Annotated in this window: 46 protein-coding genes and 1 riboswitch (2 of these 47 running past the window's edge); of the genes, 29 read left to right on the top strand and 17 right to left on the bottom strand. The window is 42.0% G+C overall.

What is annotated here, in order from left to right; all coding sequences use genetic code 11:
• From CJF29_RS16040 to CJF29_RS16010, 7 genes are all read right to left on the bottom strand, one after another.
• Positions 1–60: the 5' end (the start) of an MAC/perforin domain-containing protein gene (locus tag CJF29_RS16040; RefSeq protein WP_099147514.1), read on the bottom strand. It extends 1383 nt beyond the left edge of the window; the window shows 60 of its 1443 coding nt (coding positions 1–60); it begins with the start codon at positions 58–60; its stop codon lies beyond the left edge, outside the window.
• Positions 61–110: 50 nt separating this feature from the next.
• Positions 111–851, bottom strand: coding sequence for a DUF4465 domain-containing protein (locus CJF29_RS16035; protein WP_099147515.1), 741 nt, complete (start codon positions 849–851; stop codon positions 111–113).
• Positions 852–887: 36 nt separating this feature from the next.
• A complete protein-coding gene (locus tag CJF29_RS16030; RefSeq protein ID WP_099147516.1) occupies positions 888–2861 on the bottom strand; it encodes a YncE family protein in 1974 nt (657 codons plus the stop codon).
• A 23-nt stretch (positions 2862–2884) separates the two neighbouring features.
• A complete protein-coding gene (locus tag CJF29_RS16025) occupies positions 2885–4927 on the bottom strand; it encodes a TonB-dependent receptor plug domain-containing protein (protein ID WP_099147517.1) in 2043 nt (680 codons plus the stop codon).
• Positions 4928–5110: 183 nt separating this feature from the next.
• Positions 5111–5311: riboswitch (cobalamin riboswitch) on the bottom strand.
• 773 nt (positions 5312–6084) lie between these two features.
• Entirely contained in the window at positions 6085–7029 is a 945-nt protein-coding gene (locus CJF29_RS16020; RefSeq protein ID WP_004304184.1) for a DUF5106 domain-containing protein, read from the bottom strand.
• 156 nt (positions 7030–7185) lie between these two features.
• Positions 7186–8967, bottom strand: a complete 1782-nt coding sequence (locus tag CJF29_RS16015) for a sensor histidine kinase (protein ID WP_004311246.1) — start codon at positions 8965–8967, stop codon at positions 7186–7188.
• Between the two features lie 27 nt (positions 8968–8994).
• Positions 8995–9684 (bottom strand): response regulator transcription factor, encoded by a 690-nt coding sequence (locus CJF29_RS16010; protein ID WP_004300631.1) that lies wholly within the window; start codon positions 9682–9684, stop codon positions 8995–8997.
• A gap of 241 nt (positions 9685–9925) precedes the next feature.
• On the opposite strand from CJF29_RS16010, the gene CJF29_RS16005 reads away from it, so the two are divergent.
• The 4 genes from CJF29_RS16005 to CJF29_RS15990 all read left to right on the top strand — a co-directional run bounded on the left by CJF29_RS16005 (position 9926) and on the right by CJF29_RS15990 (position 14844).
• The gene (locus tag CJF29_RS16005) at positions 9926–11119 is read left to right on the top strand and encodes a hypothetical protein (RefSeq protein WP_004300629.1); all 1194 of its coding nucleotides are present in this window, start codon (positions 9926–9928) and stop codon (positions 11117–11119) included.
• A gap of 59 nt (positions 11120–11178) precedes the next feature.
• Positions 11179–11979, top strand: a complete 801-nt coding sequence (locus CJF29_RS16000; protein WP_099147518.1) for a DUF3805 domain-containing protein — start codon at positions 11179–11181, stop codon at positions 11977–11979.
• Position 11980: 1 nt separating this feature from the next.
• Complete coding sequence (locus CJF29_RS15995; protein ID WP_004300627.1) at positions 11981–13849, top strand: ABC-F family ATP-binding cassette domain-containing protein; 1869 nt, start codon at positions 11981–11983, stop codon at positions 13847–13849.
• 155 nt (positions 13850–14004) lie between these two features.
• A complete protein-coding gene (locus CJF29_RS15990; RefSeq protein ID WP_099147519.1) occupies positions 14005–14844 on the top strand; it encodes a histidinol-phosphatase in 840 nt (279 codons plus the stop codon).
• A 1-nt stretch (position 14845) separates the two neighbouring features.
• Here CJF29_RS15990 and CJF29_RS15985 read toward each other — a convergent pair whose 3' ends face one another.
• Together CJF29_RS15985 and CJF29_RS15980 are read right to left on the bottom strand one after the other, a co-directional pair.
• Entirely contained in the window at positions 14846–15061 is a 216-nt protein-coding gene (locus CJF29_RS15985; RefSeq protein ID WP_004304182.1) for a hypothetical protein, read from the bottom strand.
• 26 nt (positions 15062–15087) lie between these two features.
• Positions 15088–16323 (bottom strand): fucose isomerase, encoded by a 1236-nt coding sequence (locus tag CJF29_RS15980; protein ID WP_008999943.1) that lies wholly within the window; start codon positions 16321–16323, stop codon positions 15088–15090.
• Positions 16324–16503: 180 nt separating this feature from the next.
• Here CJF29_RS15980 and CJF29_RS15975 point away from each other — a divergent pair, with 180 nt between their 5' ends.
• From CJF29_RS15975 to CJF29_RS15950, 6 genes are all read left to right on the top strand, one after another.
• The gene (locus CJF29_RS15975) at positions 16504–17703 is read left to right on the top strand and encodes a pyridoxal phosphate-dependent aminotransferase (RefSeq protein WP_004300623.1); all 1200 of its coding nucleotides are present in this window, start codon (positions 16504–16506) and stop codon (positions 17701–17703) included.
• Between the two features lie 82 nt (positions 17704–17785).
• On the top strand, positions 17786–19030 hold the full coding sequence (locus tag CJF29_RS15970) for an ABC transporter permease (protein WP_004300622.1): 1245 nt from the start codon (positions 17786–17788) through the stop codon (positions 19028–19030).
• A gap of 130 nt (positions 19031–19160) precedes the next feature.
• Positions 19161–20627 carry a RimK family protein gene (locus tag CJF29_RS15965; RefSeq protein WP_099147520.1) on the top strand — a complete coding sequence of 489 codons (1467 nt, stop codon included), beginning with the start codon at positions 19161–19163 and terminating at the stop codon, positions 20625–20627.
• Positions 20628–20629: 2 nt separating this feature from the next.
• Positions 20630–21082 (top strand): ribosomal protein S18-alanine N-acetyltransferase, encoded by a 453-nt coding sequence (rimI, locus tag CJF29_RS15960; RefSeq protein WP_167511765.1) that lies wholly within the window; start codon positions 20630–20632, stop codon positions 21080–21082.
• 122 nt (positions 21083–21204) lie between these two features.
• On the top strand, positions 21205–21615 hold the full coding sequence (locus CJF29_RS15955) for a hypothetical protein (protein ID WP_002558307.1): 411 nt from the start codon (positions 21205–21207) through the stop codon (positions 21613–21615).
• The gene (locus CJF29_RS15950) at positions 21557–22633 is read left to right on the top strand and encodes a transposase (RefSeq protein ID WP_002558306.1); all 1077 of its coding nucleotides are present in this window, start codon (positions 21557–21559) and stop codon (positions 22631–22633) included. The genes CJF29_RS15955 and CJF29_RS15950 overlap by 59 nt, the downstream gene beginning before the upstream one ends.
• Before the next feature lie 23 nt (positions 22634–22656).
• Here the strand turns inward: CJF29_RS15950 and CJF29_RS15945 are convergent, their stop codons facing one another.
• From CJF29_RS15945 to CJF29_RS15930, 4 genes are read right to left on the bottom strand one after another with little or no spacing between them, the layout of a single operon-like run.
• Positions 22657–23829: a glycosyltransferase gene (locus CJF29_RS15945; protein ID WP_099147298.1), complete on the bottom strand. Its 1173-nt coding sequence runs from the start codon at positions 23827–23829 to the stop codon at positions 22657–22659.
• A gap of 56 nt (positions 23830–23885) precedes the next feature.
• Positions 23886–24911: an AI-2E family transporter gene (locus CJF29_RS15940; protein ID WP_099147297.1), complete on the bottom strand. Its 1026-nt coding sequence runs from the start codon at positions 24909–24911 to the stop codon at positions 23886–23888.
• 57 nt (positions 24912–24968) lie between these two features.
• Positions 24969–26222: a sensor histidine kinase gene (locus tag CJF29_RS15935; RefSeq protein WP_099147296.1), complete on the bottom strand. Its 1254-nt coding sequence runs from the start codon at positions 26220–26222 to the stop codon at positions 24969–24971.
• A 5-nt stretch (positions 26223–26227) separates the two neighbouring features.
• Positions 26228–27592 (bottom strand): sigma-54-dependent transcriptional regulator, encoded by a 1365-nt coding sequence (locus tag CJF29_RS15930; protein ID WP_004300616.1) that lies wholly within the window; start codon positions 27590–27592, stop codon positions 26228–26230.
• 326 nt (positions 27593–27918) lie between these two features.
• On the opposite strand from CJF29_RS15930, the gene CJF29_RS15925 reads away from it, so the two are divergent.
• From CJF29_RS15925 to CJF29_RS15890, 8 genes are all read left to right on the top strand, one after another.
• Positions 27919–29220, top strand: a complete 1302-nt coding sequence (locus CJF29_RS15925; protein WP_176553171.1) for a TolC family protein — start codon at positions 27919–27921, stop codon at positions 29218–29220.
• A 6-nt stretch (positions 29221–29226) separates the two neighbouring features.
• Positions 29227–30474 carry an efflux RND transporter periplasmic adaptor subunit gene (locus CJF29_RS15920; RefSeq protein ID WP_099147295.1) on the top strand — a complete coding sequence of 416 codons (1248 nt, stop codon included), beginning with the start codon at positions 29227–29229 and terminating at the stop codon, positions 30472–30474.
• 12 nt (positions 30475–30486) lie between these two features.
• Positions 30487–31203: an ABC transporter ATP-binding protein gene (locus CJF29_RS15915; protein ID WP_004304173.1), complete on the top strand. Its 717-nt coding sequence runs from the start codon at positions 30487–30489 to the stop codon at positions 31201–31203.
• On the top strand, positions 31200–33620 hold the full coding sequence (locus CJF29_RS15910; protein ID WP_099147294.1) for an ABC transporter permease: 2421 nt from the start codon (positions 31200–31202) through the stop codon (positions 33618–33620). The genes CJF29_RS15915 and CJF29_RS15910 overlap by 4 nt, the downstream gene beginning before the upstream one ends.
• Before the next feature lie 658 nt (positions 33621–34278).
• Positions 34279–34410, top strand: coding sequence for a hypothetical protein (locus CJF29_RS15905; RefSeq protein WP_255299422.1), 132 nt, complete (start codon positions 34279–34281; stop codon positions 34408–34410).
• Positions 34410–35441: a pesticidal protein Cry7Aa gene (locus CJF29_RS15900; RefSeq protein WP_074559211.1), complete on the top strand. Its 1032-nt coding sequence runs from the start codon at positions 34410–34412 to the stop codon at positions 35439–35441. The genes CJF29_RS15905 and CJF29_RS15900 overlap by 1 nt, the downstream gene beginning before the upstream one ends.
• Entirely contained in the window at positions 35438–37630 is a 2193-nt protein-coding gene (locus CJF29_RS15895; RefSeq protein ID WP_074638673.1) for a glycosyltransferase, read from the top strand. Before CJF29_RS15900 ends, CJF29_RS15895 begins: the two co-directional genes overlap by 4 nt.
• A gap of 33 nt (positions 37631–37663) precedes the next feature.
• Positions 37664–38206, top strand: a complete 543-nt coding sequence (locus tag CJF29_RS15890) for a DUF2500 family protein (protein WP_099147293.1) — start codon at positions 37664–37666, stop codon at positions 38204–38206.
• 406 nt (positions 38207–38612) lie between these two features.
• Here CJF29_RS15890 and ddlA read toward each other — a convergent pair whose 3' ends face one another.
• Positions 38613–39701: a D-alanine--D-alanine ligase gene (gene ddlA, locus CJF29_RS15885; RefSeq protein WP_099147292.1), complete on the bottom strand. Its 1089-nt coding sequence runs from the start codon at positions 39699–39701 to the stop codon at positions 38613–38615.
• Positions 39702–39960: 259 nt separating this feature from the next.
• Between ddlA and CJF29_RS15880 the strand changes: the two genes are divergently transcribed.
• The 10 genes from CJF29_RS15880 (at position 39961) to CJF29_RS15835 (ending at position 54472) form a co-directional block, all read left to right on the top strand.
• Entirely contained in the window at positions 39961–42438 is a 2478-nt protein-coding gene (locus CJF29_RS15880; RefSeq protein ID WP_099147291.1) for a carboxypeptidase-like regulatory domain-containing protein, read from the top strand.
• Positions 42439–42477: 39 nt separating this feature from the next.
• Positions 42478–43554 (top strand): sensor histidine kinase, encoded by a 1077-nt coding sequence (locus tag CJF29_RS15875; protein ID WP_099147290.1) that lies wholly within the window; start codon positions 42478–42480, stop codon positions 43552–43554.
• Positions 43551–44660, top strand: a complete 1110-nt coding sequence (locus CJF29_RS15870) for a sensor histidine kinase (RefSeq protein ID WP_413544498.1) — start codon at positions 43551–43553, stop codon at positions 44658–44660. The genes CJF29_RS15875 and CJF29_RS15870 overlap by 4 nt, the downstream gene beginning before the upstream one ends.
• Entirely contained in the window at positions 44657–45373 is a 717-nt protein-coding gene (locus CJF29_RS15865; RefSeq protein WP_008648691.1) for a LytR/AlgR family response regulator transcription factor, read from the top strand. The genes CJF29_RS15870 and CJF29_RS15865 overlap by 4 nt, the downstream gene beginning before the upstream one ends.
• A 64-nt stretch (positions 45374–45437) precedes the next feature.
• Complete coding sequence (locus CJF29_RS15860; protein ID WP_004304159.1) at positions 45438–45986, top strand: RNA polymerase sigma-70 factor; 549 nt, start codon at positions 45438–45440, stop codon at positions 45984–45986.
• A gap of 84 nt (positions 45987–46070) precedes the next feature.
• Positions 46071–47240 carry a FecR family protein gene (locus CJF29_RS15855; RefSeq protein ID WP_099147289.1) on the top strand — a complete coding sequence of 390 codons (1170 nt, stop codon included), beginning with the start codon at positions 46071–46073 and terminating at the stop codon, positions 47238–47240.
• Between the two features lie 10 nt (positions 47241–47250).
• Positions 47251–50628, top strand: a complete 3378-nt coding sequence (locus CJF29_RS15850) for a TonB-dependent receptor (protein WP_099147288.1) — start codon at positions 47251–47253, stop codon at positions 50626–50628.
• A 26-nt stretch (positions 50629–50654) separates the two neighbouring features.
• The gene (locus tag CJF29_RS15845; protein WP_099147287.1) at positions 50655–52112 is read left to right on the top strand and encodes a RagB/SusD family nutrient uptake outer membrane protein; all 1458 of its coding nucleotides are present in this window, start codon (positions 50655–50657) and stop codon (positions 52110–52112) included.
• 24 nt (positions 52113–52136) lie between these two features.
• On the top strand, positions 52137–53303 hold the full coding sequence (locus CJF29_RS15840) for a metallophosphoesterase (RefSeq protein WP_099147286.1): 1167 nt from the start codon (positions 52137–52139) through the stop codon (positions 53301–53303).
• A 20-nt stretch (positions 53304–53323) separates the two neighbouring features.
• Positions 53324–54472 (top strand): metallophosphoesterase, encoded by a 1149-nt coding sequence (locus CJF29_RS15835; protein WP_099147285.1) that lies wholly within the window; start codon positions 53324–53326, stop codon positions 54470–54472.
• A 17-nt stretch (positions 54473–54489) separates the two neighbouring features.
• Here CJF29_RS15835 and CJF29_RS15830 read toward each other — a convergent pair whose 3' ends face one another.
• A complete protein-coding gene (locus CJF29_RS15830) occupies positions 54490–55122 on the bottom strand; it encodes a helix-turn-helix domain-containing protein (protein ID WP_099147284.1) in 633 nt (210 codons plus the stop codon).
• Positions 55123–55236: 114 nt separating this feature from the next.
• On the opposite strand from CJF29_RS15830, the gene CJF29_RS15825 reads away from it, so the two are divergent.
• Positions 55237–55806 carry a hypothetical protein gene (locus tag CJF29_RS15825; protein ID WP_099147283.1) on the top strand — a complete coding sequence of 190 codons (570 nt, stop codon included), beginning with the start codon at positions 55237–55239 and terminating at the stop codon, positions 55804–55806.
• A 2-nt stretch (positions 55807–55808) separates the two neighbouring features.
• Here CJF29_RS15825 and CJF29_RS15820 read toward each other — a convergent pair whose 3' ends face one another.
• Positions 55809–57050: a glycosyltransferase gene (locus CJF29_RS15820; protein ID WP_099147282.1), complete on the bottom strand. Its 1242-nt coding sequence runs from the start codon at positions 57048–57050 to the stop codon at positions 55809–55811.
• A gap of 19 nt (positions 57051–57069) precedes the next feature.
• Positions 57070–57671, bottom strand: the 3' end of a protein-coding gene (locus tag CJF29_RS15815) for a radical SAM/SPASM domain-containing protein (RefSeq protein ID WP_099147281.1). It continues 616 nt past the right edge of the window; 602 of the gene's 1218 nt are visible here — the last part of the coding sequence; its start codon lies beyond the right edge, outside the window; it ends in the stop codon at positions 57070–57072.

Raw genomic sequence — 57671 nt, 5'->3', positions numbered from 1 at the left:
TTCGTCTGTACATGACAGTATCAAACAGGATAACAATGAAAAGGTAATTAATTTGTTCATGAACCTAATTGTTTATATGAATAAGTTTGAATATATATATATGTAAGAAGTCATTTTTCAATAAGTGTGATGTCATCAATACAAAAATATTTACCTGTTCTCATTCCATTCTCATCGTCAGAGTCTGAAGAATTTGGAGTTAGTGTTATTTTAGAGGCTGTTTGTAAATCTGTTAAATCAAACCATATCCATGTATTAATGGGTTTATCAGTATCGCTCTTGTAATCAGCAAGCCTAATAGTCGTTTTAGCTATCTCGTCTCCTTTATCATTATATCCTATTGCAGTAACTTCGTACCAACTACCTTTTTTGAAAGCTGTCGCCCACCCATCACCTTCTGTCATTCCAATATAGGCGTTTTTACTATTAGTTATCCATAGTCCTTTAATAGAATATTGAGAATTAACGATTGATAGAGTAGCTGGTGTGAAGTTGTCACTATAAACTCCCAAATACACTTTCCCTGTTTTTGCACTTCCACAATTAGGTTGGCAATTTGATATATGGTTAGTCTTGTTGGTATAAGTAAAACCTGCAAAGCTATATCCTTGTCCCCAATCATTGTAATAATGATCAAAAGTTACATAGTTCTGTGGATCATTAAATGTGTCTTTAAAATAAAATTCAATTTTTTCAGTACTAGTTGAAACAAATTCACTTTCCGTTTCAGTTAATAAGTTCTCAAAACTTATGACAACTTCTTTTTTATTATCATCTTTTGTATCGTCATCATCGCTACAGCCACAAAATACAAATACTGATAATAGTAATAATAAGGATAATTTCTTCATGTTCTTTTCTAATTTTAGTTATTAATAAATTGTTGATTATTTTTTGAAATGTAAGTTTTCAACGGTTGTGACTTCGGTTGATATTTCACCCATTTGTCCTGCGTCTTGGTTAACTGCAGTCATAATCTTAACGAAATCTATTTGATCCAAGTCGGCTGGTGTGCCGTTACTGTCCACAGCCCAATCTATCTTGAAATTACTGCCTTCCTTGGTGTTGGGATGGTTGTCTGCATATCCCCATGGATAACAATATCCTACCCATAATCCATTTTCTAAGACAGCATTATCTTTTAGGCGTGTTCCCTGGAATGTGATTTCATCATCTTCTACCCAAAGTGGATAATAGGATTCCTGATTATGGTAACTGTTGCGGAGAATATATCCTTCGTTTTCTTTATTGTCCTTCCAGAAAACATTTTGGTTGGCTGGGTTCGGGCGGTAATAAGTTATTTCATATCCTCGGGTTTCTGTATCTTTCCCGTATTCGCTGCCTTTCAGTTCATACCATTCGTCATCAGGTATTCCATTACCGTTTGCATCTTTGGATACGAATACAATTCCCGGTTCGGCACTTCCTCCTAGTTTTCCTGTTCCGGTTTTGGAATTGTAGTAAGCATTACCTCTTACCTTGAAGTCATATTCTCCCGTTACATTCGGAATGGGCTGTGGGAATCCTAAAACAATGTAGCCACCGAATCCTCCTAATGTAATAAGCGATTTTTGCTGGATTCTGCGGGTTGCTTCTTCCAATATTTCATCGTAGGTAAATCCATCCTTGTATGCTGATGTGGTAGTATTGATAAATTGTCCGGGAGCAGGACGGTATTCCCATACTTTATTGGCGAAAGCTAGAGGGTTTTCCGTGTCATCGTCATTATCGTCAATATTGCTTTGTGAGGCTTTGTCACTGAATGCGATGGTATTCGGGTTAAGTCCGATGTTGTTCAGGCGGAACATGAGTTGTCCTTGTTGGTTGAAACAAAGTAAGTCACCGTAAGTGGTGTAATCGCGTGCTTCGGTGATATATACATTGTTGCTGTAAGGGTTGATATTGATACCGTAAGGTGTCTTTATCACAGTTCCATCGGTTATGAAATTCTCACGGATTGTTTCTTCTGTTTTCAGATTGAACATCTTGATAGAAGAAGTCTGTGTGGTGTAGTTGTAATTATATAGGTAGGCTATGTCTCCGTCGATGGCGAAGTTTTGCACTTTCTCGTTACATTGAGTGACTTTGTTTGTCCGGCAGTCTATCTTGACGAAATTATAATCTCCGGCTTCTATATCTTCGCCACGGGTGGCTACATAGACGGTTTCATCCGGACCTGCTATTATTTTACCGGGATTCGGGCCTACTATAATTTTGCTACTCTCTTTGAATGTGGCAATATCGACAACGGATACTGTATTATCTACACCCAGCCCTGATGAATAATCCAATCCGCCGGAATTGGAAATATATAGCTTTTCGTTTTGTACACAAATGCCGTCAGGGTTACGTCCCACTGTTGTGATAGCATCTATGGAGAGGGAAGTTGTGTCTATACGCGCAACGGTTCCGTCATAGGAACATACGTATGCTTTTTCTTTATGAAAAGTGATATAGCGTGGTTGGCGGGAACTCCCATTTTCTGCCTGCATCTGAATTTGTTTCAATGAGGTTCCTGTACGAAAATCTATCACTTCTACTGTACTGGAGATGTTGACTACGACATACACCTTGCTTCCATAAATAGCCATATCGTTGGCTGTATCTCCTAATCCCCGGCGGTTGACTGCTTTGAAGTAATCACGAACCATTTGTTGATTACCGAAAGAGAAACGTGCCAATGAGCTGTTATTCTGGTTGAACAGTCCTTCACATAATACATATAATTCGGCGGTACCTGTTTCTGTCGGATCACCTATAATGCCTGATGTGAAAGGTTTGTCCTCCATATCATCACATGCCATGAATAACAAGATCAATGACAGCCAGCACCAGGATATATATATTAATTTCCTTTTCACGTCAATATCTTATTTTATAATATTTAATATCTTATTTTTATTGTTGCTCTTACAGATCGTCCGGGCATTGGGAAGTATTTCACAATCTCGTAATTCTTGTCCATCAGGTTCAGTACTTCCAAGCAGAAAGAGGTGGTGACTTTTTTTATCAGGAAATCATGGCTTGCAGAAATACTGTGGTCACTATAGCTATCCAATCTGTTTTCAGCAATGTTTTGTCCCAACGCGTAGCGCTTTCCTGAAAATAGGAATGAGTAAGACAGATTGATCCATGGTGTTTCGATACCTGCCTGCCCCGAAGCGGAGACGCGGGGAGTGTAGGCTATCTGGTGTTTGTATGTTGATTCATACGTGTTTGGATCGGGTGGGGTAACGTCTAATGCTCGTTGGTATGTATAGTTGCCCGAGAGGTTTATGCGGATTTTTTCCCCGGGTTGGAGGGAGAGGCTTCCTGTAACATCAATACCTTTGATGTCAACTTGTCCCAGGTTTTTCATGCTCCATACTGCAAGGTTCTTGGTAGGATAAGCGATGATTTTATCTGTTACCTTATTATAATAAGCGTCGATGGTTGCTGACAAATAGGGTAGGAACGAGCATACATTTTTGTTGTATGTCAGTCCGATGTTGTATTGTTTGGCTTTTTCCGGCTTTAGTTGTGTGTTTCCTACTTCTTCGTAATATAAGTCGTTGAAACTTGCCAGGCGGAAAATGTCTTTATAGAAGAAGCGTACACGGAATTCTTCATTATGAAAAGGTTTGAATGCGGCACTTACATAAGGGGTTAATTTACGGTGATTGCCGGCACTGCCGCCTTTCTTTACATCTTCATTGATAATGGTTGCTAATGCGGATGCGGAGATTGTTAACCAGTCATTCACGTATTTGCCGGCGAATGCCGTTAGCCATGAATAGCGCGTGGGGTGTACAAAGTTGTTTAGATCGGCGTTCATGGTGTTGATGCTTCCGTCGGTGGAAAGAGAGAATGAGAGGTTGCTCAACAGTCTGTATAGTACAGAAGCGGAAAGGTAATATTCTTGCTGGTAGTAGCTGTTTTCTGTTTTCTTTAATGAGTTCTTTGTATCAGGGTCTAGGTAACGTTGATAGCTCCAATTCCACTTGGCAGAGGTTTGGAATACCCATTGTTGGCTGAATTCTTTCTTGTATTGACTTTGTATGAAAGTGTTTTTATCCCACAGGTGTTGGGTAGAATGGTCGTCGTAGAAAGTGGTAGCTTTGGGTAGTCCCCGGGAGGATTGGAAGTAATAGGCTTTCAGCCGCCATTGTTCTTTATCGGAGAAGTTACCGTAAAGTCCGGCTTCAGCACGGAATGTTTGTACATCTGTATTCTTCCGTTTCTCACGTGAGGACAGATCTCCTTCTGCACTTCCATAGCGCAGTGTATATGGATAATGTCCGTCAGAAGACATCCATTCGCCATTGACTGACATGCTCCATGTTTTATTGAATTGTTGTTCCAGCAGGAGGGAGGGATTGACTAATCCCCAGGAACCTGTTTTGAAAGCTCCTGCTATGTTGGTCTTTTTGTCTTTTGTGAACTGTGGGGTAAGTGTCTGGATATTCAAGATGCCTGCTGACGCAAAGAAGCGGGCAGGTTGGAAGATGTTATCGCTTTGTCCGTTGTTTAGAGAAAGTCTGTCTACGTTATCGAGTGAGAAACGCCCGATGTCGATTTGTCCCGTTTGGCAATCGGTTAGGGTGATCCCGTCATAGCCAACAGCGGTATGTTGTGCTCCCAGGCTTCGTATGGATACAGTTTTTAGTCCGCCAATACCTCCGTAGTCTTTTACGGTCACTCCGGCAAAGTGTTTCACTGCGTCGGATACTTGCAAGGCGTGCAGGTTTTTCAGGGCGTCTTTGGAGAATACTTGCAGGGGAGCGGTAGAACGTACTTCGCGAGTCTGATAGATATCTGATACTGTTATTTCAGGAATAGAATATGTATGTGTCGTATCTACCTTTTGCTGTTGTGCAAAAAGTGGTATGGATAAGAATTGGCAGCAGAATACTGCAAAGATCATTTTCTTAAATGTTCTCTCTTTCATTTATTCCTTATTTCAGTCTGTTGCTATTTAAAAGTGTCCGGGCGAAATCCCTTCGACCGGACACGCATAAATAAACTTGGCAGAGTTTATTCGTTTTAACACACTTTCTCTGAATTAGAGTGATGAATGAAATGATAGACGACTTGTCCGGTTCATTAGACTCAACGCTTTTTCCTCGAAAGCAGTGAAACATAATTGCATGGTAGGTCTTCTGACTTATTCCTGTTACAAACGCCTTCCCAGATTATTCTCCAGTGGCAATGAGTGAATTGCTTGTAACATGCATGGAACTTACAGCAGCGGGACTGTTCAGGATTTACACCTGATTCCCTTTTAATTGCTTCCCCCGTAAGGGAGTCGCAAACCAATGCGGGACAAAGATAGGGAGTTTATTTGTTTTTTCCAAGTTGGGGGATATTCTTTTTCTTTCGTCCTGATACGAAAGAGAAAGAACCAACTTGTTTTCTTCGATATTTTCTGTATTTTTGTAAATGAGACTGTCACTTATTACAAAATTTACCAAATTAGCGGATTTTAGAGGCGGGTATTGAGTTGCCCGCCTTTTTTATTTGTTTGACATAAGATTAGCTTTTAAAAAGTATCTTTGTCTATGTCCAACGTTGGACGTATGAAACAGATTTATTGAAACATAATTGGTCGTTTTTTATAGGGGATGCAGCGGTATCCACCTATTTTGTTCCTTACTATACGGTTTTGAACTAATTCATTTCGGTATGGTTTTGAAGCAAATGATACTTTAGCAAACAAGTATTGAAACGGTAGCCCGTGAAATAATATAGAATTTACCTAACGTACAAACGTAGGTTATCTACCGTGTGAATGTCCGTTACCTACTGGGCGAGCATCAACAACCTACCAGACAAAAGTCGGTCATCTGCCGGACGAACAGTTCATGAGGGACACGGGAACAGAAACGGCACCGACGAAGTGATCCGAACCGACAACGGCAGCATCCAAAGCCATCTTCTCTGCCCAGTATTATTGCTGTTGTTTATAACAGAAATAATACTTTTACTTACTCTTCTTTACTCTTCTCTTCTCTACTCTACTGGTTTTCATTGGCTTTTCCCCCTTTACTGGTGGGCGTTTCAGCGCTTTGTACACCCCTCTCCGAACACCCTCATTTTTGTATCGTTTTACTCTAGTTCAACATTAGTTAAGTATTCTTCGATAGCTTGTGCGGTGGCGTCTTTTAGGAGCACGGTCTTTTCCTTGTTTAAAAGGTAGAGGGTGGGGATAGCCTTCAAATCATATAGTTGTTGTTCTTTGATGGCAAATTTCTTGTCGTATCCGTTGATCCATTCTTTGGGGAATTCATTCAGGTGTTTTCTCCATTCGTCCAACTCTTCGTCAGGGTAGATAGAGAGGACTGTTAGTTTCTTTTGTCCCAAAAGTCGGTTGATGATAGGTGCGTTTTTCAGGGCATCTATTGTTTCTGTGCAGGCATGACAGCCGGGGTTATTGATGAATAGGAGGATATAGTCGGCTTGCTGTTGATAGAGGGAGCCTTGTGCGCCGGAAGCTAATGTGTAGCTGAAGTTCAGGGCTTTGGTTCCGATACGGTTTTTCTGTGCTAATTCCCGGCGGGCTTTAGGACGTACTTTCTCAATTTCCTCTAACAAGGGAGAAGCTAACATGGCGTCTAATACGGGAATATAGAATTCTTCGTTACGCATAGGGGAGTTGGGGTCGTATAAATATTTATCCGCCAGGTCGGTGATGTAGGTGAATACTTTTTTGTCTACATTCGTTTGTTCGATTGTTTTCCGCATGGCTTCTTGTGCAGTTTCCAACGGGACGTGATTCAGTATGTCACAATAATCCGCCCAAGCTTGTTCGGTCACTTCGGGGTGGTGGATGTAATTAGTGTCGGCGAAGTTGACGTTATCCCAATAGTGTTTTACCAGAAAGTCTGCCCGTTGTTCCGGGGCTGTCATCATTGGGGGGATGGCAGGCAATGTAAAGGTTTTAATGGTGTCTTGTATTACATCATTTTTGTTCAGACTGGAAGCGTTGCCGCTTTTGCAGGCACAAAGGCAAAGGATGCATATAGCTGGAAGAATATGGATGTTTGTTTTCATAACTAACAATTATTACATTGAATTTATGTAGATTACATTGGTGACAAAGATAATGTCCTTTCTACTTTATTCAAAGAATTTTTCTTCCTTTTATTTTGCTGCGTTCTTTTCTGTTCGTTTTTTGATTAGACAAGTTTTGCAGGATAACTTCTGATTTTACTTCTCCTTTGCCAATGTAAATACAAATTCCAGTCCACCTCCCTGATTGTTCTTGGCGGAGATGCTGCCACCGTGGATGATGACGGCGTTCTTCACAATAGCTAATCCTAGTCCTGTTCCACCTACTTTCCGTGAACGACCTTTGTCTACCCGGTAGAAACGTTCGAAGAGACGATTCAGATGTTCGGGAGATACTCCAATACCTGTGTCGGCAAAGCTGAAATAGTAGAAATTCTCATCTTCACGGAAACAGTTGATATTGATCTGGATATTACTTCCGGCGTATGCGATGGCATTGTCCATTAGATTACGGAAGATGGAATAAAGTAGTGAGTAATTTCCTTTGATTTGTATACTCTTCTTTAAGGAGTTGACGACTGTAATATGTTTTTCGTCAAGCTCCAACGATACTTCGTTGATGATGTTACCTACCAACACACTGATGTCTACCCGTTCCATGTCGATCATGCTGGCGGCTTCATCCATGCGGGTGAGTACGGAGATGTCGCGTAATAACCGACTTAAACGGTTGCTTTGTGCATAACAACGTTCGAGGAATACGTTGATCTTCTCGCGTGGAATATTTTCATTGCTGACAATGGTTTCCAAATACCCTTGGATGCTGCTGACGGGAGTTTTCAACTCATGGGCGATATTCTGGGTCAGTTGGCGTTTGAGTCTAACCTGTTCTTCTTCCTGGGTAACGTCGTTGATGGAAATCTCGAAGCTGGCATCCTGGAAGATGATACATTCTACGATAAATGTCCGTCCATTCTTATTGATGGTGACAGACATTCGTTTTTCACCTTTTCCTCTCGAACGTTCTTGCTGATTCTTATTGATAAAATGAATGATCTCTTGCAGTTCGCTGATGGCAAAGACTTCTTCTGTTGTTTCCAGGTTGGAGTCTGAAATCAGGTTGCTGTATTGGGTGAAAAGATTGTTGACAAGAATCTCTTTTTTGTCTTTAGTAAATATACCTAGTCCTTCGTGTGAGATTTGAAGGTGGGTGATTAGCTTTTCACGTTCAATGTAGAGAGCTTCTTTGGTTTCGTGCAGTCGTTTGTAGATTTGAATGATGTGCTGTGATATTTCTCCCAGTTCGTTGTGCGGGAAGGCGGATTGCATAGCCATTTCGATAGGCTCGTTCCGGTCGGCGCGCATTGCAAATTCACGGAGCTGGCTGATGGAAGTCCCCAGTTTGTTGGTGAATTTGTAGAAGATAATCATTAATAATAAGGTCACGATTACGGTAAACCATAAATAGTGCGGGTCTGCTTGCAGGTTGTTGATGAGGCTGACATTGTAAGGTAAAGCCGAACGGACAATATAATCTTTATAATGAGTGGCCGAATAGAAATAGGGAACTCCGGTTGTCTCGGAAGTACGGCGTACATCATATCCGTTGCCATGTTTTATGGCTTTCTGTACTTCCGGACGGTTCAGGTGGTTCTCCATCTGGTTATTATGACTTGGATAGCTGTCGTAAACAACATTTCCTTGAGCATCAATAAGGGTTACACGCAAGTCTTCCAGGATATGGTTATTGATATAACCGTCGATGATTTCACTGTCAAGAGGTTGATTCTCCAGTTGTTCGTAGAGCCTGCTGTTGTAATCTTGCAGTTTGGTGTTTAGCAGTTCTATTTTATATTCCCGTTCACGTTGATACTGGTACGCAATAAAACAAATGGCAAATACCAGGAATAGTGAAATAACCGAAAGGAAAAGTTTTCGGCTAAAAGAAAGAAAATGCTTTTGAGTTACAGGCAGGTTCATAATAACTATTTAATTCGGCATAATTATTTATTCAGCTTCAAAACAGTATCCATATCCGAGACGGGTGACAATGCATTTGCCGTATACCCCAATCTTTTTACGTAGACGGGTGATGTTTACGTCGATAGTACGGTCGAGCACGTACACTTCGTCACTCCAGATGCGGGCCAGGATGTCTTCACGGGAAAATACACGTCCTTTATTCTGTACCAGCAGAAGCAAGATCTCAAATTCTTTTTTGGTCAATGGCACTTCTTCATCGTCGATACTTACTTTTTTCTTTGTGATGTCAATAACGAGCGACTGATAAGTAAGACGTTCGGGGACTCTTTCCGTTTCCGTTGTTACTGTGCGTCTTAATACGGCTTTCACACGGGCGATGACTTCACGCAGCGAGAAAGGTTTTGAAATATAATCGTCTGCTCCCAGGTTGAATCCGGTCACAGTATCGTTTTCGGTATCTTTTGCTGTGATAAAGATAATAGGCACTTTAGCTGTTTTCTTGTCTTTTTTCAGGATGTTCGCCATTTTGAATCCGGAGATTTCTCCCATCATCACATCGAGGAGAATCAAGTGATAGCTGCTGATGTCCATCTTCATTGCTTCTTCAGCAGAGTTTGCAGTATCAACTTCATAACCTTCGTTTTCAAGATTGAATTTCAGAATCTCACAGAGGTCTTCTTCATCGTCGACAACTAGAATACGGTAATCGTTCATAAGATATATGTATTAATGTGATATGACAAAGTTACGTTTTTATTTTATCCTTTGCAAAGATGAGGAGACTTTGTTACGGGCAGATGAAACAGACGTTACAATCGTGTTACATTCCGGGAATTCCGAGAATTGATGAGGTATATGGAAGTTTTTGTTGATTGTAAGAGGAAAAACCGCTCACTATTTGTTATCTTTGTTAGCGAGATACAATAGAAACGTTTGATTATAGAAACTACAAATAATGATAAAAATTGACTTAAAACGGCATCGGAAGGAAATAATAGGATCGGTGGTGGTACTGTTAATTCTCCTTGGCGGTATGTCTGTGTTTAAATATACTTCATTCAATTCCGGTTTTGAAATTGTGGATGATCTGGGCGGAAATATATTTCCTTCAGCGATTTTGTCTGTTGCCACTACTGATGCGCAGGTGATTGTTCCGTCGGATTCTAATTATTTGGGGAATCCGAAATCGTGTATTGCTGTTCGGGTGAAGTCGAAGACAGCCTATAGCCGGGTACGGATTGAAGTGGCTGAAACGCCTTTTTTCTCCCGTTCGGTGTCGGAATTTGTACTAAACAAGCCTCGAACGGAATATACGATTTATCCTGATATCATCTGGAACTATGAAGCTCTGAAAAATGAGGTGCAGGCAGAACCGGTAAGTGTGGCTATTACTGTCGAGATGAATGGAAAAGATCTGGGGCAACGGGTGCGTACATTCTCTGTGCGCAGTATCAATGAATGTCTGTTGGGGTATGTATCGAATGGAACCAAATTCCATGATACAAGTATTTTCTTTGCTGCCTATGTCAATGAAGAGAATCCGATGATTGACCAGTTGCTTCGCGAAGCACTGAATACTCGTATTGTCAATCGCTTCTTAGGCTATCAGAGTAAGGCTAAAGGGGCGGTGGACAAGCAGGTGTATGCTCTCTGGAATATATTGCAGAAACGCAAATTCCGTTACAGTTCTGTTTCCAACACCAGCCTTTCGAGCAATGTTGTTTTCTCGCAACGGGTTCGTACGTTTGATGATGCACTGGAATCTTCGCAGATTAATTGTGTGGACGGTAGCGTACTGTTTGCATCACTGCTTCGGGCTATAAATATCGATCCTATTCTGGTACGTACGCCGGGACACATGTTTGTGGGGTATTATACCGATAATTCACATACTGATAAGAACTTCCTGGAAACAACAATGATTGGTGATGTCGATCTGGATGACTTTTTCCCGGATGAACAGCTGGACTCCACAATGGTAGGCAAGTCGCAGAATGAAATGTCGCTATTGACTTTCGAGAAATCGAAGCAATATGCTAATAAGAAGTATAAGGAGAACGAAGAAGGTATTCATTCCGGGAAATTGAATTATATGTTTCTGGAGATTTCTAAAGATGTGCGGAGGAAAATACAGCCAATAGGGAAATGATGTTTTGTAATTCGTATTTAATTCGTACTTTTGCCAAGTAATCATTTTAAAGTAAAAGGATGCAAGGCAAGAAATTTATCTCTCCCGGAGCATGGTTTTCTATGAACTATCCATCAGACTGGAATGAGTTTGAAGATGGCGAAGGCTCTTTTCTTTTCTATAATCCCGATGTATGGACGGGGAATTTTCGTATATCCGCATTTAAAGGAAAAGCCGGTTATGGCAAAGATGCCATCCGGCAGGAACTGAAAGAGGACGATTCGGCTTCATTGGTGAAAGTCGGAACGTGGGAATGTGCGTATAGTAAAGAAATGTTTCAGGAGGAGGGAACTTATTATACTTCCCATTTGTGGATTACAGGCGTTGACGATATTGCTTTTGAATGTTCTTTCACCGTGCCTAAAGGTGGAGTTGTGAAGGAGGCGGAAGATGTAATCGCTACTTTGGAGGTACGTAAAGAAGGGCAGAAGTATCCTGCTGAATTGATTCCTGTACGTCTTTCTGAAATTTATTTGATTAATGAGGGATATGAATGGGTGGTATCTACTGTGAAGCAGGAACTGAAAAAGGATTTTCAAGGAATAGAAGAGGACTTGGAGAAACTTCAACAAGTGATTTACAGCGGTAAGATTGGTTTGAAAAAGAAAGAGGAATGGTTGGCTATTGGTATCACTGTTTGTGCAATTCTGGCAAATGAAGTGGATGGCATGGAATGGAAAACGTTGATTGACGGCAACCGGGAAGCTCCTGTTCTCCAATATAAAGATCGGACCATCGACCCGATGAAGCTCGTTTGGAGTAAAGTAAAGGCGGGAGAGCCTTGCAATGTAATAGAAGAATATAAGAAGTGTTTGGATTAAAATGGCAGTACCTTATTTACAGATAGATAACCTGACCAAGTCTTTCGGTGACTTGGTTCTTTTTGAAAATGTATCTTTGGGCATTGCCGAAGGTCAGCGGGTAGGATTAATAGCAAAGAACGGTAGTGGAAAGACTACCTTACTGAATATCATTGCCGGAAAGGAAGGTTATGATAGCGGTAATATTGTTTTTCGTCGTGATCTTCGGGTGGATTACCTGGAACAGGATCCGCAATATCCCGAAGAACTGACAGTGCTCGAAGCCTGTTTCCATCATGGTAATAGCACGGTGGAATTGATAAAGGAGTACGAACGCTGCATGGAAACCGAAGGTCATCCGGGATTGGAAAACCTCTTGGCACGTATGGATCAGGAGAAAGCTTGGGAGTATGAACAGAAAGCCAAGCAAATCCTTTCACAACTTAAAATCCGTAATTTCGATCAGAAAGTGAAGCAACTGTCCGGCGGACAGCTGAAGCGTGTTGCCTTGGCAAACGCTTTGATTACCGAACCGGATCTGTTAATCCTTGATGAGCCGACCAACCATCTGGACTTGGATATGACCGAATGGTTGGAAGATTACCTGCGTCGTACCAACCTTAGTCTGCTGATGGTGACTCACGACCGTTACTTCCTTGATCGTGTTTGCTCCGAGATTATCGAAATAGACAATCAACAAATCTACCAATATAAAGGTAACTACAGCTATTATCTCGAAAAGCGTCAGGAACGTATTGAATCTAAGAGCGTGGAAATAGAGCGTGCCAATAATCTGTATCGTACAGAACTCGACTGGATGCGCCGGATGCCGCAGGCACGCGGACATAAGGCTCGTTACCGGGAAGATGCTTTCTACGAATTGGAAAAGGTTGCGAAGCAGCGTTTTAATACTGATAATGTAAAGCTGGAAGTGAAAGCATCGTATATCGGAAGCAAGATATTCGAAGCCGACCATCTTTTCAAGAGTTTCGGAGATCTGAAGATTCTGGATGATTTCTCTTATATCTTCTCTCGTTATGAGAAGATGGGAATTGTAGGAAATAACGGAACCGGAAAATCTACTTTTATCAAGATATTGATGGGACAAGTCAAGCCTGATAGCGGAACAGTGGATATTGGCGAAACAGTTCGTTTCGGTTATTATTCGCAGGACGGACTTCAGTTTGACGAACAGATGAAAGTGATTGATGTGATACAGGATATTGCCGAAGTCATCGAATTGGGCAATGGAAAGAAGCTGACTGCTTCTCAATTTCTGCAGCATTTCCTGTTTACTCCTGAAACCCAGCATAGCTATGTCTATAAATTGAGTGGGGGAGAGCGTCGCCGTCTTTACCTTTGTACCATCCTGATGCGTAATCCTAACTTCCTGGTATTGGACGAGCCTACCAATGACCTCGATATTATCACGCTGAATGTGCTCGAAGAATATCTCCAAAACTTCAAAGGCTGTGTGATTGTCGTTTCCCATGACCGTTACTTTATGGATAAAGTAGTAGATCACCTGATGGTATTCAACGGACAGGGAGATATTCGTGACTTCCCCGGAAATTATAGTGATTATCGTAACTGGAAAGAAGCAAAGGAACAAAAAGAGAAAGAAGCAGAGAAGCCGCAGGAAGAAAAGACCGCCCGTGTCCGTCTGAACGACAAGCGTAAGATGAGCTTTAAAGAAAAGCGTGAATTCGAGCAACTGGAAAAAGAAATCGCCGAACTGGAAGCTGAAAAAACACAAATTGAGGAACTTCTTTGTAGCGGCACACTTTCCGTTGACGAATTGACTGAAAAGTCAAAACGTTTGCCCGAAGTCAATGATATGATTGACGAAAAGACAATGCGTTGGTTGGAACTTAGCGAAATAGAAGGCTGATTCGTGCCACTATATTGGCACCTTTGTGCCACCTCTTTGGCGTAGCAGTGCCAACATGCTGGCACAGTTGTGCCACTTCGATGGCACAAGTATAGTTTATTATATTCCCGGATAACCAAATAATGATAATATACCCCCAGACAATATAACCTAGTATGACAAACCTAACCAATTATCATAGCCACTGCCTGTATTGCGACGGACGAGCCAATATGGACGATTTTATTCGTTTTGCTATCAGCGAAGGGTTTACTTCTTATGGCATTTCTTCTCATGCTCCACTACCATTTTCTACCGCATGGACGATGGAGTGGGATAGAATGGAAGATTACCTTTCCGAATTCTCTCGTCTGAAAAAGAAATATGCAGGTAAGATAGAGCTTGCCATCGGTCTCGAAATTGACTACCTGAATGAAGAAAACAATCCCTCTTTGCCTTGTTTTCAAAAACTACCACTTGACTACCGGATAGGTTCTGTGCATATGTTGTATTCTCCGGAAGGGAAAATCGTAGATATTGATACCTCGGCAGATCTTTTCCGTCAATTGGTAGACAGGCACTTCGATGGTGACTTGGATTCTGTTGTCCACCTGTATTATAAGAACCTGCTCCGTATGGTAGAGCTGGGAGGACTGGATATTGTCGGCCATGCTGACAAGATGCATTATAACGCTTCCTGTTATCGTCCGGGTTTGCTTGATGAAGCATGGTATGACACGTTGGTCCGCGATTACTTCGCGGTGATTGCCGCACGTGGTTATATGTTGGAAATCAATACCAAGTCTTATAATGAGCTGGGTACATTCTATCCGAATGAACGTTATTTCCCTTTCCTGAAAGAATTGGGTATTCGGGTACAGGTGAATAGTGATGCGCACTACCCTGAAAGAATAAACAATGCCCGCTTCGAAGGGTTAGCCGCTTTGAAGAAAGCAGGTTTTACTTCGGTGGTAGAATGGCATGGGGGGAAATGGGAAGATATTCCCATAGGATAAGTTATTCCATATCCAGGATCTCTTGTTTCTCTTCATTCAACGAAATCAACGTTTTCTTTAGCTCGTCTATTCGTGAATCAATTTCAGTCAACTTCTTCAGATACATAGTTCTAGGTAGCGCATCTTCATAGGCCATGATAAACTCCTCTTTTTCGTCAAAGAGCTGCTCTATTTGCTCTTCAACTCTATTTATAGCACATGTAATTTCTCCTATCATAAATCTTTCGTTTTTTATAGATGCCTTTATTCCGTCCTCTTGCAAGCATTTGCCTGGAAAAACTCGTTCAACGTATCTTCATAGTTACCATGAAGCATAATATGATGATTTCCCAGTGGATTCTTTAAGAAGTATTCGGCCGGAGTATTCATGCGGATGCGCACTTGTGTACGGCACATATTAATATAATTAGTGTTTTCAGTCAATGTTCCTGTAGACAAGTAATATTCATCCAGACATTCACCGCCACATTTTATGATCGTTACATCCCCCGTCGGAAGTAGCCCTTGTATGGCAATTCCTTTTTCTGTTTCAAAGTGATTGCGGATAATATATCTCTCCGTTTGTTTGAGACCTACGGTGCAATGTGCCAATATCAGTTCATTCGTACGGGAATTAATCATGGAAGGATTTGCCATAAATCCGTCTTTACCCGTAAGTGCTTTAACTGCTAATAGCGTAAATACAGATTGAAGATCTCCTTCACAACCTGCTATTATCCCGTCATCATTCAATAAAGATAATGCCACGCATCCGGTAGTGTCGATTTGTTCAATCAGTTTAAAACAGCTTAATGTCAGCGCTTCCAGATTTTCTTCCTGACAGACCTTTTTGATTGCCCGGTATAATCGCATCGCTTTGATTAAATCTTCGGGAGTTCCTTCGCGGCAGGCAAGAGCTTGTGATGCTACAGCTGCGCATGATGCTCCGACTTGGTCATCCGTAATGTGTTTAAATTGTTCATAAATCCGTTCCAATGGAATATCTACATATTCGATTCCCCAACGACGTTTTGCCAACAAGTAGTCTACGTTACTGGCAACTAACCAGGAAGAAGGACTTCCAATGACTCCGATACGTTTGCCGAACAAGGAACGTTGTGCCTGGAAATTATTATAAAGTGTATGGATACGTAAGATGATAGCCGGTAATTCACCGTGCAGAATTTCACTTTTCATTCCGCGTCCCCGTAACCAGGTGGAAATTTCCAGTGCGGCAGCAAGAGAATTCTGCATGCCGTCTGCCAGTAAAATGGCGGGGCGAGGGAGGTTTTCGAAATGCTGTATGACCAGTCTTTCCACCCCACCGGTAGCGACGAAAATGATTTTGAAATCGTCACTACTAAGTTTGTCCATATCTTGATGGTCGACGAACTTTACAGTATAATATTTTTCAATCTCGCTCAAAATAGCTTCGTGCGAGCTACGTAGCGAGACTTGTTTGTGAAGTATTGAAGCGAATGAGATAAGGTGTATGGTCATTATGATATTGTTTTAAGTTTTCCGTATGACAAATGTATAGCTTTCTTTTCAATTTACCATAGCGATTTTAACCTTGCTAAGGTTTTTAAAGTTTTTATGTCTCTGTATTCAAATTATTGCGTACATTTGCAGCTCCAAGTAGAAAAAGTAAATAGTAATTAGTAATTTGTAGTTAAAATTATGCCAACCATATCCATTCGCGGAAACGAGATGCCTGCATCTCCTATCAGAAAACTGGCTCCTTTGGCAGACGCTGCCAAGCAACGCGGAGTCCATGTGTTTCACCTGAACATCGGACAGCCTGATCTGCCCACTCCTCAGGCCGCGATTGACGCGATACGCAATATTGATCGTAAAGTGCTGGAATATAGCCCCAGTGCAGGTTATCGTAGCTATCGCGAAAAATTAGTGGGATATTATGCAAAGTTCAATATCAACCTTACAGCAGACGATATAATCATTACATCGGGAGGTTCGGAAGCCGTACTTTTTTCCTTCCTTTCCTGCCTGAATCCGGGAGATGAAATTATCGTTCCGGAACCTGCATACGCTAACTATATGGCATTTGCAATCTCTGCCGGAGCAAAGATTCGCACTATTGCTACGACCATTGAAGAAGGCTTTTCCCTTCCGAAAGTAGAGAAGTTTGAAGAACTGATTAATGAGCGTACGAAAGCGATTCTTATTTGTAACCCAAACAATCCTACCGGTTATTTGTATACACGTCGTGAAATGAATCAGATTCGTGACTTGGTAAAGAAGTACGATTTATTCCTTTTCTCTGATGAAGTATATCGTGAGTTTATATATACCGGTTCTCCATATATTTCTGCCTGCCATCTGGAAGGTATTGAAAATAATGTAGTACTGATTGATTCGGTATCAAAACGATATTCCGAATGTGGTATCCGCATTGGTGCGTTGATTACCAAAAACAAGGAGATACGCGATGCTGTCATGAAGTTCTGTCAGGCTCGTTTGAGTCCTCCGTTGATTGGACAGATTGCTGCAGAAGCTTCTTTGGATGCTCCGGAAGAATATTCACGCGAAACGTATGATGAGTATGTAGAACGTCGTAAATGTCTGATTGACGGTTTGAACCGTATTCCCGGTGTTTATTCGCCCATTCCGATGGGAGCTTTCTATACAGTGGCTAAACTTCCGGTAGATGACTCCGATAAGTTCTGCGCATGGTGTCTTTCTGATTTTGAGTATGAAGGTCAGACTGTATTCATGGCTCCGGCTTCCGGTTTCTATACCACTCCGGGTTCTGGAATCAATGAGGTTCGTATTGCTTACGTATTGAAAAAAGAAGATTTAACCCGTGCTCTTTTTGTCTTGCAGAAGGCTTTGGAAGTGTATCCGGGAAGAACGGAATAAATTCTAGTATTAAGTATTAACCGTAGTTTCTGGGGTGTTTGTTGCTGCTACACTTAATACTTAATACCTAATACTTAAACAAATGTCTTTATCACTTTTCATAGCCCGGCGTATCTATCGTGAAAGCGATGGCGGAAAGCAGGTGTCACGTCCTGCGGTCCTCATTGCCATGGCGGGTATTGCTATTGGTTTGGCTGTAATGATTATTGCAGTGGCGGTAGTCATCGGGTTTAAAAGTGAAGTGAGAAATAAAGTTATAGGATTCGGGTCGCATATCCAGATAACTAATTTGGATGCGGTCAGTTCTTACGAAACCCATCCCATTGTGGTAGGAGACAGTATGATGACTGCTCTTGCTGATTATCCGGAGATAAGCCATGTGCAGCGTTTCTCTACCAAACCGGGTATGATTAAGACCGATGACGCTTTTCAAGGAATGGTGTTGAAAGGTGTAGGTCCGGAGTTTGACCCCCATTTTATAAAAGAGTATTTGGTAGAAGGGGAGATTCCTGTTTTCAGTGATTCAGTTTCTACCAATCAAGTACTTATCTCGAAAGCGTTGGCAACTAAAATGAAGTTGAAACTGGGAGATAAGATATATACCTATTATATACAGGATGATATTCGCGCTCGTCGCCTGACGATTGCCGGAATTTATCAGACGAATTTCTCCGAATACGACAACCTCTTTTTACTGACGGATCTTAATCTGGTGAATCGTTTGAACGGTTGGCAACCGGAACAGGTGACCGGTGTGGAATTACAGGTGAAAGATTATGATAGACTGGAAGATATAACCTATGAGATCGCAACTGATATTGACAACAGGCAAGATGAGTTGGGAGGTGTGTATTATGTGCGTAACATCGAACAACTGAATCCTCAAATCTTTGCTTGGCTTGATTTATTGGATTTGAACGTATGGGTGATTCTGATTTTGATGATAGGAGTTGCTGGCTTCACCATGATTTCCGGTTTATTGATTATTATCATCGAACGTACCAATATGATTGGGATTTTAAAAGCATTGGGAGCCAATAATTTCACGATTCGCAGAACCTTTCTTTGGTTTGCAGTCTTTTTGATTGGCAAAGGAATGTTTTGGGGCAATGCCATTGGCTTGGCATTCTGTATCCTTCAGTCTCAATTCGGATTCTTTAAACTTGATCCGGCGACTTATTATGTAGATACTGTTCCAGTTTCTTTTAATGTTTTACTTTTTATCTTGATTAATTTGGGCACTTTGTGTGCATCTGTATTGATGTTGATTGGTCCTTCATTTCTTATCACTAAGATCAATCCGGCAAGCTCCATGAGATACGAATAATCCTCTTTTTCCCTATCTGATTTTTACTGCAAAAATAATTTGGTCCATTGCGTGATGTGGAGTGAATAATATGTCTATATTTGCGCCCAATTTACTTAATATCCTCTTGTAGGTTTAATTTTTAACCATTATGAATAATGTGTTAATTCTGTTGGATAATCTGGATGACTGGAAACCGTATTATGAGACAAGTAGTGTCCTGACTGTTTCCGACTATCTAAAAAACAAGCCGGTGGAGAAAGACCGGAAGTTAGTTATTAATCTTAGCAATGATTACAGCTATAACTCTGAAGGGTATTACTGTTCGCTGCTAGCCCAAACGAGAGGACAGAAAGTCATTCCGGATGTTGATATCATCAACAAAATGGAGGCTGGAACGGGGGTGCGGATGGACCGTAGTCTGCAAGCCCTTTGTTATCAATGGATACAGAAGAATGACATCAAGGATGATATCTGGTACCTGAATATTTACTTTGGCAAATGCCGGGAAAAAGGTATGGAACGGATTGCGCGTTTTATTTTCGAGAATTACCCTTGCCCATTGTTAAGAGTGGCTTTGAATACTCATCCCAGAAATCAGATCGAGGGCATTCATTTTCTTCCCCTGAATCAGCTCAATGATGCAGAGCAGGATTTCTTTGCCAATACGCTGGATAACTTTAACAAGAAAATATGGCGTGCACCGAAGTCGGCAAAGGCTTCCCGTTATAGTCTCGCTGTATTGGTCGATCCGCAGGAGAAATTTCCTCCCAGCAATAAAGGCGCTTTGCACAAATTGACGGAGGTGGCTAAGAAAATGAATATCCATGTGGAGATGATTACCGAAGATGACGCTATCCGTTTGCTCGAATTTGATGCCTTGTTTATTCGTACTACAACGTCGCTCAATCATTATACATTCCATTTGTCACAGTTGGCTGCACAAAACGGAATGGCTGTTATTGACGATCCGCTGTCTATCATCCGGTGCACGAACAAAGTGTATCTGAAAGAACTTTTTGAGAAGGAAAAGATATCTGCTCCCAAGTCTACATTGATTTTTCAATCCAGCCATCATTCGTTCGAACAGATAAGCGAACAGGTGGGCGTTCCTTTTATCCTGAAAATACCGGATGGCTCTTATTCCATTGGTATGAAAAAGGTGTCGAACGAAGAAGAACTGCAAGCCAGTCTGAAGATACTGTTTGAAAAATCGGCTATCTTGCTGGCACAGGCATTTACTCCAACGGAGTTTGACTGGCGTGTCGGTCTATTGAACGGTGTACCGCTCTATGCTTGCAAATATTATATGGCAAAAGGACACTGGCAGATTTATTGTCACTATGATTCGGGCAGAAGCCGTTGTGGATTGGTGGATACGATTCCTATTTATCAGGTACCTCGTGTCGTTTTGGATACAGCTGTCAAGGCTGCCAATCTGATAGGAAAAGGGTTGTATGGAGTCGATCTGAAAATGGTGGATGATAAGGCTTATGTAATTGAAATCAATGATAATCCGAGCATTGATCATGGACTGGAAGATGCCATTATCGGTGATGAAATGTATTACCGTTTGTTGAATCACTTTGAACAAGCGTTAGAAACGAAACATTATTGATTATGGAGCCGATAGTCGTCCGTAAAGCACAGCAGGCAGACATTCCCGCTATTTTGGAAATAGAGTGGGAGTGTTTTCGGGAAGACAGTTTCTCAAAGGAGCAGTTTGCCTATCTGATAAGTCGTTCGAAAGGAACTTTCTATGTGATGATGGAGGGAGATAGGGTGATTGCTTATGTTTCCCTGTTATTTCATGGGGGAACTCGTTATTTAAGAATCTATTCGATAGCTGTTCATCCGGATTATAGAGGAAGAGGACTGGGGCAGGTATTGATGGATCAGACGATTCAGACGGCCGGCGAATGTAAGGCTGCAAAGATTACGCTTGAAGTGAAAGTGACCAATACTTCCGCTATCGGACTATATATGAAAAATGGCTTTATTCCTGCTGGAATAAAGCCATGCTATTATCACGATGGTTCGGATGCTATTTATATGCAGCGATTGATTCAATAATAAGTCTGCCTTTTCACGAAATCCGGTTTATCTTCGGGGCACGTGTAAAAACCTGTGTTTTCGTTTGTTATTTTTTGCTATAAAAAATCTTTGTAGTACCTTTGTTTTGCAATCATATAGCAATGTCAGAGAATCCATTAGTAAAGCTATTAAGCTACATACTCCCTTCGGAGTTCAACGAATATTTTGACCTTACCGATGTTAAGGAAGAAGAACGTGGCGTGGAGAAGATTCTCCATCTGTATCTTCACGAGAAGAACCTTCAGCCGGATGGTCACACAGAGCTGTCTCCCAACGGTTTCTACCCGGAATCATGCATCAACCACTTTCCTCTCAACGAGCACCGTACCGTTCTGCACGTATGCCGTCGCCGTTGGAAGGACGGTTTGGGCAGGACGTATAGCAGAGATTGGGAGTTGACAGCAAAAGGAACACGGCACACTAAGGAGTTTGCCGCTTTTTTAAAAGAATTCCTTGGATACATCCCCGATTACAGCCAGATCACTCCAGAAACCGTATCACATCAAGGCTGACGAGTTCGAACGTGCCTACAAGGATTTCCTCAGCGGTTACCGCACCTGGAAAGAATTGTCACATGCGGAGGACTGGCTTGTCTTCTATAAGAACATAGGGCCACAACTGAGCATTGACGAGACAGCGCTCTCTGACGGTGAACTTTATACAATAATCTCCAACAAGGCTGCCCATGGCGGCAAGGGAGCTATCGTGGCCATTATCAAGGGGACAAAGGTCGAGGATGTCGTAAAGGCGTTGATGCGCATCCTTTGGTACGAGAGGGCTAAGGTGCTGGAGGTAACGATGGACTTCTCCGAGAGCATGCATTCCATAGTAAAGCAGTGCTTCCCGTATGCCACGATAACCATCGACCGCTTCCATGTCCAGAAGGACTGCTACGATGCCATGCAGCAAGTGCGTATCAGGCACAGGCGCGAGGCCCAACGTACCGAAGTGGAAGCGCGCGAGCAGCACAAGCTCCGTAACAAGAAGAATGCCGAGGCACGAAAGAGACGTCTTGAGAAGAATGGAGGCAAACGGAAAGGAAAACAAGGACGGAAGCCTAACCGCAAGAATGAGAAGTACGAGCCTGTGAGGCTGTCAAACGGAGATACCGTCTGTGAACTCCTGACGCGCTCACGCTATTTGCTGATGACATCGGCAGATAAATGGACAGCGACTCAGAAAATCCGTGCAAGGCTGCTGTTTGAACTCTATCCTGATATGAAGACCGCATATTCAATCTCGCACTCTTTGCGCATGATTTTCAATAACAAAAACGCCACAAGGGAAAGCGGGAAGAAAAGCCTCGCCCAATGGTATGCAAAAGTCGGAGAGTTCGGAGACGAAAACTTCAACACTGTTGCAGCAACCATCTATGAACGGCAGGGAGAGATTCTCAACTACTTCATCAATCGGTCTACCAATGCGTCTGCTGAATCTCTTAATTCAAAGATCAAGCAGTTTCGAGCACAACTACATGGGGTTATAGATGTAAAGTTCTTCTTATTCAGACTCTCAAAGATATTTGGCTAAACACAGGTTTTTGCAAGTGCCCCTTATCTTCTCATGAAATCCCCTTTTCCCCGGAAGAAACGGCAGAGTTTGAATTTCAATGACTGTACAGGTTGGATAAGGTCGAAAACGGGTAACGAGAAATAGTATTTTCGTCCTCCACCCATTTCTTTGGCCGTGCGGTTGATAACGACAGCTTGTATTGTAAAGCGCAGTAACCAGATCAGGAATGCGATGCCTGCTACCAGCCAGTGGAAATTAAGAATCCCGAATACGATACCTGCTATACAGGTAATATAGAATAACAAACGGGAGAGTGTCTCAAATCCCAGAAGGTAACGCTGTATTCCATGGTAGAATCTGGCAGTAGCCATATAACTAACCTTTTCTTCTTTCCAATCTTTGTAGCGATATACGGGTTGTATTCGTGTGGTAGCGTTGAAGTCTGTTTCAACACGGGTGTTGGAGGAGGTAGCTAGCTCATTAATGAATAAATCATCTTCTCCACGTTGAAGATTCAGGTATTTGGAGAAACCTTTCTGTTGAAAGAATAGTTCTTTTCGGTAAGCCAGGTTGCGTCCGATACCGATATAAGGTTTTCCGGCTAGCGCGAATCCCAGATAGCGCAAAGACTGGAATAAAGCGTCGAATGCAGTACGTTTGTGCAACCATCCTTTTGTGCGGTCGTATCCGCTATATCCTAACACAATTTGAGTCTGTGGAGTGAAATTACGTGCCATCAGTTTTAACCACTGGTTGCTGGCGGGCATACAGTTTGTTTCCGTAAATACCAGCCAGTCATGTTTGCTGGCTTTGATGCCTAACGTCAGAGCCAGTTTCTTATGACTGATATAGCGTGCACTTTCGGGCGTAAAACTATAGTAAAGATGAGGATATTTTTCTTCCATCACTCCCAGTATATCCTCGGTGTCATCTGTGGAAGCATCATTGATGACAATCACTTCAAATTGTGGATAGTCCTGTTCCAGAATGGCAGGTAGAATTTTACGAAGATTTTCAGCCTCATTGCGTGCGCAGAGAATCACGGAAAGTGGAGGCTGTTCTCGTGTGAAATGTGCCTCTTCTTTGTCCACAGCCTTATTGTGGACATGTATTCGATTGTACAGGCCGAAATAATAAATGAGCTGAATGATAAAAAGAATACCTGCCGCCGATAAAAGAATCAGTTCGACAGTATTGAATGTAAATGTTTCCATCAAATTATAGTGTCGTTTTTACAGCCGCAAAAGTACACAATTTTTCGGTAGTTCCGTCATCTCGATGGGAGGTTATTTCGCAAGTCGAGATATTCTTTCTTGAACATATCCACAAAAAGAAAGAATAATGAAAGAAGCAACGGACCGAAGATGACTCCCATAAACCCGAATATCGGCAGACCGATGACTACTCCAAAAATAGTGATAAGCGGATGCGTATCCGCCATCTTCTTTTGAAGGATGAACCGGATGAGATTGTCCGATTGCGATACGACGATAGCCCCATAGCCAAAAAGCCCGATGGCGTTGAACCAGTCTCCGCTGATGGCAAGATAAACGGCTACAGGAAACCATACCAATGCCGTACCTACCATCGGAATGATGGTTGCAAAGCAGGTCAGGAATCCCAGCATCAGTATGTTGGGTGCTCCGAAAAGCAGATAGCCTATCATAGCCACGCCTCCTTGGATGATAGCCAGTAAGGGAATACCGATAGCATTGGAACGGACAATCATATTGATTTCGTGAATGACTTCCTGCGTATTGGTTTCATTAAATGGCAGAATGTCATTGACATAAGCTTCCATCTTTTTTCCTCCAATCAGCATGAAATAAAGCACAAAGATCATGACGAACAGGTTGATGGCAAGGCTGCTGATGCTTTCCATTATAATTTGTCCGATACGGGGAAGTATGGACATGATGAATGACAGCGTATCTTTTCCCAATACATCGTATCCTGTTTTCTCTTTGATGAATTCTGCTACCTGTTGAATAGGTGCAATATAGGTCTGTGGATCCAGATTGATATCCTGTAACTTGTTTGCCACCATCCAGACAGTCAACCCCAAAGGGATAAGAAAGACGAAAATCGTTTCTGCGGTAATCAACAGTGCGCTGATGCTTCGTTTCAGCTTTCGTTTTTCTACCAGATGATTCATCTGTCCGCGTACAAGAATGTAGATGGTGAGTGCTCCCAGCAATCCCCCCAGAAAAGGAGTGATTTGGCGGAAGATGATGACTCCCATAAACAGGATGATGACAATGAGGGAATATTTCCAGTATTGTTCTTTGGTGCTCATATCGTGTAAAATTCGTTTATATGATAATAAACACTCGAAGGTCGTGAAAGGTTTGTTTTATAGTGAAATGTCGATATGAAAAACTGTTTTACCGGGACGGCTTTCCAAAATAGACAGATGACCGTTGTGGTTACGGATGATTTGTCGGCAGAGACTTAACCCGATACCGGTTCCTTCAGATTTGGTGGTGAAGAACGGAATGAATACTTTTTCCTGCAGTTCATCGGGGATACCGGGACCATTGTCTGTGATGTCGATAGATATATGCTCGTCCCGATATGCATAAATTTCGATTGCTCCGTCCGTTCTTCCGTCTAACGCCTGCATGGAGTTTCTAAGGAGATTGAGCAGGACTTGGGATAGCTGGTTCTCGTCTCCATCCATGTCGATGAATTCCGGCTGACAGGTAAGTGTGAAATGAATCTGATTTTCCTGAAAATCGGTAGACAGGAGTTCTTGCAGATTTTGCAGGAGGGCTGTTAGTGAAAACCGTTTCCTTTCCGGTTGGGGCAGATAGGAGAGACGACGGAAAGATTCGGTAAATTCCAGCAGGCGTTCACTTTGTGCCTGGATGATATGAAGTCCGCGAAGTGTTTTTTCGCTGTTGTCCGGATATGCGGATAATGTTTGCGACAGGGAGATGATGGGAGCAATGGTGTTCATGATTTCGTGGGTAAGCACGTGGCTTAGCTTGTTCCATGATTCACTCTCTTTATCATTCAGTTCATTGCTGATATCCTTGATGGATAAGATGGTAATAGTTTCGTTCTGTAATTTCATCTGGTTTTGAGACAGACTAAGTCGTTCTTTCTTCTCTTTTTCCTGCAGGATAGGTTTCAGTTGGTCGTATTGGGCTAGTTGCTGGCATCCCAATAAAGTCAGTGCGGCACTGTTGGCCATCATTATTTTTCCGGAAGAATCCCATGCCAACACACCGCTAGGGACTTCTTCCAATAGCGAACGGTAGAAATGTTCCTGCTTTGAATATTCAGCTTGAGTTCGGATGAGCAGGGCATTGATACGGTTGAGTGAACGATTCAGCATTTCCTGTTCCCGGCTGACATTGTTTTCGGGGAAATAGAGCATATTGTCTTTGTCTTCTATCGCATCGAAGAAAAGGCGTAATTTTTGGTTGAAAGAGTTTAGCTTATTCACTAATCTTCCAATCTGAAACAAGGAGCAGATAACCAGTAATATCCCTATTACCACTCCTTGTTGGGAAATAATGAGCCATAGACCTGTTCCTGCGGTAGCAAGAATAAATAGGATATGTCCTAATGTGGTCCAATATATATGTCGGCTGAATAGCATACGGCTTAGGGCTTAAATCGTTTCAGTTTATTGTAGAGCGTTTGTCGGCTGATACCAAGTTGTTCGGCCGCAGCAGTCAGGTTTCCATTATTTTGCAAGATGGCCGTCTCGATGGCTTGTCGTTCCACTTCTTCCAGATTGGGCACCGCTTGGACTGTCTGTGGTTTCCAAGTCTGTTTCACCAGAATATCTTTAGGACGTATCACGTTGCTTTCGCATAAAATAACCGCCTTTTCGATGGTGTGTTGCAGTTCCCGGATATTGCCCGGCCAATGATAGGAGCGTAGCTTTTCAATCGTTTGCTCATGCATTCGCATTTCCGGTCGTTGATATTTGGAAGCGAAGCGATGAAGAAAAGCATCGATGAATAATAATAGATCATCTCCCCGTTCTCTCAAAGGGGGAATTTCCAGATGGATGGTATTGATGCGATAGAATAAGTCTTCGCGGAACAAACCTTCTTTAATCATCTCCGGTATGTCTTTGTTGGTGGCGGAGATGAGTCGGATATCAACGGGAATCACTTTGTTGCTTCCGATTCGGGTGATATTTCGGTTTTGTAGTACAGTCAGTAGTTTGGCCTGCAATGCAAGAGGGAGATTTCCGATTTCATCCATAAAAAGCGAACCACCATTGGCGGCTTCGAATTTACCCGGACGGCTTTCATAAGCATCAGTAAACGCTCCACGTTCGTGTCCGAAGAGTTCACTCTCAAAGAGCGATTCGCTGATAGCCCCCATATCGACACTAAGTAACTGACGGGTGTTTCGTGAAGATAAGCGATGTATTTCCCTGGCTAACATCTCTTTTCCTGTTCCGTTTTCTCCGGTTATCAGGATATTGGCATCGGTTTTGGCGACTTTAGTAACTACCTTAATTAGCTGTAGCATTGCAGGGGAATGACCGATCAACATTTCTGACTTATTCAGATTTTCATCACCGGATGCTTTCTGGGTTGATTTGGGAGAGTTTTTATGATGGGTTGGACGATTGTTTTGATAGGCTTCCTTTATTTTCTGTATCAGTATGTGGTTATCCCATGGTTTTAGTAGAAAATCTGTTGCACCATTCTTCAGTGCTTTAACGGCTAATTCTACATCACCGTAGGCGGTTAGCATAATAACGGGCAGTGAAGGGCGGATTTCATGGATATGTTTCAGCCAGTACAGTCCCTCGTTACCATTGTTGATTCCTGCTGAAAAGTTCATATCCAGAATCACAATATCAATCGGAGTGGTAGATAAGATGGTCGTGATTTGATTAGGATTGGCAGCTGTGCGGACTGTGCTGAACACATTCTCGAGTAATAACTCCAGTGAGGCTAATACACTCTTATTGTCGTCTACAATTAAAATCGTTCCTGTTTCCATACGCAAGATTGGGGGCTCTGTCCGTTGAATGTTCCTTTTAAGTTTCCGGGTAAAGGTATCTGTTTTTGATTTTCTTTGCAAGGGAGTGTCCAATAATTAGACGTTTTCATACAAAGTTTATGCTGGAATGAGTCAGAACGAGTTAGAATAGGGTAGAATAGAGGGATTCTCTCGGTAATGTCCAATTATTGGACGTTAGGGCGTTTAATTTTTGGACGGTGGAAGAATTATGTAATTTCTATTTGTTTTATAATCAATTATTTATGATTTGTGGCATTGCATTTGCTTTTATCATCCTGCTATCACACAATCATATATTATAAAGGATGAAAAGATTTCTTTTACTACTATTGCTTTCAGTGCCGGTTTTCTTGCTAGCCCAATCCGCTATGAGTCTGGACGATTGCATTCGTTTGGCTTATAGACAGAATCCGGCTGTACGTAACGGAGTTATCGGCATAAAGGAAGCGAAAGCAGATTATATAGCTTCTGTCGGTGCTTTCCTGCCACAAATAGTGGTTAATGCGGAAACAGGCAAACGATTCGGACGTTCGCTGGATCCTGACACCAATGGGTATACCAGTGAATCTTTTGAAGAGGGAACGGTGGGACTCGATATGACACTTTCCTTATTTGAAGGCTTTTCGCGTATCAATCAGGTGCGTTTCCGGAAAATGAACAAAGAACGTAGTGAATGGAAACTGAAAGAGAAACAGAATGAACTGGCCTATCAGGTGACGGATGCTTATTACAAACTGATTCTGGAGAGAAAATTGCTCGATCTTGCTTTGGAACAAAGCCGGTTGAGCGAAAGGTATTTGAAACAGACAGAGGTCTTCGTGGAACTGGGATTGAAATCAGCCTCCGATTTACAGGAGGTGAAAGCGCGCCGGGAGGGAGATATTTATCGTTATCAGTCGCGCGGAAATAGCAGTCGGATCGCTTTATTGCATCTGAAACAATTAATGAATATCCAGCCGGGCGACACACTCGCTATTCTGGATACGATTACAGTATCCCAATTACCACCATATTCTGTTTCGACTGTGGAAACTCTATACGCACAATCTATCGAAATATTGCCCTCCATGCGTATGATTGATTTGAAACAAAAAGCAGCTCATAAAGAGTATGCGATAACGGGAGGAGCTTTCTCACCCTCTGTCTTTGCTCGTTTCACCGTTGGTTCCAATTATTATAATACAGCTTTCTCGGCCAGACAATTGCGTGATAATATAGGAAAATATGTGGGCGTTGGCATCTCCTTTCCCCTGCTAAGCGGTTTGCAACGTCTGACCAATCAGCGCAAGCTGAAATTGAAAATGTATCGGCTCAAAAACGAAGAAGAACTTGAAAAACAACAATTATATACGAATATTGAGCAAACACTCCTTTCTCTTCACACCGGATATAGTGAACATCAGCAGGCATTATCACAACTTGACGCTGAAACACTGGTACTGAAAGAATCCGAACGGAAATGGGAAGAGGGATTGATTTCCGTCTTTCAACTGATGGAAGCCCGTAACCGGTTTATTGCTGCCAAAGCAGAATTGGTTCGTGTACGCTTGCAAATAGAAATGATGATGAAACTAGAAAAATATTATCGACAAGGAACTTTTTTATAAACCATTATGGATACACCTATTGAACGAAAACCCGGCATCAATCGCAAACGTCTTTATTCGGTCGGTGGGGTAATGCTCGGACTTGCTGTGATTGCTTATTTTATTTTCAGAGATACAGCTTCTTCTATGGCAGTGGAGAAAGACCGGCTGACAATTGCTACTGTCAAGCAGGCCGAGTTCAGTGATTATATCCGTGTGATTGGTCAGGTCATGCCTAGCCGGATTATCTATATGGATGCCATCGAGGGCGGTCGTGTGGAAGAGCGCCTGAAAGAAGAGGGAGCTATGGTAAAGGCTGGCGATGTGATTCTGCGTCTTAGCAACCCATTGCTCAATATCGGTATCATGCAGAGTGAAGCCGATCTTGCTTATCAGGAAAACGAGTTGCGTAATACCCGGATTAGTATGGAACAGGAACGACTGCAACTGAAACAAGAACGTATCGGCCTGAATAAAGAGCTTATCGGGAAGCAACGCCGTTATGAGCAGTATAAACGTTTGGTAAACGAACAACTGATAGCACGTGAAGACTATCGCCAGGCAGAGGAAGAATATATAGCAGCCAAAGAGCAACTGGCTGTTATTGACGAACGTATCCGTCAGGATCATATTTTTCGGGAAAGTCAGATAGGCAGTCTTGACGAGAATATACGTAATATGAAACGGAGCTTGGCATTGGTTCGTGAGCGCTTGGAAAACCTGAAAGTGAAAGCTCCGATCGACGGACAGGTAGGAAACTTGAATGCGCAAATCGGGCAATCTATTTCTGCCGGTGAACATATCGGGCAAATCATCACTTCCGACCTTAAAGTACAGGCACAGATAGACGAGCACTACGTAGAACGGGTACTTCCCGGACTCCCTGCTGACTTTACCCGTGACGGAGGAACCTATAAACTGGAAGTGACTAAACCCTATCCTGAAGTGAAAGACGGTCAGTTTCGTACAGACCTCAATTTTATATCCGAACGACCGGAGAATATCCGTGCCGGACAGACTTATCACATAAACCTGCAGTTGGGTGATTCGGCACAAGCTATTCTGGTTCCCCGTGGCGGATTCTTTCAAATTACCGGGGGCCGATGGATGTACGTTGTCGATGAAAGTGGTACATTTGCCACGCGGCGTCCTGTGAAGATAGGACGGCAGAATCCACAGTATTACGAGGTGACAGACGGTTTGTCTCCGGGTGAGAAAGTAATCATATCCGGCTATGAATTATTTGGAGACAATGAGAAACTAATACTAAAATAATGAATAATTATTATGATTAAAACAGAAAAACTATCTATGCTTTTCACCACAGAAGAGGTGCAGACAAAAGCATTGAATGATGTCACCTTACAGGTGGAACAAGGAGAATTTGTAGCGATAATGGGACCGTCAGGATGCGGCAAATCCACCTTGCTGAATATTCTCGGTACATTGGATTCTCCGACTTCCGGTTCTTACTTTTTTGAAGGGAAACAAGTCGATAAAATGACTGAAAACCAGTTGACTGCTTTGCGGAAAGGCAATCTGGGCTTTATCTTTCAGAGTTTCAACCTGATTGACGAACTGACCGTGTATGAGAATGTGGAACTGCCACTTGTCTATCTTGGTATGAAGACTCTCCAACGGAAAGAACGAGTCAACAAAGTGCTCGAGAAAGTTAACCTGTTACATCGTGCGAATCATTATCCCCAGCAGTTATCCGGCGGGCAGCAACAGCGTGTAGCCATTGCCCGTGCCGTAGTGACTGAATGTAAACTACTGCTGGCCGACGAACCTACCGGAAATCTGGATTCGGTGAATGGCATCGAAGTGATGGAACTGTTGAGCGAACTCAATCGTCAGGGAACCACGATCATTATCGTCACCCACTCACAGCGGGATGCGAAGTATGCACACCGGGTCATCCAACTATTGGACGGACAGATTGTAGCCGAAAACATCAACCGTCCGCTGGAAAAGAAAACGTCATCTAAAAACGAAACCGTATGATAGGGAATTACTGGAATAGTGCCTATCGGAATCTGATGAAGCGGAAGAAGTTCAGTTTCATCAATATCTTTGGATTGGCAATCGGAATGGCATCGGCATTACTGATGCTAACCTATGTCACTTTTGAGTTCAGCTTTGATAAAATGCACACGAAATATGCCCATATTTATCGGGTGCAAAGCACTTTTCATGAGGGGGAAGTCCTGACCGATTACTGGGCGACCAGCTCTTTCGGATATGCCTCGGCCATGAAAGAGAATCTTGCCGGAATCGAAGATTATACCCGTATCGCTACCCATCTCCAACCGGAGCAGATTGTGAAATATGGCGAACTGACATTACGGGAGAATCAGATAGCCTATGCCGATCCGGGCTTCTTCCGTCTTTTTGATTTCGAACTTCTGAAAGGGGATAAAAAGACTTGTCTCTCCATGCCCCGGCAAGTGATAATCACCGAACGTATTGCCCGTAAGTATTTCAAAGATGAAGACCCTATCGGCAAAATTCTGATCTTTACCGGAACGTATGATAAAGTATCGTGCGAAGTGACCGGAGTCATGAAAGAAATGCCCTCCAACTCACATATTCATTATAATTTTCTGATTTCCTATGCCTCTTTGCCTCAATATATGCAGGAATACTGGTATAAGCATGAAGCCTATACGTATGTTTTGCTCGACTCACCGGAAAGAAAAGCGGAGATAGAAAAAGAATTTCCTGTGATGGCGGAGAAATACAAGACAGAGGAAGCACTGAAAAATAAGACGTGGGGCGTGTCTTTAATTCCCTTGGCAGATATACATCTCACCCCACAGATAGGCTATGAGACGGAAACCAAAGGAAATCGTTCTGCTATGATCGCCCTGATTTTTGCGGCTGTCGCTATTCTGGCTATTGCCTGGATTAACTATATCAATCTGACCGTAGCACGTTCGATGGAGCGTGCTAAAGAAGTGGGAGTGCGCAGGGTAGTGGGAGCTTTCCGCCAACAGTTGACTTATCAATTCCTGTTTGAGGCCTTGGTTATGAATCTGATAGCTTTCATATTAGCTGTGGGATTAATAGAACTGGTTCTTCCACATTTCAACCAATTGGTAGGACGTACAGTTACGTTTTCTGTCTGGTTCATGGATTACTGGTGGATTTTGCTGGTTCTCGTTTTCATAGCCGGAATATTTATTTCCGGGTATTATCCGGCATTGGCTTTATTGAATCGCAAACCTATAACCTTGTTGAAAGGGAAGTTTTTGCATAGCAAGTCAGGCGACCGAACCCGTCAGGTACTGGTGGTTGTCCAGTATACAGCTTCCATGATTTTACTTTGTGTTACATTGATTGTTTTTGCACAGCTGAATTTTATGCGCAATCAATCTTTGGGAGTGAAAACCAACCAGACATTAGTGGTTAAGTTTCCGGGACATACAGAGGGGCAGAATATCAAGTTGGAAGCAATGAAAAAAGCAATCGCGCGTCTTCCTCTGGTCCATCGGGTTACTTTCTCCGGTGCCGTACCAGGCGAAGAAGTGGCCACATTCCTTTCCAATCGTCGCACCAATGACGCTTTGAAGCAGAACCGTCTTTATGAAATGCTGGCTTGTGATCCTGATTATGCAGATGCATACGGTTTGCAGATAGTAGCCGGAAGAAGTTTCTCCGAAGAATATGGTGATGATGTCGATAAACTGGTGATTAATGAAACGGCTGTACGTAATCTGGGATTTGCCTCCAATGATGAGGCGATAGGCGAGTTGGTAACAGTAGAATGTACCGATGCGCCAATGCAGATTATCGGAGTGGTGAAAGATTATCATCAGCAGGCGTTGAGTAAGAACTATACACCTATCATGCTGATTCATAAAGATAAAATTGATTGGTTGCCCCAACGTTATATCTCTGTTGTGATGGCTTCCGGAAATCCCCGTGAACTGGTATCTCAAGTGCAAGAGATATGGAATCAGTATTTCGCGGATTCCAGCTTTGATTATTTCTTCCTCGATCAGTTCTTCGACCACCAATATCGGCAAGACGAGGTTTTCGGAGCGATGATCGGTTCGTTCACCGGATTGGCAATCTTTATTTCCTGTCTCGGACTTTGGGTATTAGTCATGTTTTCCTGTTCCACCCGCACCAAAGAGATGGGAATACGTAAAGTGTTGGGAGCTTCCCGCTGGAATCTTTTCTATCAGTTGGTCAAAGGATTTTTCCAGTTGATTCTGATTGCGGTTGTTATAGCTCTTCCGGTAGCTTGGTTTAGTATGAATGCCTGGTTAAGCCATTATGCTTTCCGTACCGATCTCAAAGCGTGGTTCTTTATAGTACCTGTATTGCTGATGCTGTTCATTTCATTTGTGACAGTGGCTTTCCAAACAATGAAAATAATAATGAGCAAACCTGCTCGTTCATTACGATATGAGTAATCTCTGAATCTACTCCATCGGATATTCGTTAATATCCGATGGATTTATGTTAAATGTTAACGAAACTGTTACTTCTATTAAACCATGTTATAAGATACGCTACTTGAGCCTGAAAATTTGGAGATATGCAGAAAGTCCGTATCTTTGCAATGTGTTTTTCATAGTATTAGATTTAAGGTTAACAAAAGATTGGCTGTCTGGGATAGATAGCCTTTTTTTATGCTCTTTTCCAAGCAGAAAGATAGCGTCACTATCCGGTCGGGATGGTTACCCTATCCCATGAATATACCGTCACTATCATAAGTGGATACCGTCACCATGTTTAAAATGAGTTTTTTTCTGTCTTTTCTATTATTCTATCATTCTCATCCTATCGTGAGTTGTCAATAAAATTCCAATATGCTTATTGGTTGGAATGGTAATTTGGTAAAGTGTTGATATTTAACGGCATTTATTGTTTGGATCTTATATGCTATGTTTTTGTACTTATAAGTATTCGTTGGCTACTCATTTGCTACCTTAAATGTACTTTACTGTTATAAAAGAATAATAATCAGAAGTTTATCGTATTACCGAAAATTAATACCGTAACTTGCAGAAAAGGAAATCCCGTCTATTTTATCCCCGAATATAAACTATCCTAAAAAAGAAATGAATTATGAAAGGTCAAGAGAAAAAAAGAGAAGCAAAGAAAGAAAAGTCGGACAAGAAGATTAAAGTACTGACTGATTATCAGAGAGAGAAGCAGAGTAAGAGTGACAAAGGAATGAGTATAATACCAAGGACATAATGGTACATGTAAAAAGGGAAGGTGTTATATTGGAAAGAACTTCGCTTGAGTTTGAGAACGAAGGTGTGATGAATCCGGCAGTGATTGCCGAAGGAAATACGGTGCATATGTTTTATCGTGCAGTCAAAAAAGGAAACTATTCATCCATCGGTTATTGCCGGCTTGAAGGTCCTTTGACGGTGGTAGAGAGGGATGTGGCTCCATTGCTGTTTTCCGAGTTTGAGTATGAGTGCCAAGGAGTGGAAGATCCCCGGATCGTAAAGATAGAGGATCTCTATTATCTCACTTATACAGCCTATGACGGATACAGTGCTGTCGGTGCTCTCGCTGTTTCTTCGGATTTGAGACATTTTGAGAAGAAAGGCATCATTACTTCCCAGATAACCTATCCGCAATTCCGGGAACAGCTTCGTACCCAGCAGGCTATTATCAGTAAATATTTCCGCTCCGGCAATAAACGTGAGGCAACTAACGAGAAAGGACATCCGCTCTATATGATGGATAAGAACGTAGTGTTCTTTCCCCGTAAAATCAACGGGAAGTTCTACTTTATGCATCGTATCCGTCCTGACATCCAGTATGTGGCGGTGGAACGTCTTGATATGCTGACGAAAGAGTTCTGGAAAAGATATTATCAGAATTTCGCCAAACGCATCCTGCTGGCGCCTTATCACGATCATGAATCAAGTTACATCGGAGCCGGATGTCCCCCGATAGAGACAAAAGCCGGTTGGCTGTTGATTTATCATAGTGTATATGATACTCCTTCCGGCTATGTTTATTCCGCCTGTGCGGCTTTGTTGGATATAGACAATCCGGCTATTGAAATAGCCCGTTTGCCTTATCCGTTGTTCACTCCCGAGGCAGAATATGAACTGTCCGGTGTAGTCAATAGAGTTTGTTTTCCAACGGGCACAGCCCTGTTTGGTGACACTCTCTATATCTATTATGGAGCAGCCGACAAATATGTGGCTTGCGTGTCAGTGCAACTGACAGAGTTGTTAGATGAATTAATAAAACAAATCAAATGAGAAAAATAATATGTATTACTACTTATCCTCCTCGTGAATGTGGCATAGCCACTTTTGCCCAGGACTTGATCCGGGCTATCCTTTCAAAGTTTGGAGAATCTTACTCCATAAAGATATGTGCAGTGGAGTCCGATACGGAAAAACAGACTTGTACGGAAGACGTCGAGTATGTTCTTGATACGTCGGATATTTCTGCCTATGCTACTTTGACCAGACAGTTGAATGAAAATTCTGAAGTTAAAATGGTGCTGGTACAGCATGAATTCGGATTATATGCAGCGCAGGAAGAAGCTTTTCTGCAAATGTTGCAACAACTTCTCAAACCCGTGATTCTTGTCTTTCATACAGTACTTGCGCAACCTTCACCCGCCCTTTACCGGAGTGTGGGAAGAATGATGGCTACCTGTGCGAATCTGGTAGTCATGACACAAAACTCCCGGGAGATTCTCCTGCGGGATTATCAGGCAGATGGAGATAAAATTACGGTGATTCCTCACGGTACCCATTTAGTATCGTTCAGAGATAAGAGCAAATTAAAAGATTTTTATCAGCTTTCGGGCAGGCGTGTGCTTTCTACCTTCGGGCTGCTTAGTCCCGGCAAAAGTATCGAAACCACTTTGGATGCCTTACCGGCCATTGTGAAGACGAATCCTTCTGTGATATTCCTTATTATCGGCAAAACGCATCCGGGGGTGCTGAAAGTAGAAGGAGAGAAATATCGTAATCTGTTGGAAGCGAAAATAAAGGAGTTGCATCTGGAAGAACATGTGCTCTTTATCAATCAATATCTTGAACTTCCCGTCTTATTGGAATATTTGCAGTTGACAGATGTGTATCTTTTTACTTCAAGTGACCCGAATCAGGCAGTGAGCGGGACATTTGTTTATGCGTTAAGCTGCGGATGCCCGATTATAGCTACCCCTATTCCCCATGCATTGGAATTGTTGAGTGATGATTCCGGTATCATCTTCGATTTTAAGAACTCGGAGCAGTTGTCCGAAGCTGCCAATCATCTGCTTGCTGATGAAAAGTTGCGGACTCAGATGAAACTGGTCGGTCTGCAGAAGACAGCGGCTACAGCTTGGGAAAATGTGGCTATTGCCTATGCGTCTCTTTTCCAGAAAATGGGCAGGGTGGAAGAGGAACTGATTTACTCTCTGCCTCCCATAGACACTTACCATATCCGGCGCATGAGCCGCCAGTGGGGAATTATCCAGTTTTCGAAAGGAAATCGTCCGGACAGTTCCACCGGCTATACATTGGATGATACGGCACGTGCGTTAATGGCGATGTGTCAGGTGGTTGCTACGGGACAGGGAAAAGTGAAAGAGCGGTATGTCAAGACCTACTTGAATTTTATCCGTTACTGTCAGCAGCCGGACGGCTCTTTTTTGAATTACGTGGATAAAGATGGAATATTCACTTCGCAAAATGAGGAAGTGGGACTGGACGATAGTAATGGACGGGCTGTTTGCGCTTTGGGATATTTTATTTCTTGTGCCGGGCATTTTCCCGCTCCGTGGAAAGAGGAGGCGGAAGCTATTCTCAAGCGTACCTTCCAACGGTTTGACCGGATAGAGTCTCCCCGTAGCATTGCTTTTATGCTCAAGGGATTCTACTATTATAGCCGTGAATGTCCTTCGGCGCAGACCGATGCGTGCATCTGGCTGCTGGCCAATAAACTGGCGCAGATATATCGTCGAACGGCAGAAGTACATTGGCGATGGTTTGAGGCATATCTCACTTATGATAATGCCATTTTGCCGGAAGCAATGTTGTTGGCCCATCTGGCTATTGGCAGAGAGGAGTATAAAGAAATAGCCCGTGAATCTTTCGAATTCTTATTGAAAAAAGTATTTGTAGGCAATCGTATTCAGGTGGTTTCCAATCAGGGATGGATGCACAAAGGGAAGAGCAGTCATGGATTTGGAGAACAGCCCGTAGACGTGGCGGGCATGGTGATTGCTCTGAAGACCTTTTATCAAGTGTTTAAGGACGAAAAATATCTTCGTATGCAAAAAGATGCTTTCAACTGGTTTCTGGGCAATAACCATTTACATCAGATTGTTTACAATCCTGCTACCGGTGGTTGCTATGACGGACTGGAAGAAAATAACATCAATTTGAATCAGGGAGCGGAATCTACCGTTTGCTATTTGATGGCACGACTGTCTCTTTTATCTGACTAATTCCGTATATTTGCAGGCATAAACTGCAATGTTATGAAATCGGTATTTATTAAGGTGCTTCGTGTACTGATGCTTTTTATAGTTATTATTTCGTGTGCTGTCGGTTACGTTGTTTATGAAGATACGTTGGCCAGTTGGTGGATACCTGTCGGAGTGGCTTTAGTGATTGCTATTCTTACACTTCCTCTTTATAAAAAGTGGACATGGTTGACGGCAGGAAGTGATAAAACCCTCAATCTGCTTTGCCATGTGGTTTGTGTGGGAGCTGTCAGCTATGCATTGTTTCTGGTGGGAAACTATTGTCTGGCGGATTCTGCTTCCACGCAGGATGAAAAAGTTATCGTGCAGAAGAAACTTCAGAAGACGTATAAGAAGACACGCCGGGTAGGTAAGCGGCGTTATGTGTCGGATGGTGTGCGTAAGGAATACTATCTACAGGTGGCCTTTGAGAATGGAACTGTGGAAACGTTGCACGTATCACTCTCTACCTATAATAAGACCCGGCAAGGCAAAACAAAGACACTGACTTTGCAGAAAGGATTCTTCGGGCTTCCAGTGATAACGAAAGGACTTTAAAATATAATTGCTGCAAGAACTTCCGGAACTGTTCTCTCTTGCAGTCTGTGAAGGGGAAAAGGGATTCCGGTGTGGAAACCGGATCGGAAAGGCTAGACAATAATATAATATATACTATAAATCTTTTCATTTATAGATATATTTTAAAAAGAGATCTATCATACTTATTCCTTTGATAATTAGACTAATATTAAAATGAATGGTGGTATGATAGATCTTTTTTTACTATGTAATATTTAGCTCATCCATACGGAAATGAACCGTTTAGGATACGGTTGTATTGGGTAGCTCATTCTTTTCCAACCAATAGTTTTTTATATCATATTAAAAATAGAACATTCAGATTGAAAAAGGTGTATGACTTTTCTGGTTGATTTTTATTCTTCATGTCAATAAAGTCTTGTATTTATTTTATATTTATCGATAGTTTTCTATCACGTTCGTTCTTTTGTAAGGCCAGAGAAATTAATTTCGTAATTAAGTCCGTATAAGAAACTCCGGAATGTTCCCATAGCTTAGGATACATACTGATTTCAGTAAAACCGGGTAATGTGTTTATTTCATTCAGTACGAATCTATTATCATTTGTAAGGAAGAAGTCGACTCTTGCCATACCTTCACAACAAATAACATTGAAAGCCTTGACAGCACAACTCCTGATAGATTCCGCTATGTGACTATCTATCCGGGCTGGTATCTGTAAAGTTGCTCCGGTGGAACTGATATATTTGGCATCATAAGAATAAAAATCTTTTGTGGCGACAATCTCCCCAACGACCGATGCCCGTATGTCCTCATTACCCAGCACTCCACATTCTATTTCTTTTCCGATAACAGCTTCTTCTATAAGAATTTTATTGTCAAACAGGAATGCGGTTGATAGGGCTGTCTTATACTCGTCTTTGTCCGTCACTTTACTGACACCCACTGACGAACCGGCATTAGCGGGTTTTACAAAAAGGGGAAGCCCTAATGTTGACGATATTTCTTCAAAAGAGTACTCTATAGGATTCTGCTTATATAAGGTAAAAGAAGCTGCAACAGGAATATCGGCGGCTTTCAACAGTCGTTTCGTTACATCTTTGTCCATTGCAATGGCCGAACCTAGTATATCAGGACCGACAAAAGGTACATTCATAGATTTAAGAACTCCTTGCAATGTACCGTCTTCTCCATACGTGCCATGTATAATAGGAAATGCAGCATCAATACTTGCTAAAGTGCTGTTAGTTTCTTTGCTTATAATCTCAATCTTTTCTTTCGAATGAGATAGATAGACACTTGTTGCATGAGCGAAATAATCGTTCTTTGTTAAATTAATATCAAATTCATCATATTGCGGATTATAGAACCATTCTCCTGATTTGTCAATGCCAATTAAGAGAGGGATGAACTTCGTTCTGTCTATGGCATTGAAGATATTGGTTGCCGACTTTAATGAGACTTCGTATTCGGCAGATTTACCACCGAAAATAATAGCAATAGTTGTGTTCATAAGTTATTTGCGATAAAAATGGATGCGAATTTAGATGAAATAAATGAATTTGTATTCATAATACATCGTGATTTTGTCGTGTAAATATGAATTAATTGTTTATCCTTCTGTTCCGAAAGGAGAGAAAAAGTCGTAAAGAGAATAATAAAGTCTTGCTAATCCCGTATTTTGTCTACAAACAAGCTGTGTTCGTCTCATTGGAAAAATAAGTGATGTCCTATCTTTTATCTTCGTGTCGAAATAGAAAACAGAATAAGTCATGAAGATGAATAAAACTATGTTGCTGGAAGAAGTAGCACTCCGTTCGGGAGTATCAGTAGATGAATGCGGAGTAGTACTTAAAACCTTAGAAAGAGTTTTAAGTGAGGAGCTCACGCGGAAAATGTATCGTTATGGAGGATGGATATTGTTATTAATTGCTTTATTTGTGTCCGTAGCTGCTTTCGGGCAGACGGCAGAGCGTAAAGGACGTCCGGTGCAGACGATTCGCGGGATTGTAGTAGACGGAGATTCGAAATATCCTATACCGTATGCGACTGTGAAATTGTCAGATAAGGAAGGGGTAGGGACGACAACGGACAGTCTCGGACGTTTCACCCTTCCGCAGGTCCCTGTCGGAAGACATACGGTAGAAGCAGCGTTCATGGGGTATGAACCCGGCATTTTCAGAGAAATATTGGTGACTTCCGCTAAAGAAGTCTATCTGGAAATCCCTCTGAAAGAGAGCGTGAACGAACTGAATGAAGTAGTGATCCGGGCACGGACAAACAAAGAGGAAGCGATGAATAAAATGGCTACCACCGGGGCGCGTATGTTGAGCGTGGAAGAAGCGAGCCGTTACGCAGGCGGGTTTGACGACCCTGCACGTCTGGTTTCCGCTTTTGCCGGAGTGGCACCCAGTGTTTCATCCAATGGCATTTCCATTCATGGCAATGCGCCCCATCTGCTGCAATGGAGACTGGAAGATGTTGAAATCCCCAATCCGAATCATTTTGCCGATATCGCTACGTTGGGCGGAGGAATCCTTTCTTCCCTTAGTTCGCAAGTGCTCGGAAATTCCGATTTCTTCACCGGAGCTTTTCCGGCTGAATATGGAAATGCCGTATCCGGCGTGTTCGATATGAAGCTGCGCAACGGTAACAATCAAAAGAATGAAAACACGATTCAGGTGGGAATCATGGGGATTGATGTTGCTTCCGAAGGCCCGTTGAGCAAGAAGCATAAGGCATCTTATATCTTCAATTACCGTTACTCTACCACCGGACTGCTGAATCTTGACGGAGGGACAATGGATTATCAGGACTTGAACTTCAAGCTGAACTTCCCGACAAGGAAAGCCGGAACATTCTCCGTCTGGGGAACCAGCCTGATAGATAAGTTCAAAAGCGACATGGAACGTGACACAGAGAAATGGGAGTATCTGGGTGACCGTAGCGAATCGAAAGACAAACAGTATATGGCAGCCGGAGGTATCAGCCACCGTTATTTCTTCAATAATGATGCATCATTGAGAACGACCGTTGCCGCCACCTATTCGCAACTGGACGGAGGGGCATCTTTGTTCAATCATGCTTTGGAGTCCACTCCCTATATGGATCTCGAGTCGAAACATACGAACCTGATACTGACGACCACTTTCAACCGTAAATTCAGCAACCGGTTTACCAATAAGACAGGATTTACCTACACCGCTATGTTTTATGATATGAATCTGTCCATTGCTCCTTATGAAGCCCAATCACTGGAAACCGTATCTCAAGGCAACGGCACCACCAGCCTGATTTCCGCCTACAACAGCTCTTCCGTAGGATTGGGCGAACGGTGGACACTGAATGCCGGTATCTACGGGCAGTTGCTGACGTTGAACAACAAATGGTCTGTCGAACCCCGTGTGGGACTGAAATGGCAGACTGCTCCGAAAGCTACCTTTGCGCTTGCTTACGGTATGTACAGCCGCATGGAGAAAATGGATGTCTATTTCGTGAAAATGAAAGGGACGGAAAATAAGTCCGTCAACAAAGACTTGGATTTTACTAAGGCACAGCACCTCATGTTGTCCTTCGGTTACAAGATTTCCGACCGCATGAATCTGAAAATAGAACCTTATATCCAGTTCCTTCACGACGTACCTGTAATGGCAGACAGTTCGTACTCCGTACTCAACCGCTCCGACTTCTACGTAGAAGATGCATTGGTCAATAAAGGAAGAGGGCGTAATGTGGGAATTGACATCACCCTTGAACGTTTTTTGGAGAAAGGACTTTATTACATGATTTCGGGCTCTTGGTTCGACTCCCGTTACCGCGGTGGAGACGGTGTATGGTATAACACGAAGTTCAACCGTAATTATGTCATCAACGGACTGATTGGCAAGGAATGGATGCTGGGACGCAACAAGCAGAATATCCTTAGTGTCAACCTGAAACTGACTCTGCAAGGAGGCGACCGCTATTCTCCTTTCGATAGGGAAGCAACGATGAATCATCCGGACAAGGAAGTGCAGTATGATGAAACGAAAGCATTCTCCAAACAGTATTCGCCCATGTTTATCGGTAATTATACAGTCAGTTATCGCATTAACAAACGGAAAGTATCTCATGAATTTGCCGTGAAGGGACTAAACTTTACCGGAGCAAAAGAACACTACGGGCATGAATATAATGTGAAAACCGGGAAAATAGATGCGACTGATGGTTCTACGGTATTGACAAATGTGAGTTATAAACTTGAATTCTAACTGGAAAAGTTCTATCTTCGTCTTTTAAATATAAAATGAATGATAACTGAAACTGCTACGGCAAGTAAAGAATCCACCTTATTGTACCGATTTCTCACAAGCCCGGAGCTTCGATGGGGGCGTTATCTGCTGCTTATTGCCATATTAAGTGTGATTTCCTTAAATCAGGTCTTTATTATTTTTATAGACTACCGGGAGGTATTGGGGGGATGGGTTTATGTGTTTACCTTTTTGTACCTGCTCGCCTATCTTGCCGTGATCTATCTGAATCTTTTTCACTTATTTCCGCAATATTTGCTGAAAAGACGTTATCTGGTTTATCTGTCACTGCTCTCTGCGGCCATGATAGCCGCACTCGTAATGCAGATGGTAACGGAATATACTGTTTTCTCAAATTGGCCGGAGCTTCAGGTGCGGAAATATTACTTCTCGCTACCTATGATAATGGATTATATTTCTTCCTTCTTGCTGACCACGCTCTGCATGATAGGAGGGGCGGTGACGTTGCTTTTGAAAGAGTGGATGGTAGATCATCAGCGTGTCTCGCAAATGGAAAAAGCCCATGTGCTGTCGGAAGTGGAGCAGTTGAAGGAACAGGTGAGTCCCGAACTCCTTTTCAAGACACTGCATCGTGCGGGACAACTCACGCAGGACGATCCGGAAACGGCCTCGAAGATATTGATGAAATTAAGCCAGTTGCTCCGTTATCAACTTTATGATTGCAGTAGGGCCAAAGTTTTGCTTGGCAGTGAAATTACTTTCCTTACCAACTACCTGACATTGGAACAGAATTTTCAGCCCCGGTTCAGCTACTTGTTTACTTCGGAAGGAGACGTGAACCGGATGTTGGTTCCGCCCTTGCTTTTCGTTCCTTTTGTGAAACATATAGTGGAGCAGATAAGTGAACAGCAGGTATCGGCTCCTGTTTCTTTGAATATCCATCTGAAAGCGGAACAGGGCACGATACGGTTTACTTGCCTTTGTCCGGAAGTCAATCTGTCGGCGGATAGAGGGCTGGAACAAATCAGGCAGAGATTGAACTTGCTGTATGGCAATCGTTACGGGCTATTATTGACGGAATGTAGTATACAACTGGAACTGAAAGGAGGCGAATGATGGGATGGAAAGAAGATGATAAAGGCAGGACGGGCAGAAACCGGAATGATAAAAGCATAAAAGAGTTGACAGTCCCCTCTTTTCTGTTGAGTCCTCATTACAGGATATACAGGCATTTGCTGTTACAGGCGGTGCTCTTGTTGATTGCCATCAATGTTTTTGGGTATGAGCCTTTGCAGGGTGTTTCCCTCTGGCATCGTTTGGGAGGATGCTTTGTGTATTTTGCATCAATGAACATAGTGATATATGTCAATTTATATTTATTGGTTCCCTGTCTTTTGCTGAAGAATCGTTGGGGGAGGTATGTGCTGGCGGCTTTAGCTACAAATATAGCAGTGATTATCTTTCTTTCGGTTACTCAAGGATTGCTTTTCGAGGTGATTCTGCCGGGTAATCCTGATCCGTATACAACTGCTATCAATGTGATTTCCGGGTTGCTCACTATCGGATTTCTCACGGCAGGTTCCACGACAATATCTCTGTTTACCCATTGGCTTCGCTACAATCTGCGCATTGACGAACTCGAGTCCACTACTTTGCAATCCGAACTGACATTTCTCAAGAATCAAATCAATCCGCATTTCCTTTTCAATATGCTGAATAATGCCAATGTCCTGATAAAGAAAAGTCCGGAAGAAGCTTCCAAAGTACTTTTCAAACTGGAAGATTTGCTACGGTATCAGATTAATGACAGTTCGCGTGAAAGAGTTTCGTTGGCTTCGGATATCCGTTTCCTGAATGACTATCTGAATTTGGAAAAGATACGCCGTGACAATTTCCAGTTTACGTTGAGGCAGGAGGGAGAAGTGGATTCCATTTGGATTCAGCCTTTATTATTCATTCCTTTTGTGGAAAATGCGGTGAAACATAGTTTTGATAGTGAGCATTCTTCGTATGTCCATGTCTTTTTTAAGGTGGATGCTCACCGGTTGGAATTCCGGTGTGAGAATTCTAAACCGGCTGTTGCAGTCCGGCAGGGTAAAGTCGGTGGAATCGGACTTGCCAATATTCAGCGTAGGTTAGGATTACTGTATCCTGAACATTATAAGTTGGAACAAAAAGAAGATGAAAATCTCTATTCTGTAATTTTAAGTATAACATTATGAATTGTATCATTGTAGATGATGAACCCTTGGCACGTGAGGCCATGAAGTTATTGATAGAAGAATCCGATAACCTCCAGTTGATAGGCAGTTTTAACAGTGCTGCAACTGCTTCCGACTTTATGGAGCAACAGGGAGTCGATCTGGCTTTTCTGGATATTCAGATGCCTGGGATTACAGGAATAGAGTTTGCCCGTACAATTTCCAAAAAGACACTGGTTATTTTCACCACAGCCTATACAGAATATGCGTTGGATAGCTATGAAGTAGATGCAATCGACTATCTGATTAAGCCTGTCGAAGCGGAACGTTTTCAAAAGGCGGTGGATAAAGCGTTATCCTATCATTCTCTATTATTGAAAGAAGAAAAAGAAGCTATCGAAACGATTGTTGCCGCTGAATATTTCTTCGTAAAGGCAGAGCGCCGGTATTTCAAGGTGAATTTCTCCGATATTCTCTTTATTGAGGGATTGAAAGATTACGTCATTCTTCAACTGAACGACCAGCGTATCATTACTCGCATGAGCCTGAAAGCCATATTCGATTTATTACCAAAATCTATTTTTTTGCGGGTGAATAAATCCTATATTGTCAATACCGATCACATCGAGTCATTTGACAATAATGATATATTTATAAAATCCTATGAAATTGCTATCGGTAATAGTTACCGGGACGACTTCTTTGAAGGTTTTGTAATGAAACAAAGATTGTGATTTTTCATTTTTGTTTGGTTACATAATTTTCAAATGGTATATTTGTAACCAAAATAAAGAATACGTGATTGGCACAACAGACTATATTAGTATTAAGTTAACTGATGAGACGCAGTTTCGTTCTATATTCGACAAATATTACATATCTCTATGTATGTTTGCTAATCAGTATGTCGAAAATGATGCATTAGCGGCTGATATTGTTCAGGAGTGTTTTGTGAAGTTGTGGCAGTTACGCGATGATTTCATGTATGTGCATCAGATTAAATCATTCCTCTACACGTCGGTACGCAATAAATCTTTGAATGAACTGGAACATACCAAAGTCATGAACGAGTATGCACAGAAAGTTCAGGAAATGAGTAAAGACTCTTTTTTTCAAGACAAGGTCATTGCAGAAGAAAGTTACCGGATATTGGTGGATGCCATTGAAAAACTGCCACCGCAGATGAAAAGCATTATGCAACTGGCACTTGAGGGAAAAAGCAATCCGGAAATTGCTGAAACACTGAATATTTCCGGTGAAACGGTACACTCCCAGAAAAAGATTGCCTACCGTAAATTACGCGTATATTTGAAAGACTATTACTACCTGGTTTTTTACTTTTTATAGTTTCTTTTAAAAAAAATCATTTTAATACACCCTGATTTTCAATTCACCTGTTTTAGTATAAACAACTATTAAAACATGTGAATTATGATAAACCAACATTTCTATATTGCAAGACTCATTGCCAGATACTTATCTGATGAAATCGAGGAAGAAGAACAGGCGGAACTGACTCGGTGGAGAAATGAATCGTCCGAAAACGAACGCCTTTTTCGGGAAATCTGCAAGGAAGAGAACATAAAGCAGAATATGCAGAAGCGGCAAACTTTCCATACAGAGGACGGATGGGAGGGGGTGCAAAGAAAAATCCAACGCCATCGGTTCAGACATCGGATACTGAATATATGTAAATATGCTGCTATTTTCATTTTTCCGGTGGTTATTGCTACTGTGGCAATATATAAGAGCGGTAATGAACCCCAGCCGTTATCTCAAGTAGCGGAACAAATTGTTCCGGGTGGTAAGAAAGCCGTTCTTATTCTGGATAATGGAGAAGCAATTGATTTGAAGTCTACCTCCGGCGTGGAATTGAAAGAAAAAGATGGTACAGTCATTCAGGTGGATTCTACAGCATTGAATTATCAGCAGGCTCCCGCCCGGACATCCGAAAAACTTGCATATAATAAGGTAAACGTTCCTCGTGGTGGTGAATATCAGCTGACGTTGAGCGATGGAAGTAAAGTACAGTTGAATTCCATGAGTTCCATCCGCTTTCCTGTTCAGTTTGCACAGGATTGCCGTCTGGTAGAATTGGAGGGAGAGGCCTATTTCGAAGTAAGCAAAACCGGACAGCCTTTTATTGTACAAACCAAAGGGATGAAAATAGAAGTATTAGGAACTACTTTTAATATATCAGCTTACGCAAACGAAGAATATCAAACTACACTTGTCAGCGGTTCGGTAAAAGTACAGACTGAAAATGGAAGCAACCGGATTCTGAAACCATCGGAACAGGCTTGTATTACTCCGGGCAGCAACCAGATCAATGTACGCAATGTAGATACTGCATTTTATACTTCATGGATACATGGAAAGATCAATTTCAAGGACCAGCGATTGGACGACATCATGAAAACTCTTGCCAGATGGTATGATATGGATGTAGTCTATGAGAATGAGGCGACGAAAGAGTTACGCTTCGGTTGCTATGTTAACCGCTATAATGAGATTACCCCATTGGTGAAATTGTTGGAGCAAACGGGTAGAGTAACTGTCACAGTAGAAGGAAAAACTATCAAAATATTCACTAATCATTAATCCCTGTTTTATGGAAAAACTACGTAATGTTGCCAGATTTGGGAAATATGGAAAACGTCTTTGTATGATGTTCCTTTTTCTCTGTATTACGACTTCAGGGCTGATGCGCGCATCTGTATTCGCACAGACCACGGTTACAGCCAAATTCAGAAATGTAACACTGAATGAAGTTCTTTGGGAAATTCAGAAACAAACGGACTTTACCTTTATCTACAGCACAAATGATGCAAAGAAAGTCAGAGTGGAAAATCTGGATGTGAAGAATGAACTGATTTCTGAAGTGCTTAACAAATGCCTGCGAAATAGCGGACTGACTTATACGGTTCATGATGGAGTAATTGCCATCCGTAAGGCTGAACCCGTTAGGACGGAAACTGTTGCACGTGAGAAATATACGATTACAGGGAAAGTAATTGAAGATAGTGGAGAGCCGATAATCGGAGCTAATGTCATCGTGAAAGGTACAACTAACGGTATGATGACTGATATGGACGGTAATTTCCATCTGGAAGTTACAGACAAGAAAGTGACTCTGATGGTTTCTTATATCGGTTATACGTCACAGGAGGTAGTTGCAACTCCCGGCAAGCCGATGAGCATAATCCTGAAAGTGGATAATAACCTGTTGGACGAAGTGATTGTAACGGGATATGGTACTTTCAAGAAATCGGCTTATGCAGGTTCTGCCAGTATCGTAAAGACAGATGCTGTGAAAGATGTGCCTAATGTATCTTTCCAACAGATGTTGGAGGGGGCGGCTCCCGGTGTCAGCGTAAATACCGGTTCGGGTATACCGGGTTCGTCAACGTCCATCCGTATCCGTGGCATGGGTTCGTTCAATGCCTCCAATTCTCCGCTGTATGTAGTGGATGGTGTTCCCGTATTGTCGGGTAATATTGGTGCATCTGGTAGTGATTCCGGTTTGGATGTAATGTCTACCTTGAATACATCGGATATTGAAAGCATCACTGTTATCAAGGATGCCGCTGCTGCTTCACTTTATGGTTCACGTGCAGCAAATGGCGTTGTCATTATTACTACGAAACAAGGAAAAGCAGGTAAACCGGTCTTTAAATTGAAATCGGATTGGGGATTCTCTAATTTTGCCATGCCTTTCCGCGAATTGATGGGCGGACAGGAACGTCGTAACCTGATCCACGAGGGGCTTCGAAATTATGCTTTAACTTATAGTGGTAAGACCGATGATGAGGTAGGACTTCATCAGGGGATGACCGAGAATGAAGCATGGGCTTATGCCGATTCGAATATTGACCAGTATGCACCGATCCCTTGGTGTGGTTTTGTGAATTGGGATGATTATCTGTTCCGTAACGGTAGCCACCAGAATTACGAGTTTTCAGCTTCCGGCGGACAGGAAAAGATTAAATACTATACGTCCATCGGCTATATGAAGCAGGATGGTGTTACGATAAACTCCGGTCTGGAACGTATTTCTGCACGTTTGAATGTAGACTATCAGATGGCTAAATGGATGAATATCGGTGCAAAGATACAGTTCTCCAAAGTGAATCAGGATACTTATTCGGAAGGGACATCGTATACTTCTCCAATTTACGGTACGCGTAATGGAGCCACACCGTCTGACCCTATATGGAATGAAGACGGCACCTGGAACCGTGCATTAATCAAATTAGATGACCGTAACCCGATGTTATCAAATTCTTATAATTTTAAGAGAGAATATGCGACTCGTTCTTTCAATACCGTATATGCATCATTCGATATTTGGAAAGGAATCAAGTTTGCGTCTACATTCAGCTATGATTTTGTGATGAACAAGTCTCGTGCATGGAAAGACCCGCGTACCAGTGACGGTGACGATGATAACGGACGTTTCAGCAAAGATTATAATGATATTACCAATATGACATGGTCTAATATTCTGACTTATCAGACAAAGATCAAGAAAAAACACAATCTGGACCTTTTGGTTGGTTATGAAATCAACAGTAAGGAGTCGGATGGACTGGGAACTACTATCTCTAATTTTGCACGCTGGGATAAGCCGGAAGTCAACAATGGTGTAGTGTATCAGAGTATGGGAGGTTCTAACAGTACGACGCGTATTGTCTCTTATATTACACGTGCCAACTATGATTATGACAACAAATACTATCTGGGAGCGAGTTGGAGAACAGACGGAAGTTCGCGATTGGCAAGAGAGAATCGTTGGGGAAATTTCTGGTCATTGTCCGGTGCATGGAGAGTGAGTAGCGAGAGTTTTATGAAACCTCTTCAGAACTGGTTAAGTGACTTGAAACTTAGAGTTTCTTACGGTGTGAACGGAACTCTGCCGTCTTCTTATTATGGATATATGGGATTGAGCAGTCTGACTAGTAATTATAACGATAATCCGGGTATCACGCAGTCGCAACTGGAAAACAAGGAACTGACTTGGGAAACCAACTACAACTTCAACTCCGGTATCGACTTGGGATTCTTCGACAACAGACTGAATGTTACATTTGAATATTACGTTCGTACAACGAAAAATCTGCTTTACAGCCGGCCATTATCTCTTGCAACAGGTTTCTCAAGTTATCTTGCCAACATAGGTAAATTACAAAACAAGGGATATGAATTGGAAATTCGTTCAACTAATATCGAGACAAAAGATTTTCGTTGGAGCACTAGTTTGAATCTGGGACATAATGCCAATAAAATCCTGAAGTTGGACGGAGATTTGAAACAAGTAACCAGCGGAACATCTATTCATAAGGTAGGTTTGCCCTATTCTACCTATTATATGATTGAATTTGCAGGCATCGACCCGGCAGACGGTGAACCGATGTTCTATAAGAATACGACGGATGAAAATGGAAATCTGAACAAAGAAACTACTAAAGATCCGCGTAGTGCGGAAAAAGTGATACTGCAATGTGCCGATCCTACTATCACCGGTGGACTGGGTAACAGCATCTCTTATAAGTGGTTTGATCTGAATTTTAACGTGAATTTCTCTTTTGGGGCATGGAACTATGACGGCGCGGCAGGCAAACTGGAACACGGTGGCGACGGAACGCTGAATATTCCTATTTATTATCGGAAACGCTGGCAGAAGGAGGGTGATGAAACGAGTATTGAACGTTTTGTAGTCGGTAGATCAATTTCCATGACCGATTATGCTACCACACGTCGTTTATACAGTGGAGATTATGTTCGTCTGAAGAATCTGACTTTCGGCTTTACACTGCCGAAGACATGGACCCGGAAAGTGGGTATAGACAATATACGTCTGTATGCATCGGGCAATAACCTGTTAACTTGGGCGGCATACGATTATATTGACCCCGAATCGGGTTCATCACCTAGTTGGGATACTCCTCCGATGAGAACTTATACATTCGGTTTGGAAGTGAAATTCTAAGTGCATTAATCTATAAATGAATAAGTATGAAAAAGATAAAATATATAGCTTTAGGTGCCTTTGCAACCTTATTGAGTAGTTGCGGAAATGATTGGTTGGATTTGCAATCTTCCACAGCTATAGAAACTGATGGTTCATTGACCGAATTAAGGGATTTTGAATTTGTGCTGAACGGTGCATACAGCAGTATGCAGTCATCCAGTTATTATGGAGCAGATATGTTTTGTTATGGTGATTTGAGGGGAGATGATATGAAATCTTATAAGTCTTCCAGTACCAATGTCAGTTTCTATACATTCAAGTACAATAAGACGAATGGACCTAGTGGTTTCTGGGGGATGTACTACGGTATTGGTAAGAACCTGAACATTTTATTCCGGGATATTGAAAAGATAAAGCTTGTTCCCGATCGGGAAATTACAACTCCGAAACTGGAGAAGCTGACAGAGCAGGAGTATTATAATGACTTGAAAGGAGAGGCTTTGGCAATACGTGCCTTGTTGCTGTTCGATATGACACGTATTTACGGGTATCCTTATCTGAAAGATAACGGGGCATCATTGGCTGTGCCCATTATTGATAAAGTGGTAGAAGATAAGAATATCAAGCCTTCCCGCAATACGACCGCCCAATGTTATAAGGCCATCACAGACGACCTGACAGATGCGGTGAAGCTGCTTCGTCCGGTAAAGAAAGAGGGTAAAATCAATAAATGGGGGGCAATGACATTATTAAGCCGGGTTTATCTCTATATGGGGAATGACAAAGAGGCATACGATGTGGCTGCCGAAGCTATCAAAGGTGCGGAAAAACAAGGCTATAAGTTGTGGACCAATGATGAATATGCCAAGATATGGGCTACTCCGTTCAATAGTGAACTGTTGTTCGAAATTGTGAATCTGACTACTGATAGTCCGGGAAAATCATCCATCGGTTATCTTAGCACCAAATATAATCTGATAGCCACCGAAAAGTATTGGAAAGACTACATGAAAGACAATTCCGATGATGTTCGTAGTCAGATGGTGTCTACGGCAAGTAGCAGTAAACCTTATTGCTTGAAATATCCGGCACAAGGTTCTAAATCGTATGAAGATGCCAATATCCCGGTTTTCCGTCTGTCGGAACTCTATCTGAATGCAGCTGAAGCTGCGATTAAGAGGAATGATATATCTAATACGCGCAAGTATCTGAAACCTATTTATGCACGTACGGATAAGGATCTGGATGCCGTGGCAGATGAAGATATAAACCTGGATCTGGTGCTTGAACAGCGTCGCATTGAATTCTGGGGAGAGGGACAACGTTTCTTTGATTTACTTAGAAATAACAAGAAAGTGATACGTGAAGATTATTTGAGCGAAGTTCCCAATGAAGCAGTAGAGTTTGATTGGAGTTATTATAAAATCGTTCTTCCTGTTCCTAACCACGAAATGGAGTACAATGAGAATATGGTTCAGAATCCGGAATATGAATTGCATTAATTAACGCATTAACGTATAGAAATTATGAAAAAGATATATAGCATCTATTTCCTTTTGGGTTTGTTCATCACGGCCTTTTATTCGTGCGGGGAAGATCTGACTCCCGTGGGACCGGATATAGCTGAAATCACTCATTTCCGTAATGATGGTCCTTACCTTTTCTATGAAAACGGTAGACTTAAAATTCTGGAAGTGACTAAAGAGAATGCATTGAACATTCGTGAAGAATCCGGATTACCGGCCGGATTGAAACTGGATGTGTATTCGGATGATAATCAACTCCTTTTTCAGGTACCCATTAATAAGATTGAGAATTTTGAACGTCCGGCATGGGAAGACCGTACCGAGTATGCTAAAACATTTGCCGTATCCGACCTTCACGGGCGTTTCGACTTGTTTGCTGCTATTCTGAAAACAGGGGAAGTGATTAATGATAAATATGAATGGATATATGGCAGTAACCATTTGGTGATTGATGGTGATATTTTCGATCGTGGAGCAGACGTACTTCCTATTTTATGGCTCATATACAAATTGGAATTTGAGGCGAAAGCTGTTGGTGGCAGAGTGACAACCATCTTGGGGGATCACGAAGAAATGATAATGCGTGATAACTTGAAATATACGTATGCCAAGTACAACACTCTTTCGCAAAGAGCGATGAACATGACCTATGGAAAGATGTGGGGACTGACGAATGTGATGGGTAACTGGCTGCGTTCTAAAAACACCATTCAGATTGTAGGTGAAAACCTTTATGTTCATGCAGGATTGAGTAAGGTGTTTATGGAACGCGAAGAGACGATTCCCGAAATCAATGAACTGGTGAGCAAGAGCATTTACCTTTCAAAAGAGGAACGGAAAAAACAATATCCGGATATTGCCGATTTCCTTTATAGTGATAGTTATAACGGTCCGTTGTGGTATCGCGGAATGGTTAAGACTGGCAGTGAGTACAGTCCGATAAAGGAAGCGGATGTAGATAAACTTCTGGCTCAATATGATGTCAAACGTATTATTATCGGTCATACGGAAAATAGTCGTGTGAAGTATACCTATAATAAAAAGGTATATGATATTTGTGTTAATCATCCCAAGGCTTTTGAAAAAGAGACTCGTGCTGTGGTTATTGAAGGAGATGATATTAAAGCCATCAATGACGAAGGAGAATTAGTAACGATTAAAAAATAAACTTCAAGAAAGAAAAGAATATGAGCACTCGTTTTTTGAGATTATTTCTTTCTACTCTTGTTCTCGTTTTAATAAGTTCCGGCATTCAGGCCAGAACTTATCATTCAGGAGATAAGAAGAAAGAGAAAAAAGAGAAATTGTCTGGTGACGGACCCTATATACTCTATCAGGCAGACGGTAGTACACGGGTTATTAATGTCAATAAGAAAGGACGGATTACAGACAAGACTTATGCGACATTACCTAAAGATTTCAGTTTCCGTGTGACGGATCATGAGGGACGGTATCCATTTGACGTAAAACTCCATCCATTGAAAAGACCGGAGTGGCAGTATACCCGTCCGGAAAAAGTTTTTGTGATGTCCGATCCTCATGGGCGGCTGGATTGCGTGATTAGTCTGTTGCAAGGAAACGGAGTAATTAATGATAAATACCAATGGAATTTCGGTAGCAATCATTTGGTGATTATCGGAGATATTTTCGACCGTGGCAAGGATGTACTGCAGATCTTTTGGCTGTTCTATAAATTAGAAGATGAAGCGGCTAAAGCGGGAGGCCATGTCTTTTTCCTTTTGGGAAACCATGAGGCTTTGGTGTTGTCTAACGATCTTCGCTATACAAAAGATAAATATAAATTGCTGGCAGAAAAACTGGGAGTGGAATATCCTTCATTATTCGGCACAAATACCGAATTGGGCCGTTGGCTTGCAACACGTAATACAATGCAAATTATTGGAACCGATTTATATGTACATGCCGGATTAGGAAAATTATTCTATGATAAGGACTTGAATATCCCCACTGTGAACGAGGAAATGAGCCGGGCACTTTTCATGAGCAAAAAAGAGCGTAAGGCACTTTCTCCATTGACTGATTTTCTGTATGGCAATGACGGTCCGATCTGGTATCGCGGCCTGGTGAGAGAAGATCCCAAGTATAAACCGTTGGTACAAGACTCTTTACAAATGATGTTGGATCGTTATATGGTAAAACACATCCTTGTGGGGCACACTATCTTCAAGGATATTTCAACCTTTTATAATGGTAAAGTCATCGCTGTCAATGTTGACAATAAGGAGAATCGGAAGAAAAAGCGTGGACGGGCTGTATTGATAGACAATGGAGTTTATTACGTCGTTGGTGACGACGGTGTTCAGAGAAAACTATAATCTGTCCCGGTTTCCGGTTAATATTTGGTATATTGCTTAGGATTCATCCCTGTGTGTTTTTTAAAGATTCTCGAAAAATGACTTAGGTTGGTGAATCCTAACTGATATCCGACTTCTGAAACAGAAAGTTTTTCCTCTTTCAATAAACGGGCTGCTTCTTTCATTCTGAAGTCCTGATAATAGTTGAAGATGCTGTTACCAAAGATCTGTTTGAATAAACGTTTAAGCTTGGATGGACTCATGTGGACAGAGATGGCGAGTTCTTTTATAACAGGAGGAGTATCCAAATGGTGAAGTATTCGTTCTTTTATCTGGTAGATACTTTTTGTATCATGGCTATTCAAGGCATAAATTTGTTTTTCTTCCCGCTTTTCTAATTCCATTAATAGCCGACAAACCAGTTCCTCTGTTTTTATTCTTATAAAATACCGTTTAAAGGTTGTATTGACTGCCTCTGTCATCATTTCATTGATGATTTTCAGCAAAGAGGGATAAAGTATTCGGATTTGTTCATTGAACACATATCCGGTACAATACCCTTTGCCATACTTTGGGGGGATTTCCAGTCTTCCGTCTTTTACTTCTGTTCCTAGTAAATGAGCAAATTTTAATAGTACATTGGGATCTGTCTGTTGTATTTCCTTTTTCATAAGAGGTCTTTTACGACTATTTTTATGACAAAAATAGCTATTTTATTCGTTTCATATCCCATAATTTTGCATTGTTGTTTTTTAGAAGTAATAGATTCAATAAAAAATTAGAAGATGGAAGCAATCAAGCGTATGAATGTTGAAGAAAACGATTTTAAACAGTTGTTCTGGCAAATCTCTCCGAAGGAAATCAGTGACAATATGTTCACACTGGTCATGGATAATTTCTATGTTATAACTGCAGGTAATGAAGCACATTATAATTCTATGATAGGTAGTGGAGGCGGTTTTGGACTTCTTTTCAGGAAGCCCGCTAGTTGGTGTGTGATCCGGACAGACCGCTATACTCTTGAACTTATTCAAAAGGAACAAACATATACCATCGCATATTTCTCCGATAGGTATAAGGAACAGTTGCTTTTTCTAGGCAGCCAATCGGGGAGGGATAGCCGGAAAATGGAGGAAGTGGAACTGACAGGTATTCAAACTCCCTCCGGAAATATGTCTTTCAAAGAGGCCCGGCTTATTTTTGAGTGCAATTTAACACAGATTACGACTCCTGATCCCGATGATTTCTGCACACAGGAAGCACGGGATTATATAGCTGATGCTTATCAGAAAGCAAGTAATTATCGTAAATATGTGTTTGGCGAAGTCACCCATGTCTGGAGCAAACAGGAGTGATTTCATATCTGATCTGCCACAGATTCTATAAAATCACAGAAGTTATCTACCGACCGCTCCTCACGAATCTGTCCGGCTAATTCCATTGCTTTTGTTTTATACACAGGATTAGTCACCAAATCATTCACTTTTTCTTTTAATTCCCGGTCGGAAACTTTATTGATTTTGATGCATTTAGGTCCTATTCTCAACTGTTGAACACGATAAGCCCAATAGGGCTGGTCGATGATTAGCGGCATGACAACTTGTGGTTTACCTGCACGGGCTACACTGTGTGTTGTTCCGCTTCCTCCATGATGCATGACAGCATCACAGTGAGGAAATATCAGACTGTGCGGAATGGTGTGTGTCAATAGGAAGATATCCTTATCGTTTGCTAAGGACTTTCCTGTACCCGACCAGCCGGAGCCGATAATCAGCCGGAAATTCAGTTGTCGGCAGATATGGATTAACCGATTACAAAAAGCATCGCTTTCTTTTGCGCTGCAACTCCCTAATGTAAAGAAGATAACAGGTCTTTGTTCTTGCTGAATGAAATCCAGAAGTTGCTGATAGGCATCCGTATCATAGTGTAGTGCGTCATTGAAACAGTATCCTCCAATATCCCATTTATACTTCCAATCGGGATCTGTATTACCGAGATAACGGCTGTACAGCATATAATTAAAGGCTCTTTCCGTGGAATAATAACCACAGTTCTTTAAAGGCTTCAGTCCTAACTGTTCCCGATTTTTATTAATGGTTTTCTGCGTCATATAGTTGTTGCCGATATTGAGCAGCTTCCAGATAAACCGGGGAGTGAAAATTGGATGAGGCTTTGGATAAGGGAAGATAGGAGGGGGGATATGCCTGCCGGGTATAAAAGGGGCAAAGGCAGTCCGGATAAATGGTTTCTGACAATAATCAGCAACACTGGCTGCTGCAAATTCGGAGTTGGTGGCTATCAGTATATCATGCTCTTTCAGTAGAGGAATCAGTTGCTTGAACTGTACGTCAATCACATCGCGCATCCACTTTAGATAAGGTTTGGCTCCTTCCGATTTCTCTCCTGCTTTCGATACCATTCCTTGTATATCATCAAAATCCTGTAAGACATAATCCAGCTGATATGCTTTTGCTTCTTTTTCAAATATTTGTGGAAGATTCAATGTGACTTGATGTCCTCGTTTTATCAGCGCGGAGGCAATGGTCAGATAAGGATAGATATCTCCTTGTGATCCTCTGGTAACCAAAAGTATTTTCATGGCGGAACGTTTATAGTGATTAATTCCGGATAATGCCGAGCAGACGTAATTTTTCCCGGTCGAGGTGGTAATGCTCTTCCATTTTAGACATATTGTCCTCGCCGAAATCAATGGGTTTGTCGAGCTTGTTCACTTCACGATAACCTTTATATACTTTCTTAATCATTTTGCGAGGATTGAAAGTTAAGGAAGAAGTGATAAAGCAACCATGTGTACACCAGCAGTTTGCTTTATATCCATGTCCGATCGCTTCTATTTCTTGTTTCATAGCTTCACTTTTCATGATTTGCTGTACGTCGCAATCGTAATCTTTCACGTTGCCAAGCGGTTCACGCAATTCACAGGAACGGAATCGACCGTCATAATCAATAACCAATGTCGTTTCTCCTGCCGTACAGTCCATACCCCAGGGAGTTGGCTGGTCGATATTACTTGCCCGGATATCATATAAAGCTCGGATAATACCTATATAGAAGAACTTTGTGATAGGTTTGCGCAAACCGGAAGTGTTACTCACCATTCGTTTGGCATAAGCTCTATATATAGGGGCTGCTTCATCCTGAATCCGTCGGAGGGTGGATTCGTCCAATGCTTTGACTCCGTCTTCGCGGGTGACGCCAC

Source organism: Bacteroides celer (assembly GCF_002632415.2).
GTDB lineage: Bacteria > Bacteroidota > Bacteroidia > Bacteroidales > Bacteroidaceae > Bacteroides.
This window is presented reverse-complemented; position numbering and strand designations above follow the sequence as displayed.

What these genes read in the sequence shown, in the direction of transcription:
- CJF29_RS16035 (WP_099147515.1), bottom strand. Translation starts at nt 851, where the DNA reads ATGAAGAAATTATCCTTATTATTACTATTATCAGTATTTGTATTTTGT.
- CJF29_RS16025 (WP_099147517.1), bottom strand. Translation starts at nt 4,927, where the DNA reads ATGAAAGAGAGAACATTTAAGAAAATGATCTTTGCAGTATTCTGCTGC.
- CJF29_RS16020 (WP_004304184.1), bottom strand. Translation starts at nt 7,029, where the DNA reads ATGAAAACAAACATCCATATTCTTCCAGCTATATGCATCCTTTGCCTT.
- CJF29_RS16015 (WP_004311246.1), bottom strand. Translation starts at nt 8,967, where the DNA reads ATGAACCTGCCTGTAACTCAAAAGCATTTTCTTTCTTTTAGCCGAAAA.
- CJF29_RS16010 (WP_004300631.1), bottom strand. Translation starts at nt 9,684, where the DNA reads ATGAACGATTACCGTATTCTAGTTGTCGACGATGAAGAAGACCTCTGT.
- CJF29_RS16005 (WP_004300629.1), top strand. Translation starts at nt 9,926, where the DNA reads ATGATAAAAATTGACTTAAAACGGCATCGGAAGGAAATAATAGGATCG.
- CJF29_RS16000 (WP_099147518.1), top strand. Translation starts at nt 11,179, where the DNA reads ATGCAAGGCAAGAAATTTATCTCTCCCGGAGCATGGTTTTCTATGAAC.
- CJF29_RS15995 (WP_004300627.1), top strand. Translation starts at nt 11,981, where the DNA reads ATGGCAGTACCTTATTTACAGATAGATAACCTGACCAAGTCTTTCGGT.
- CJF29_RS15990 (WP_099147519.1), top strand. Translation starts at nt 14,005, where the DNA reads ATGACAAACCTAACCAATTATCATAGCCACTGCCTGTATTGCGACGGA.
- CJF29_RS15985 (WP_004304182.1), bottom strand. Translation starts at nt 15,061, where the DNA reads ATGATAGGAGAAATTACATGTGCTATAAATAGAGTTGAAGAGCAAATA.
- CJF29_RS15980 (WP_008999943.1), bottom strand. Translation starts at nt 16,323, where the DNA reads ATGACCATACACCTTATCTCATTCGCTTCAATACTTCACAAACAAGTC.
- CJF29_RS15975 (WP_004300623.1), top strand. Translation starts at nt 16,504, where the DNA reads ATGCCAACCATATCCATTCGCGGAAACGAGATGCCTGCATCTCCTATC.
- CJF29_RS15970 (WP_004300622.1), top strand. Translation starts at nt 17,786, where the DNA reads ATGTCTTTATCACTTTTCATAGCCCGGCGTATCTATCGTGAAAGCGAT.
- CJF29_RS15965 (WP_099147520.1), top strand. Translation starts at nt 19,161, where the DNA reads ATGAATAATGTGTTAATTCTGTTGGATAATCTGGATGACTGGAAACCG.
- rimI (WP_167511765.1), top strand. Translation starts at nt 20,630, where the DNA reads ATGGAGCCGATAGTCGTCCGTAAAGCACAGCAGGCAGACATTCCCGCT.
- CJF29_RS15955 (WP_002558307.1), top strand. Translation starts at nt 21,205, where the DNA reads ATGTCAGAGAATCCATTAGTAAAGCTATTAAGCTACATACTCCCTTCG.
- CJF29_RS15945 (WP_099147298.1), bottom strand. Translation starts at nt 23,829, where the DNA reads ATGGAAACATTTACATTCAATACTGTCGAACTGATTCTTTTATCGGCG.
- CJF29_RS15940 (WP_099147297.1), bottom strand. Translation starts at nt 24,911, where the DNA reads ATGAGCACCAAAGAACAATACTGGAAATATTCCCTCATTGTCATCATC.
- CJF29_RS15935 (WP_099147296.1), bottom strand. Translation starts at nt 26,222, where the DNA reads ATGCTATTCAGCCGACATATATATTGGACCACATTAGGACATATCCTA.
- CJF29_RS15930 (WP_004300616.1), bottom strand. Translation starts at nt 27,592, where the DNA reads ATGGAAACAGGAACGATTTTAATTGTAGACGACAATAAGAGTGTATTA.
- CJF29_RS15925 (WP_176553171.1), top strand. Translation starts at nt 27,919, where the DNA reads ATGAAAAGATTTCTTTTACTACTATTGCTTTCAGTGCCGGTTTTCTTG.
- CJF29_RS15920 (WP_099147295.1), top strand. Translation starts at nt 29,227, where the DNA reads ATGGATACACCTATTGAACGAAAACCCGGCATCAATCGCAAACGTCTT.
- CJF29_RS15915 (WP_004304173.1), top strand. Translation starts at nt 30,487, where the DNA reads ATGATTAAAACAGAAAAACTATCTATGCTTTTCACCACAGAAGAGGTG.
- CJF29_RS15910 (WP_099147294.1), top strand. Translation starts at nt 31,200, where the DNA reads ATGATAGGGAATTACTGGAATAGTGCCTATCGGAATCTGATGAAGCGG.
- CJF29_RS15905 (WP_255299422.1), top strand. Translation starts at nt 34,279, where the DNA reads ATGAAAGGTCAAGAGAAAAAAAGAGAAGCAAAGAAAGAAAAGTCGGAC.
- CJF29_RS15900 (WP_074559211.1), top strand. Translation starts at nt 34,410, where the DNA reads ATGGTACATGTAAAAAGGGAAGGTGTTATATTGGAAAGAACTTCGCTT.
- CJF29_RS15895 (WP_074638673.1), top strand. Translation starts at nt 35,438, where the DNA reads ATGAGAAAAATAATATGTATTACTACTTATCCTCCTCGTGAATGTGGC.
- CJF29_RS15890 (WP_099147293.1), top strand. Translation starts at nt 37,664, where the DNA reads ATGAAATCGGTATTTATTAAGGTGCTTCGTGTACTGATGCTTTTTATA.
- ddlA (WP_099147292.1), bottom strand. Translation starts at nt 39,701, where the DNA reads ATGAACACAACTATTGCTATTATTTTCGGTGGTAAATCTGCCGAATAC.
- CJF29_RS15880 (WP_099147291.1), top strand. Translation starts at nt 39,961, where the DNA reads ATGAAGATGAATAAAACTATGTTGCTGGAAGAAGTAGCACTCCGTTCG.
- CJF29_RS15875 (WP_099147290.1), top strand. Translation starts at nt 42,478, where the DNA reads ATGATAACTGAAACTGCTACGGCAAGTAAAGAATCCACCTTATTGTAC.
- CJF29_RS15870 (WP_413544498.1), top strand. Translation starts at nt 43,551, where the DNA reads ATGATGGGATGGAAAGAAGATGATAAAGGCAGGACGGGCAGAAACCGG.
- CJF29_RS15865 (WP_008648691.1), top strand. Translation starts at nt 44,657, where the DNA reads ATGAATTGTATCATTGTAGATGATGAACCCTTGGCACGTGAGGCCATG.
- CJF29_RS15855 (WP_099147289.1), top strand. Translation starts at nt 46,071, where the DNA reads ATGATAAACCAACATTTCTATATTGCAAGACTCATTGCCAGATACTTA.
- CJF29_RS15850 (WP_099147288.1), top strand. Translation starts at nt 47,251, where the DNA reads ATGGAAAAACTACGTAATGTTGCCAGATTTGGGAAATATGGAAAACGT.
- CJF29_RS15845 (WP_099147287.1), top strand. Translation starts at nt 50,655, where the DNA reads ATGAAAAAGATAAAATATATAGCTTTAGGTGCCTTTGCAACCTTATTG.
- CJF29_RS15840 (WP_099147286.1), top strand. Translation starts at nt 52,137, where the DNA reads ATGAAAAAGATATATAGCATCTATTTCCTTTTGGGTTTGTTCATCACG.
- CJF29_RS15835 (WP_099147285.1), top strand. Translation starts at nt 53,324, where the DNA reads ATGAGCACTCGTTTTTTGAGATTATTTCTTTCTACTCTTGTTCTCGTT.
- CJF29_RS15830 (WP_099147284.1), bottom strand. Translation starts at nt 55,122, where the DNA reads ATGAAAAAGGAAATACAACAGACAGATCCCAATGTACTATTAAAATTT.
- CJF29_RS15825 (WP_099147283.1), top strand. Translation starts at nt 55,237, where the DNA reads ATGGAAGCAATCAAGCGTATGAATGTTGAAGAAAACGATTTTAAACAG.
- CJF29_RS15820 (WP_099147282.1), bottom strand. Translation starts at nt 57,050, where the DNA reads ATGAAAATACTTTTGGTTACCAGAGGATCACAAGGAGATATCTATCCT.